Genomic DNA, 56,085 nt, shown 5'->3' on the forward strand with positions numbered 1-56,085 from the left:
ATCATCTTCTCGGATTTGGAGGCCGGCGTGCCGAAATCAATTTCATGAATGAGGGACATGTCTGGCTCCTATTCCGCTGCTTGCGCGACGGGCGCAGGACGAAAATCTTCAGGAAAATGCGTCAAAGCACTCATGACCGGATAGGGCGTGAAACCGCCCAAGGCGCAGAGCGAACCGAACTTCATCGTGTTGCAAAGATCGGTCAGAACCTTGATCTGTTTTTCCGGCTCTATATTGGCGGCAAGTCGGTCAACGACCTCGACACCCCGCGTCGAACCGATACGGCATGGCGTGCACTTGCCGCAGGATTCGACAGCGCAGAATTCCATGGCGAAACGTGCCTGTTTCAGCATGTCGACACTATCGTCAAACACCACAAGTCCGGCATGGCCAATCAACCCGTCTTTGGCGGCAAAAGCCTCGTAATCAAACGGCGTATCGAAGAGTTCGCGGGGGAAATAAGCGCCGAGCGGACCACCGATCTGCACTGCTTTAACAGGGCGTCCGGTTGCAGTACCACCGCCGATATCATCGACGATTTCGCCGAGTGTCAGGCCAAAGGCCGTCTCGAAGAGCCCGCCATACTTGACGTTCCCTGCGATCTGCAACGGAATGGTACCGCGCGAACGGCCCATGCCGAAATTCTTGTAGAAGGGAGCACCCTTGTCGAGGATAACGGGGACAGAGGCGAGTGAGATTACATTGTTGATGACAGTCGGCTTGCCGAACAGGCCCTTATGCGCGGGCAGAGGCGGCTTGGCACGGACAATGCCGCGACGGCCTTCAAGGCTTTCCAGAAGCGCGGTTTCCTCGCCGCAGACATAGGCACCTGCGCCGACACGCACTTCAATATCAAATGTGTGGGCAGAACCCAGCACCGATGCACCGAGCACCCCGGCCTTGCGCGCAACGCCAAGCGCTTCATTCATCACGGCAATCGCATGCGGATATTCAGAGCGGGTATAGATGTAGCCTTTGGTTGCGCCGACGGCGATACCGGCGATGGTCATGCCCTCGATGAGCACGAAGGGATCGCCTTCCATGATCATGCGGTCGGCAAATGTACCGCTATCGCCTTCGTCGGCATTGCAGACGATATATTTACGCGGACCTGCCGCATCAAGAACGGTCTTCCATTTGATACCCGTGGGGAAACCTGCACCACCGCGTCCGCGCAGACCCGATTCCGTAACCTCAGTGACGATCCCAAGCGGCGTCAGCGCGAGGGCTTTTTCCAGCCCCTTCAGGCCATCATGGGCGCGATAATCATCCAGCGAGACAGGATCGGTGATACCGCAGCGCGCAAAGGTCAGGCGTGTCTGTTTTGCCAGGAACGGCAACTCTTCCGTCAGGCCAAGATAGAGGGGATGCGTCTTGCCTTCCGCTATACCGGAATCAAACAATGAAGTCAGATCGGATGGTTTCACCGGCCCATAGGCAACACGGCCTTGAGGTGTCTCCACTTCGACCATCGGTTCCAGCCAGTACATGCCGCGCGAACCATTGCGGACAATGCGCGCATCAAGTTTACGGGACGTAATCTCGTCATGCAGCTTGCGGACAACTTTTTCCGCGCCCAGGGCAAGCGAGCCGGAATCGCGCGGGACATAGAATGTGACCGTCATAGCCGCACTCCCGCGCTGATTTCTTCAAGCTTTTCATCATCAAGACGGCCGATAACCTCGCCGTCAAGCATGGCTGCGGGGGCGCAGGCGCAAAGGCCGAGACAATACACCGGCTCCAGCGTCACCGCGCCATCGGCGGTGGTTCCATGCCAGTCGATGCCGAGCAGCTCGCGAGCCTTTTGGGCCATGGCGTCACCACCCATTGATTGACAGGCTTCGGCCCGGCACAGCTTCAGCACATGCCGGCCAGCCGGATGATCGCGATAATCATGATAGAATGTAACGACACCGTGCACCTCGGCGCGCGATATATTCAGCGCCTGTGCAATCAGTGGCAAGGTTTCCTGCGGCACATAGCCGAACTCCCCCTGCAACTCATGCAGAATCGGAAGGAGCGGACCTTCTTCACCCTTTAATTGATCGATAATGCCTATCGCTCTCCCAGCGATATCGGTACTTGCGGTCTGCATTTTGTGCAGTGCCCTCCCTAAATTCTCCTCGTATATTAGAACAGATCAAAAGCAGGGTGATAAATCAATATACCAGTCTCGTTGATCGATAGAAGAATCCTATCAAGCTCAACTCAACTCAAACCATATTCAGCTCTATCGCCAACGCACGGGCCTCATGCAGCAGCGCTGAGACCAAAGGCGTATGGGGTTCGCGATCCGCCGCGACCAATCCAACCAGATGACGTGCATCCGGCTCAACAATCGGGATGGCACGGATAGGTTCGGAAAAGCCGAGCGTTTCCGCAAGGTTAAGTGGCATGATGCTCGCCCACTTGCCCGTCCGGATATGCGAGAACAGCACAATCATCGAATTGGATTCGAGCGTTGGATGCACCTCAACCCCGGCTTCCTGCAAATGTTTATTGATAATACGGCGATTCTGCATGTCCATGGTGAGCAAACAAAGTGGCAATTGGCCGACCTCCGCCCAGGTCACAAATTCGCGATCCGAATAGGTGCTGCCCGTCGAGGTGATCAGCTGATAGCGCTCCGAGTACAGCGGAACCGAGGTCACACGCCCCAGCGGCTCGTTATCGAGATAGCTGATTCCTGCATCAATCTCGAAATTGCTGAGCAGGGTGAGGACTTCGAGCGACGTGCGTGAAGTGACCGAAAAGGTTACATCAGGGTGCTTTTCACGAAAGGGCGTCGTCAAGCGCGAAACCATGGCCAGCGCCGTCGGAATGGCCGCTATTTTAACGTGCCCCGACAGGCCATAACGCGCGGCACGGATTTCCTCGCGCATTGTTCTGGTATCACCGACGATACGGCGCGCCCATTCCAGCACCCGCTGACCTTCTGATGTCAGGCCCTTATAGCGGGATGCGCGCTGAACCAGCACCACACCGAGCGTGTCTTCCAATTGCCGGATTGCTGCTGATAGCGTGGGCTGGGTCACGCCACACTCTTCCGCCGCCCGGCCAAAATGCTCGTTGCGTGCCAAGGCGATGAAAAATTCCAGCTTGTCGATCATCGAAATTGCTCCTCCGGGGAGACTCTAGCGATGATTACCCGCCTACAGCAAGAGCAAGCCAGTCACTACCTCAAACAAGGTCATCGAGATCGACGCGAAGAACAGCTGCGATTTTTTTCAGGGTTGAAAGGCGGCCTTCTTTTTTGCCGTTCTGGATATCCGATAAATAAGGAGCGCTGATACCGACCTTCTGTGCCAGTTCCTGATTTGAAAAGCCGCGATACTCGCGCCAGACACGCACCTTGTTTTCGCCGCCCAATATGCGGTCAACAATTTCCGACGGCACCAGTTCCTCTTCGCCTGCATCAATCCGCGCCTTGACCTCGTCATAAGCAGCGAGATCCCGCGCCATTTCGGCATCGCTGACGAGCCTGTCGTAAAGGGCACGTGGGATCACCACCATTTCTTCGTTCGCAGGAGTTTTGACGATTGTGACCGGTGCTGTCTTGCCCATAGCTGTCTCATTCATAAATGCCGCCGCGTGGGCCAATGTCCAAAATATCCATGACGTTGCCATGGTCATTGAAAATCACCCGCCAGTCGCCTACACGCAGCCGATAGCCATTCCGCCCTTGCAGTTTGGTAACGTTCATAGCCTGCGATGCCGGATCATCAGCATATTGTTCAATTTTCGAACGAATGCGATTGGCGACATTCACAGGAATACGCAAGAGCACCTTCAATGCAGACTTACCATAAGCAATTTTCTTCATGAAAAATATCAAATAGAGAATTATAATTCAATAAAAATTATCAAATAGAGAATTATAGGTATCATACTGTCAGGAATTTGCGGACCTCAGGCTTGTCGAGACTGGCCGCATTGCCAGAATGCACGATCTCGCCGCGGTCCATGATGTAGACATGATCAGCCAACTCCCGGCAAAAATCGAGATATTGCTCGACAAGAAGGATCGCGAGGCCCGTCTGGTCGCGCAAAAACCGGATGGCGCGGCCAATATCCTTGATGATTGAGGGCTGAATGCCTTCGGTTGGTTCATCCAGAACAAGCAGCCTTGGACGCGTAACCAGCGCACGACCGATGGCCAATTGTTGCTGCTGGCCGCCGGACAGATCGCCGCCTCGCCGTCCCAGCATCGTTTTCAGGACGGGAAAGAGTTCATAGACTTCCGGCGGCACATTGCGGTTGCCGCGCTTGGCGGCGGCAAAACCCGTCGCCAGATTTTCGCGCACAGTGAGCAGCGGAAAGATTTCGCGCCCCTGCGGCACGAAGGCTATGCCAGCGCGTGCCCGGTCATAGGGTGGCTTCTTACCCAATAGCGAGCCATCAAAGCTGATTGAACCCGATGATAGCGGATGCTGGCCGACAATGGCGCGGAGCATGCTGGTTTTACCAACGCCATTGCGACCAAGGACGCAGGTGATTGTCTTCGGTTTCACTTCCAGCGATACGCCCCGCAGAGCCTGTGCCGCGCCATAGTGAAGAGAAGCATTTTCAACCGTGAGCATAATCAGTTCTTTCTCAATGTATCAAAAGCAATGGGTGGTGGATAATTCGTGGTTCGTGGTTCGTGGTTCGACAAGCTCACCATGAGGGAGAGTGAGGATGAAAGGGAGTCAAGTTCTGCAACATTGGTGATCTGCAACGGTGGCAATTATCGTTGCATCCCCACTCTCCCTCATGGTGAGCTTGTCGAACCACGAACCACGCCCCCTGCACCATCCACCACATTCCTGCGCCGTGTTTCCCTTGAGCACCCTCATCGCCCGAGATAGACCTCAATGACGCGCGGATCATTGCTGACGTGATCGAGCGAACCTTCGGCCAGCACCGAGCCCTCATGCAGGCAGGTGACCTTCACATCGAGTTCGCGGACGAAATGCATGTCATGTTCCACCACGATAACCGACCGGGTACGCGCGATATCACGCAGCAGCTTGGCTGTTTCCGCCGTTTCCGCATCGGTCATCCCAGCCACCGGCTCGTCGACCAGCAGCAATTTCGGGTCCTGCGCCAAAAGCATGCCGATCTCCAGCCATTGTTTTTGGCCATGGGACAGGTTGGCCGCCAGCCAATGGCGCTTTTCAAACAGCCTGATTGTGTAGAGTATCTCGTGGATACGGTCGGCCTCGTCCTTGCTCTGGCGATGGAACAACGCCGACAGGGCGGAGCGTGGCCCCGAAAGCGCCAGCACCAGATTGTCTTCCACCGTGTGGCTTTCAAAAACAGTCGGTTTCTGAAACTTGCGGCCAATGCCGAGCATGGCAATGTCAGCTTCGTCGTGCCCGGTCAGATCGACTGTGCCATTGAAATAGACATCGCCGGTATCCGGCTTGGTCTTGCCGGTGATGATGTCCATCATCGTCGTCTTTCCCGCACCATTGGGCCCGATAATAGCGCGCATTTCACCCGATTGCAGTACAAGCGAAAGATTGTTGATGGCCCGGAAACCATCGAAGGAAACCGAAACACCATCGAGATAAAGCAGTGTGTCCTTGGCCTTCATGGGACTACTCCGCAGCCTGAGGTTCGGGTGTTGGCATGAGCGTGCCGTTTTGCTTGACGACTGGAGGCAAGACCTCATCGTCTTCCCGCGCGGCGCGATTGGCTTGTCGCGTTTTCCACGAACCGTAGAGTCCAAGAATGCCCTTGGGCAGGAACAGCGTGACGAGGATGAACAGTGCGCCAAGCGCGAACAGCCAGATTTCCGGGAAAGCCGCCGTAAAATAGGTTTTGCCGAAATTGACCAGCACGGCGCCGATAATGGGGCCGACAATCGTACCGCGACCGCCAACCGCCACCCAGATAACTGCTTCAATGGAATTGGCAGGCTCGAACTCGGACGGGTTGATAATGCCGACCTGCGGCACGTAGAGCGCACCGGCAATGCCCGCCATCATGGCCGAGATGGTCCAGACGAAAAGCTTGTAGCGGTCGACGCGATAACCGAGAAAGCGCATACGGCTTTCCGCATCGCGTACACCAACCAGCACCTTGCCGAGTTTCGAACGGATGATGAAGCTGGACACAAAAACAGCGAGTGCCAGAAACAGCGCCGTGGCGGCAAAGAGCGCGGAACGGGTCGTGCCCGCCTGCACATTGAAGCCGAGAATATCCTTGAAATCCGTCAGGCCGTTATTGCCGCCAAAACCCATATCGTTGCGGAAGAATGCCAGCAGCAGGGCATAGGTCAAAGCCTGGGTAATGATGGAAAGGTACACGCCCGTTACACGCGAGCGGAACGCTAGCCAGCCAAAGCCGAAGGCCAGCGCACCGGGCACCAGCACCACCATCAGGGCTGCAAACCAGAAATGATCAAAACCGTGCCAGAACCACGGCAATTCCTTCCAGTTCAGGAACACCATGAAATCGGGTAGGACGGGATCGGCATAGACCCCGCGTGGGCCGATCTGGCGCATCAAATACATGCCCATGGCATAACCGCCGAGCGCAAAGAATGCGCCATGACCAAGCGAGAGAATGCCGCAAAAACCCCAGACGAGATCAAGCGCGACGGCCAGCATCGCATAGGTCAGATATTTGCCAAGCAGCGAAACCAGATAGGTCGGCACATGCAGGGGCGACGTATCAGGCACCAGCAGGTTGAGAAGAGGCACGACACAGGCAATCGCCAGTAACATGGCGATAACAATCAGGCTGCGCCGGTCCCCATGCGAGAAAAACCATTGGGTGATCATGCCTCGATGGCCCTTCCCTTGAGTGCGAAGAGACCGCGCGGACGCTTCTGTATGAAAAGAATGATGAGCACCAGCACGAGGATTTTACCGAGGACGGCGCCCGCAAAGGGTTCAAGAAACTTGTTGGCAATGCCAAGTGACATGGCACCCACAAGCGTTCCCCAGAGATTGCCGACGCCGCCGAAGACCACGACCATAAAGCTATCGATAATATAGCCCTGGCCCAGATTGGGGCTGACATTGTCGATCTGGCTGAGCGCGACACCGGCAATGCCGGCGATGCCGGAGCCGAGGCCGAAGGTCAGCGCATCCACCCAAGGCGTGCGAATGCCCATGGATGATGCCATGCGCCGGTTTTGCGTGACGGCCCGCATCCGCAGGCCGAGCATGGTTTTCTTCAGCACCAGTTGCAGCACGGCAAAGACCGACAGGGCAAAAACGATGATCCACAGACGCGACCATGTGAGTGTCAGCATGCCGACATCAAAGGAGCCGGACATCCATGAGGGGCTGCTGACCTGCACATTGGAGGCCCCGAACCATGAGCGCGTTGCCTGTTGCAGCACCAGCGAGATGCCCCATGTGGCGAGCAGGGTTTCCAGCGGTCTGCCATAGAGAAAGCGGATAATGCCACGCTCGATGATAACACCAATTGCGCCGGAGACGAGGAAGGCTGCGGGCAGCGCGATCAGCAGGGAATATTCGGCAAGGCCGGGCATAGAGGTGCGAATGAGCTGTTGCACGACGAATGTCGTGTAAGCGCCGATCATCACCATTTCGCCGTGCGCCATGTTGATCACGCCCATAACGCCAAAGGTGATGGCAAGACCGATAGCCGCCAGCAGCAGAACTGAACCAAGCGACAGGCCATAGACGATATTCTGGATACCGTTCCAGAGTTCCAGCTCGGAATTGATGCTTGAGATTGCGGCACTGGCCGCTTCACCGACGGGTCCCTGAACATTTGCGAGCGGCGTCAGCAGGCCGAGCGCCTCACGGCCATTGCCGGATTTGATTTCAGCGATGGCGGCAATCTTCACATCATCGACAGCAGTGGAATTGAGAACCGCCGCCGCCTTGGCGCGCTGCATCAGCACTTTGATACCAGCATCCTTTTCGGCTGTTATGGCCTGATCGAGCAGCGGAATGGTTTCAGGATCGCGGTTTTTGAGGATGGCTTCCGCAGCGGAACGACGCTCCGTTGCATTGGGGCTCATCAATGTCAGACCGCCAATCGCAGCACCGATATCTCGGCGCAGCCGGTTGTTGACCTTGATTTTTTCCGCAGCACTGCGCGGCACGGGCGCAAGCTTGGCGCCGGTCAGCGGATCGGTAGCCGCATAATCCGAACCTTCACGCGCGCCGATAAAGACCGATTTATCGGTTTTGGAGACATATAGATCGCCCGCGCTCAGCGCATTGAGAATAGCAGCGGCGCGTGGCGCACCACTTTTGGCGAGTTCCGAAACGGCTTTGCTCGTGTTGTCGAAATTGTCTCCCGCAAGCGCTTCCACCAGAGGTTTGAGTTTGGCGTCGTCCAAGACTTGCGCGCCCGCAATGGCGGGGAACAGGCAAAGGCCCAGCATCGCGATGATGGACAGGAAGCGGCTCAATGACATTCAACAATCCCGTGTTTGAAATTCTTTCGGGGCGCTCCACCCCCGCAACATGTGCGGGAGTGGAGTTGGCTTCGGATTGTCGCCCCCGACCCGAAGCCGAAGCGCTCGTTTTAGTTGGTCACACCACCGCACTTGCCTGACACAACATTGAAGTTGCCGCAGGACATCGGTTTGCGCCAATCGGAGATGAGATCTTTGGAGCCGGGCAGATAGTCGGACCATTCGTCGCCAACGACGAGGCCGGGCGTTCTGTAGACGATGTCAAACTGGCCATCGCCCTGCACTTCGCCGATGAGAACCGGCTTGGTGATGTGATGGTTTGGCATCATCGTTGCCGAGCCACCCGACAGGTTGGGGACGGAAACGCCGACGATCGAGTCGATCACCGCATCGGACTTGGTTGTACCGGCCGCTTCAACAGCCTTTACCCACATGTTGAAGCCGATAAAGGTTGCTTCCATCGGGTCGTTGGTCACGCGCTTGTCGTTCTTCGTATAGGCATGCCACTGCTTGATGAATTCGGCATTGGCCTCGGAATCAACGGACTCGAAATAGTTCCACGCGGCAAGGTGGCCGACCAGCGGCTTGGTATCGAGGCCAGCCAATTCTTCTTCACCCACCGAGAAGGCGACAACGGGAATGTCTTCTGCCTTGATGCCCTGATTGGCCAGTTCCTTATAGAACGGCACATTGGCATCGCCATTGATGGTGGAGACAACAGCGGTCTTTTTACCGGTGGAGCCGAATTTCTTGATGTCGGAGACAATCGTCTGCCAGTCGGAATGACCGAACGGCGTGTAATTGACCATGATATCCTCATCCTTCACGCCCTTGGCGTTGAGATAGGCTTTCAGGATCTTGTTGGTGGTCTGGGGATAGACATAATCCGTACCGGCGAGAACCCAGCGCTGCACACCTTCCTGATTGGCAAGATAGTCAACGGCTGGAATAGCCTGCTGGTTCGGCGCTGCGCCCGTATAGAAAACATTGCGCGAACTTTCTTCACCCTCATACTGCACAGGATAGAACAGAAGCGAATTCAATTCTTCAAAGACCGGCAGCACGGATTTGCGCGAGGACGATGTCCAGCAGCCGAAAACCGCCGCAACCTTATCCTGCTCAATCAGCTGGCGTGCCTTTTCTGCAAAGAGCGGCCAGTCCGATGCCGGATCAACAACAACGGCTTCAAGTTTCTTGCCGAGCACGCCGCCCTTTTTGTTCTGCTCATCAATGAGGAAGAGCATCGTATCCTTGAGCGTCGTTTCGGAGATCGCCATCGTACCGGATAGCGAATGCAGAATACCGACCTTGATTGTGTCCTCTGCCGCGTTTGCGGGCGCGAGCGCCAGCGTCGCCCCCATAGCGGCTGCCGCCAAGGTTCCAATAAATCTGGCTGTTAGACTGAACATTCAGGTAAACCCCTTTTTATGGTTGTTTGTGCCAAGGGATACAAAGCAATGACCGTGCCAACCGGATAGTTTGCACTGCACAATTCTGAATTTGCAGGGATTCAGCGGGTGATTGTATCGGATGACATCTTGAAACGCGGTGCGTTGACTAAAATGCCCACTCAGAAAATGCTTATTATCTCATCAATAAGTATTATATGCCTAATAATTGATCATGCACTCTCTTTTGCCGCCCCGATCAAACGGCTTTGATGTAGCATTGGTCATTGTTTGATGTATGGTGCTGTCACCAATCACATTCTCAAGGAAAGAAAATGGATATCCGTCAGATTGACGAAGGCTTTGCCGTGACCGGGCAGATTTCACCCGATGATGTGCGTGATATTGCTGCGGCAGGTTATCAGACCCTCATCTGCAACCGCCCCGATGGCGAAGGCCCGGATCAGCCGGATTTTGCCGAGATCGCCAAGGTTGCCGAAAAAGCGGGCATTCCGATTTATTACGTTCCGGTTATATCAGGACAATTGACGCAGGACGATGTGGACGCCATGGCCGCAGCGCTTGATAAAGCTGAAGGTCCTGTGCTTGCCTATTGCCGCTCCGGTGCCCGTTCGACCAATATTTACGGCATTGTTCAGCAGCAAAAAGGCTGATCTCCAAAGAGCGGACTGACTCATGCACAGCCCGCTTCCTGCGAGCCGATCCAACCGCCCTTTTTTCCACCCTGATTCAACAGAGCCAACGTTCCCATGAGCCGTATTGCCGATCTGAACAGTGACGACCTCGCCGCCCTGCGCCAGCAGACATTGAATGACTACGAGGCGTTTCGCGCCCGTGGGCTGAAGATCGACATGACCCGAGGCAAACCGAGCCCGGAGCAGTTGGCGCTGGCCAATGGCATGCTGACCTTGCCCGGCAATGGCGATCATTTCAGTGAAGCTGGTGAAGACGCCCGTAACTATGGCGGGTTGCAGGGCTTGGCTGAAGTGCGCGCACTCTTCTCCTCCACGCTTGGCACTTCGCCCGACCGTATCGTCGTCGGCGACAATTCCAGTCTGGCATTGATGCATGACTGCCTGCTCTGGGCCTTGGTCAAAGGCGTTCCGGGTGGTAGCGAGCCATGGCAAAAGACGGAATCTCCAGCCTTTATCTGCCCGGTGCCCGGCTATGACCGGCATTTCTCCATTTGCGAGGAATATGGCATCCGCATGCTGCCCGTACCGCTCAAGGGCGATGGGCCTGATATGGATATGGTCGAGGCACTTGCCGCCGATCCAAATGTGAAAGGCATGTGGTGCGTGCCGAAATATTCGAACCCGTCGGGCGAGACCTATTCCGATGCGGTGATCGAGCGGCTTGCGGCGATGAAGACAGGTGCACCGGATTTCCGCCTGTTCTGGGACAATGCCTATGCGGTGCATCATCTGACCGAAGCAGAGCATGAAATCCCCGATATTCTTGATTTGTGCGAAAAGGCCGGAAATCCTGATCGCGCCTTTGTTTTTGCTTCCACATCCAAGGTGACGCTTGCCGGGGCTGGCCTCGCATTCTTTGCCTCATCACCAGCCAATGTGCGCTGGTATCTCGCCAGCGCCACCAAGCGGACAATCGGCCCTGATAAGCTGAACCAGCTGCGCCATGTGCGATTCCTCAAGAATGAGGCCGGTATTCGCAAACATATGGCCGCACACCGCAGTCTGATTGCCCCGAAGTTCGATACGGTCATCAAGGCACTGGAAAAGCGCCTTGCCGGAACAGGCGTCGCCGAATGGACAAAGCCGCAGGGCGGCTACTTCATCTGCGTCGATGCGATGGAAGGCACCGCGAAACAGGTGGTTGAGTTGGCCAAACAGGCCGGTGTGGTCCTGACCCCGGCAGGAGCAACTTCACCCTATGGGAAGGACCCACATGACCGCACATTGCGGCTCGCGCCCACATTCCCTTCCTTGGCTGAAGTGGAACTGGCCTCGCAAGGTATTGCGCTGTGCATTCTCTTGGCGGCAGTGGAAAAGCACTATTCAGACAGGAATGGCTGACCCCTAAGGCAACGCGTCATATTTACGGCACGTTGCTCTAACCAGCCATTTTGACATGGATAAACTGCAAAACTTGGTGGGTGGTTCAACGTAACAACCATAAGGGGAAAGTGGTAGCCGCAAGGCTAACTGCCGACGGTGCAGAATTTGAGTCCCACAACCCATCCATCTCTCCGTCATCCTCGGGCTTGACCCGAGGACCCATAATCAAAAAGCGCCGCGCCTGCTAATTTGATTGATCTCCTTAGCCATGTGTCCTCGGGTCAAGCCCGAGGATGACGGAGAGATGGATGGGTTGTGGGGAGAAAAGTCCGCAATTAGGGCAAGGGCGTCGGCTTACCGAGTATATGAGGGGTAAAAACCCGAGGGGCCAGGTGAATTTGGCACGTTGCTCTAAAGCGGGATGACCAGACCATCCCGGCCGACGGTCAACCGGCCATCCCACTTGCCGCTCAATGCCTTTATCCAGTCGGCCTCGCCAAATTGCGGGTCGTCGGCTGGAATGAGGTGATGCAGGACAAGGTGTTTGACCCCGGCGGCATTGGCAATTCGGGCGGCATCCTCGATCAATGTATGGCTGGCGAGAAGGTGTTCTTTCAGCCGTGCGCCGTTGCCTGTTCGGGCGACGAGACTATCCACACCTTCTCCAAGCATCGCCTCATGCACGAGAATATCGGCGCCATGCGCAAAATCAGCGAGTGGTGGGAAATAGGTGGTATCGGCGGAGAACACGATGGACTTGCCAGCAGCTTCGATCTTCAGGGCAAAACAATCGACGACTGGCGGATGATCAACGCGTAGGGCCGTGATCTCAAGATCAGCATCCCGATGCACCACCCCATCCGCATAAATCTTCAACTCGACAAAATCGCGCAGATCAGGCCGCCCCTCATCATCAATGCGCAGATCGATGTCGTAGCGCATGGATTGCAGGAAGCCGGACCAATAATCCTCGATCCTGGCGGGGCCATAAACAGTCACCTTGCGGGAAAGACCCGATGTCCATGCCGTATGCAGCAGCGGACCGAATTCCAGCACATGGTCGGAATGCAGATGGGTGATCAGGATCATGTCGAGATCCTTGAGTGACATATCCGCATTGACCAGAGCACGGGTAACACCAAGACCGCAATCAACAACAATCCGCCGACCTGATATTTCCAGCAGTGAGGAGGTCGGCGACGGGCCGCCCGGACGGATCGCCGGGCCACCCTTGGTTCCAAGCAGGACGAGCCTGTCAGCCATCAGAAGAAAGCTTGGATGCCGGTTTGCGCACGGCCAAGAATGAGCGCATGCACATCATGCGTGCCCTCATAGGTATTGACCGTTTCAAGGTTCTGCGAATGGCGCATGACGTGATAGCCGATCTGGATGCCGTTGCCGCCATGCATGTCACGCGCAACACGGGCAATATCCAATGCCTTGCCGCAATTGTTGCGCTTGACGAGGCTGATCATCTCCGGCGCCATGCGGTTCTCATCCATCAAACGCCCAACGCGCAGGCTTGCCTGCAAGCCGAGCGTGATTTCCGTCTGCATGTCAGCGAATTTCTTCTGGAACAGCTGGGTTGCCGCCAGTGGCTTGCCGAACTGCTTGCGGTCGAGACCGTATTGCACAGTGCGCTGCCAGCAATCTTCAGCCGCACCGAGCACACCCCAGGAAATGCCGTAACGGGCACGATTGAGGCAGCCGAACGGCCCCTTGAGACCGGAAACATTGGGCAGGAGATGTTCTTCACCCACCACCACGCCGTCCATGACCACCTCGCCGGTGATCGAGGCACGCAGCGAAAGCTTGCCGCCGATTTTCGGCGCGGAGAGACCCTTCATGCCCTTTTCGAGGACGAAACCGCGAATCTGGCCATCATGGGCATCGGATTTGGCCCAGATGACAAAGACATCGGCGATGGGCGAGTTGGAAATCCACATTTTCGAGCCTGAAATCCGGTAGCCATCGGCAACCTTTTCGGCACGCGTCTTCATACCGGCTGGATCAGAGCCCGCATCGGGTTCGGTCAGACCGAAACAGCCGATCCACTCGCCGGAAGCCAGTTTCGGCAGATATTTCTTGCGTTGTTCTTCCGAGCCATAGGCATAGATCGGATACATGACCAGCGAGGACTGCACGCTCATCATCGAGCGGTAGCCGCTGTCCACACGTTCAACTTCGCGCGCCACCAGACCGTAGGCTACGTAGGACGCACCGGCGGTGCCATATTCTTCCGGCAGTGTCACACCGAGAAGTCCAGCCTCGCCCATCAGCTTAAACAGCGACGGATCGGTCTTTTCTTCCAGATAGGCTTCCTCGATGCGCGGTGCCAGCTCTCCCTGCGCGAAAGCCCGCGCGCTGTCACGGATCATCCGCTCGTCTTCGGTCAACTGATCTTCCAGCAGAAACGGGTCCGTCCAGACAAAGGAAGCTTTGGAATTGGCCATGTAATTTCCTCCATGATGCTTTTCACAGACCTAGCACCAAATTTGCATCGATGACCAGATAGTTTCGGCTTAAAATATATTCCGGTGCGCTTTGGCAGCGAACAATTTCCGTCACCGGCCGAATCCCCTATATGTATGACATGGCCATCAAACAGCTTACCGAAACCATCATCAACCAGATCGCAGCGGGCGAAGTCATCGAACGCCCCGCCAGCGTGGTGAAAGAGCTTGTCGAAAACGCCATCGATGCGGGTGCGACACGTATTGAAGTGGTGACGGCAGGCGGCGGCAAGAACCTGATCCGCATCACCGATAATGGTTCGGGTATTCCGTCGGATGAGCTGACATTGGCAGTCTCACGCCATTGCACGTCGAAACTGACAGATGATGTACATGATATCCGGGCGCTGGGTTTTCGCGGCGAGGCCCTGCCTTCGATTGGCTCCGTATCGCGGCTTTCAGTCAAATCCCGCACCGCGCAGGCGGATTCCGGGTTTGAGATAAGTGTGCATGGCGGCCATATGGATGGCCCGCGTCCGGCAGCGATGAATGGCGGTACGATTGCCGAAGTGCGCGACCTGTTTTTTGCCACGCCCGCGCGTCTCAAGTTCATGAAGACGGACCGGGCGGAAGCATCCGCCATCAGCGATATCGTCAAGCGGGTGGCCATTGCCTTTCCGCATATCCGCTTTTCGCTTGCAGGCAGTGACCGGACACCGCTTGAACTGGCGGCTACGGGCGTTGGCTCGGCGGGTATGCTGGACCGGATTTCGCAGGTTCTCGGCAAGGAGTTTCCTGAAAATGCCATTGCCATCGATGCGGAACGCGATGGTGTGCGCCTATCAGGGTTTGCCGGAATACCCGCCTTCAACCGCGCCAACAGCCTGCACCAGTTTGCCTATGTCAACGGACGCCCGGTGCGTGACAAGCAAATCTGGGGTGCCATTCGCGGCGCCTATGCGGATGTGATTTCGCGTGACCGGCACCCGGTTGTGGTGCTGTTTCTCAATCTCGATCCAGCGCTTGTCGACGTCAACGTGCATCCGGCCAAGGCGGATGTGCGGTTCCGTGACCCCGGTCTCGTGCGCGGCCTGATCGTCGGTGCGATCCGTCAGGCGCTGGGGCAATCGGGCATTCGTGCTGCAACCAGCGGCGCAGAAGCCATGCTGCAATCCTTCCGGCTCGGCGGGGCTGAACCGCAGTATCAGGCTCCACAGCCGCAACGCTGGCCGGGTTCTCCCTCGGTCAACCAGAATTATACAACACAGCAATCAGCGTTTCGACCATTTGAACCGGAACAGACCGCGCCCTATGCGGGCAATGGCTTTTCTGAAGCGATAGGCAGCTTCCTGCGGGAAGCGGATGTGCTGGCAACCGACACGCGCGCAAGCACGGCAGAAGTGCCGCAAGCCCTGCTGGCTTCGCCCCTCGGCGCAGCGCGGGCGCAAATCCATGCCAATTATATCGTCTCGCAAACCGAGGACAGCCTGATCATTGTCGATCAGCATGCGGCGCATGAACGGCTTGTCTATGAAGCGTTGAAAACGGCACTGCACTCTAGGCCCCTGCCCGCGCAAATGCTGCTCATTCCTGAAATTGTCGATCTGCCCGAGGAAGATGTGGAGCGGCTTGTGGCCCATGCGGAAACCCTCGCACGCTTCGGCCTTGGGGTGGAATCCTTCGGTCCCGGCGCGGTTGCCGTGCGGGAAACACCGTCCATGCTGGGCGAAATCGATGTGCAGCAACTGATCCGCGACCTCAGCGACGAGATTGCCGAACATGATACATCGGATGGCCTCAAAGCCATTCTTGATCATGTTGCCGCCACCATGGCTTGCCATGGTTCCGTGCGTTCTGGCCGCCGGTTGAAGCCCGACGAAATGAACGCGCTGCTGCGCCAGATGGAAGACACGCCGGGTTCGGGCACCTGCAATCATGGACGTCCGACCTATATCGAATTGAAACTCACGGATATCGAGCGACTGTTCGGGCGACGGTGAAGTCTTGACCCGCAGGGCATCTGCCGCCTAAATGAACAGAAATATGAACTGGAAAACACCGGATAATGAACAGGTTTGAAGGCCCCGGCTCACGCGAAGCCAAAATACGCTACCTCGATGGAGACTTTCAGGTCCTGTCGCCGGGCTCCTACGTACTTTGCGCCGTGACGTCGGAAAAGATTCCGCTTGATGAGTTGAAGTACTGGAGCGTTGCCCGGCAGGAAGCCTATGCCGATGCGACCATTTCGCTTGAGCGCGAGCTTGAGATGAACCCATCTCTGCGGCAGCGCAGCAAAGCCTGATTGATGCTCAATCGCCGATCTGCACTTTTCGCACTGGTTGCCACCGCTCTGCTTACAAGTGGCTGCACCACGATGGGTGCCAAGAAGGAACCCGCCTATAGCGGCCCTACCAAAACGATCAAAGGCTATCTGCGCGGCTCGCCTTTTGCACGGTTAACGCCAAGCCAGGTCGTCTACATCACCGCCTATGATGCAACGAATGGCAATTCCAAGCCGATGCCTGTCATTGGCGAAACCAGCTTTACGCTTGGCCGCAGCGGCTATTTTCCCATTGCCTATGAGATCGAAATTCCAGCTTCAAAGTCAGCGCCAAAAGTAGCCCTGTCGGTACAACTCGGCTTGCCGGGCCGTATCCTGTTTTCCAACGACCGGCTGTATAGTCAGACGACCGGGCACAACATGGATATCCCTATGCGCGAAGCGCCGCCAAGAATGCGCAACTTCCGCCACGGCCTATGAGCGGCGAATAAGACGCAGGCGCGCACGCTCCCGCGTTTCACCGATGATGCGGGCCGCTGTTTGCGGATGGGCAAAGACCAATTCCACATCAAGCACCTGCGTTCTTGCGGCGAATGCCCTTGCGGTTTCACTGCCATCAAGCAGACGCACGTGATCCTTCGCCGTCGTAACCAATGTCAGTCCTTCAGCATCGGCTATTTTGATCAAATCGGTTATTTCTTCATCCGTATAGGGATGATGATCGGGAAATGCCCTTGTCTGGACGACATTGCCGCCAGCCTCTTCCAATGTCCGGAAGAATTTCGTCGGATCGCCAATACCAGCAAAAGCGAGCAGCGGTTGCCCCATGACGGAAAGCACCGCCTTGGGTTGAAGCGTGGCCTCGTATACCGGTTTGGCCGCACGGGCAGCATTGCGCACGAGCCCATCGGCACCGCTGGCCGAACCAATCTTGAGCACGGCATCGGTGCGCACCAGTTGATCCGTCAGTGGTGCCCGCAGCGGGCCGCCGGGAATGACGTGACCATTGCCGATACCGCGCCCAGCATCAACGACCATCAGCGCATAGTCAAAATGCAACCGCGCGCTCTGAAACCCGTCATCCATGATGATGAAATCGCATCCCGCAGCCTGCAATGCTTTTGCGCCAGCAAAGCGGTCAGCGCACACGACCACCGGCGCGTGACGGGCCAGCAGCATGGGTTCATCGCCCACATGGCGGGCACTGTCATGGTCAGGATCGACCCGGTGTAATCCCGAAAAAGCACCGCCATAACCGCGCGAGACAATGCCGGGATTGAGCCCAACTGAACGTGCAGCCTGTGCAAAGGCAATGGAAGTCGGTGTTTTGCCCGCCCCGCCGACGGTGAAATTGCCGATGCAAAGCACCGGCACGGGGACAGTTGGCGGCACGGCGCGGCGAATACGCCGCCCGGCAATCATGCCATAAATCTTTGACAGAGGCGTTAAGGCCCGCGCGCGCCAATCCGGCTTTTCCCACCAGAATGGAGGCGCTTCGCTGGTCATTTCCAACCACCTTCACGAGCACTCAATCGCGCCTTCAATACCAATGGTTGAATGAAAGGTTCGAGCGCATTCATGGTGAGATCAAGCGAGCCGCGCATGTCTTCGACAGTTTTTACGCCAGCATCAATCATGATCTGACGATCAGCCGGATTGTTGAAGAGATAGTTCACCGCTCCAGCCAGCATATCCTTGTCGCGAATAAGCTTTGCCGCGCCATTCTTGATCAAGCGCTGATAGGAATCGCGGAAATTCTGCACATTGCGCCCGGACAGGATCGCTGTCTTCAGCATCGCCGGTTCAAGCGGGTTCTGCCCACCCTGTGCCAGCAGCGACCGCCCGACAAACGCAATCTCGGTCAATCTGAGATAGAGACCCATCTCGCCGATCGTATCCCCAAGATAAATGTCGGTATCCGGCGTGATGATATCGCCGCGACTGCGCAATGCCACCTTCATGCCAAGCTTTTCGATTTCCTCAGCGATAGCAGGCGCACGATCCGGATGGCGCGGCACAATGATGGTCAGAAGATCACGGTGCCTGACCTTGAGCATATGATGAACCTGCGCAACAACCTCTTCCTCACCTTGGTGGGTAGAGATGGCGGCCCATGTCTTGCGATTGCCGACCTGCCGTTGCAGGACCTCAAGTTCTGACTGCACAACAGGCGGAACTGCCGTATCCACTTTCAGATTGCCCGATACCGTGACCGGGCGCGCGCCAAGGGCACGGAACCGTTCGCCATCAATATCGGACTGCGCAACCACATGCGCAAGATTTTCGAACAGGGCTTCAGCGACGGATGATCTTTTCTGCCAGGAGGCAAAGGATTTATCTGACAGGCGGCCATTGACCAGAACCTGCGGAACACGCCGCAATCCAAGTTCGAGAATGGTCATGGGCCAGATTTCGGATTCGCAAATCACGGCAAGGTCCGGCTGCCAGTGACTGAGGAAACGATCAACCGCCGGTTTCAGATCAAGCGGCACATATTGATGGATAACGCGGTCACCCAGACGTTCCTGCACCATCTTGGCCGATGTAACCGTGCCTGTGGTCAAAACAACATTGATGCCCATCTCGACAATGGTTTCGACCAATGGAGTGACGGCGGATGTTTCCCCTACACTTGCCGCGTGAACCCACACCAGCGGCCCTGTCGGCCGCGCGACGCTGGCGATACCATAGCGCTCACCCTGCCGTCCGCGCTCTTCCTTGCCCTTGCTGGCACGGAAGGCGACATAAGCGCCAACCACCGGAAATGCCATCGCACCCACCCAGCGGTAGCTGCTCAGGATGAAGCGTGCCCAACGCTCGCTCACGCCTGACCATCCACAAGCGCTTGCACCCGAGCTGTGTTGGCGTTCAGGCTCGCGTTCAACTCGACACGCTTGGTTTCAAGCATTGCATCATCGGCATCCTCGGGGACAAAGATCGGGTCGCCGACAATCAACCCTGACTTACCGAATGGCAAGGGAATCGTTGTCTTATCCCAGCTCTTCTCCAGAATTTTCCTGCGTGACGTCATATAGCAGATTGGAATGATCGGGCGGCCAGACAGTTTGGCAAGAAGTATGACACCGAGACCGGAATCGCGCGGTGTTCCATGGGGGATATCAGCAATCATCGCCGCAGTCTTACCGTCCTTCAATGCCTTTTTCAGGGCAAGCAAAGCTCTTACACCGCCCTTTTCAATACTTTTTGTCGGCTCCCTGCCGCCAGAGCCGCGAATAATCTCGACGCCGAACCGCTCTGCCACGCGGGCATTCAGTTCCGCATCCTTGCTTTTGGAGAACATGGCGACAAAGCGCACACCGCGCGGCATCAGAAACGGTGCCATCAGGTGCTGGCCATGCCAGGCAACGGCGATGAAAGGCTCACCGCCGCGCTTCATGTCTTCCAGATCGGATGAGCCGGGCAGGCGCGGATTGGTGTTATTGACGAGCCGGAAAAACTGCGTGATCAGCCAGACAATCATCGAGCGGACAAAGCGCGATTTCGCCAGAGGCCCGCGCACCGAGCGCCAAAACCGTTTCAGCACCCCGTTCTTCTTGCGGGGTACCTTGGCGGTTGCTGTGCTGTTATCCATCATGCCGCTGTCAATGCGTGACCGGAGACCGGTCAGCTTGCCTTGCCTGTATCAGGGTCAAGCAGCTTGTGCATATGGACGATGAAATAGCGCATATGCGCATTGTCGACGGTCTGCTGAGCCTTGGACTTCCAGGCGCGCTGCGCCGTTTCGAAATTCGGATAAATGCCGACAAGATCCAGCTTTTCCAGATCGCGGAATTCAACACCGCCAAGTTTCGTCAGCTCACCGCCAAAAACCAGGTGAAGCAGTTGTTTCGATTCTGCTGTATTTTCGCTCATGGTCGCCCATCCGTTCAAGTTATCGATAATTTTTAGCCTGTTTAACCGAAGGCGGTTTCCGCGACAACGTCCAACATGTTGTCCATGAGCAATCCGCTGGCCGCGACAAGCGCGCCATGGCGGTAATCGCCCCTCTCGTGGTTACGAAGGCCATAGATGAGTGGCTCGCCATCGGCCGAAAGGACACGACCACCAGCCTCAGCCAAAATCAGGTCCGCAGCGGCCAAATCCCAGTCATGCGAGTTTGGTCGCACAAATGTGCCTGCTATATCCCCGCGTGCCACCATGGCGATGCGATAGGCCAGCGAGGCGATATAGGGAGCGGCCTCCATCGACTGCTGAAAATGTTCCGGCAGTTTCTTCAGAAAAGGTCCGGGACCAGCGACTTTGAACGGCACACCACTGGTGCTGACGTGAATGGAGGTTCCATTTTGCTCGGCACCCTGTCCCGGCAGCGCGGTGATCGTCTGGTTGCGGGCCGGGCATTCCAGTACACCGGCAACCGGCCTGCCATCCTCGATAACAGCGACGCTGACGCACCAGACATCCGAGCCCTCGATAAAAGCGCGCGTGCCATCGATGGGATCAACAACGAAAAAGCGCCGGCGCGACGCCGCTGCACGGTCATCAAGGGTTTCTTCGGAAATCCAGCCATAGTCAGGCCGGGCTGTCAGAAGCATGTCTTTCAGATATTTGTCCGCGGCAAGGTCGGCCTCGCTCACCGGCGAATTGCCGGTTTTCATCCAGACCTGCGGGTCCTGCCGGAAATAGGACAGGGCAATGCGCCCGGCGCCTTCGGCTGCTTCCCTGATCAGGGCAAGATCATCGCGGTTTTGTTCACTTGCCGGCAAGAGTCATGCCTTCGATTACGAGTGTTGGACTGGCAACGCCAAAATTACGGTCAATATCATTTGCTGCCACCAGATTGAGGAACATATCCTTCAGATTGGAGGCAATCGTAACTTCACTGACCGGATAGGCAAGTTCACCGTTTTCGATCCAGTAACCGGATGCGCCACGGCTATACTGTCCCGTGATCATATCGACGCCCTGACCAAAAAGCTCCGTGACATAGAAGCCCGTTCCAACAGCGCGGATCAGCGCGTCGGGTGACTGCTCGCCGGGTTCAATGGCAAAATTGGTGGATGATGGAACCACGCCAGTGCCGGAGCGAACGCCGCGCCCATTGGTGCTGAGCCCCAATTCCTTGCCCGTCGATGTGGACAGGAACCAGTGCTTCAACACGCCGTTTTCGACCATGGTCAGCGCCTGACCCTCGATCCCCTCGCCATCGAATGGGCGCGAGGAAGACCCGCGAATACGCAGCGGATCATCGGTGACATTGATGCTTTCGGCGAGAATCTTTTCATTCATGCGATCTTTGAGAAAGCTCGTCTTGCGCGCAACGGAGGAGCCGTTGATGGCGCTGGACAGATGGGACGCAATACCACGCGCCACGCGAGGATCGTACACAACATTGACGAGGCCTGTTTTGGCCTGCCGTGCGCCAAGGCGTTTCACCGCGCGCGCTGCGGCTGAACGGCCAATGGCAGCCGGGTCCTCAAGCGCATCAAAATGCTGGCGTGAGGAAAAATCATAATCGCGTTCCATTCCCGTGCCGGTGCCAGCAATAGCACTGACCGAACGGGAAAACCGCGATCCCATGTAATGGCCGACGAAGCCACCTGACGTCACAAGAACCATGCCGCCAAGACCGGCGGAGGCGGATGCGCCACCGGAATTGGTAACGCCTTCAACCGCAAGAGCCGCCTCTTCAGCCGCAAGTGCATCCTGTGTCAGACGCGCTGCTTCGACAACGGTGGGATCAAACAGATCAAGATCGCGAATGGTGCGCACCAGATTATCAGGGTCGGCTAGACCTTCAAAGGCATCATCAGGCGAGACCTTCGCCATGGCAACGGCGCGCTCAGCCAGAATTTTTGGATCGGAACCGGCGGTTGCCGATATGCTTGCCACTTTCCTGCCAACAAAAACGCGTAAGGAAAAATCGTCACTTTCCGAAGATTCGGTCGCCTCGACCTTGCCAAGCCTGACGCTGACGCCCGTGGACCGCGAACGCACGACAACCGCATCGGCGGCGTCTGCTCCGGCTTTGCGTGCGGCTTCGACAAGCGCAGCAGCATTGTCAACGAATTCGCGGGAATTGGCCGGCTCGATCATATTCATCCCTAGAGTTGATTGCATGATAGGATGCAAGGACATATCTGACCAATAATCAGATGATGCACTGCCTCCTATATGGTGCAAATTTGGGTCTATCAAGGCAAACACGCGTAACATTCGCAACAGACTGGGTCAGGCTCATGCTTTCACAAAGCGGCAATCTCTATTTTCAGGCTCTGGCTCTGCTGGCTGGAGCAATCATTGCCGCCCCATTGTTCAAGCGGTTGGGCCTTGGAACAGTGCTGGGATATCTGGCGGCGGGCCTTTTGATCGGGCCGCTGGCCAATCTGATCACCGATGGCGAACAGGTCCTGCATTTTTCTGAGTTGGGCGTGGTTTTCCTGCTGTTTGTCATCGGACTTGAACTGAAGCCGACGCGCCTGTGGAACATGCGCCATGCGATTTTCGGGCTTGGCGCGGCGCAGGTTATCGTTTCGGGTGCCGTACTGACCGGGCTCATCCTCGCCTTCCATCTCATGAGCTGGCAAGCAGCATTGGTTATCGGCTTCGGTCTTGCCCTGTCATCAACAGCCTTTGCCATGCAGATATTGGAAGAGCGCGGCGAAACCAATATGCCGCATGGTCAGACATCCTTTGCCATTTTGCTGTTTCAGGATCTCGCCATCGTTCCTTTGCTGGCAATGATTCCCGTACTGGCACCGGGGTCCGCCCAACACGAAGCTGATCCTCTTGGCAAGTTCCTGATCGCTATCATCTGTATCGGCGCTATCGTTGCGGTGGGTCGCTATCTGCTCAATCCGCTGTTTCGCTTTATCGCCAACACCGGCGCGCGCGAGGTGATGATCGCTGCCGCCTTGTTCGTGGTGCTCGGCGCTGCACTGCTGATGCAGTTTGCCGGGCTTTCCATGGCTATGGGCGCTTTCATTGCCGGGGTGCTGCTGGCTGAATCGTCCTATCGGCACGAACTGGAAGCGGATATCGAGCCATTTCGCGGTATCTTTCTCGGCCTGTTCTTCATGGCTGTCGGGCTGTCGATTGACCTCAAGGTCATCCTTGCCGACTGGCAAATGATCCTTCTTGCTGTTCCCGTGTTCATGGCCATCAAGGCTTTGGTGGTCTATGTGCTCGCGCGGCTTTTCCGTTGTAATCACAATGATGCGATCCGCATTGCATTCTTCCTGCCGCAGGGTGGTGAGTTCGGTTTCGTGCTGTTCACGACAGCCGCAGCGGCCGGATTGCTAAGCTCGTCCACAGCTTCCGAGATGATCGCAGTTGTCACGCTGTCCATGGCAGTCATGCCGCTATCCGTCGCGCTCGGTAATCGCTTTCTCGTTGACCCAAATGCGGAAGAACAGATTGACGAGGATTTTGATGGTGCCGCCGGAGCCGATGTCCTGATGATCGGCTTTTCCCGTTACGGCCAGATCGCGGCGCAAATCCTTCTGGCTGGTGGTACGAGTGTCACACTGATCGATGCCTCCGCCGATCGCATCCGCGCCGCCTCGAAATTTGGTTTCCGCATTTACTTCGGTGATGGCACCCGCAAGGAAGTGCTGGAGGCGGCCGGTATCCGGCAAGCGAAGATTGTCGCCGTCTGTACGCACAAGCGAGAGATCACGGACAAGATTGTCGATCTGATCCAGTCGGAATATCCTGATATCAAGCTGTTTGTGCGCTCCTATGATCGCGGCCACACGCTGAAACTCAGAGCCAAGGGCGTGCAGTACGAATTGCGCGAAACCTTTGAGTCGGGCCTGCTTTTTGGCCGCCGCACGCTGGAAGAACTCGGAACCAGCGAAGACGTGGCCTATGAGATCATGGAAGACATCCGCAGCCGCGATGAAGACCGGCTGCACATTCAGGCGTCGGAAGGGCTGATGGCAGGCAATGACCTGCTGCTGACGCGGCCAGTGACGCCGGAACCGCTGATCAAGCCAACGCGTGAATCCAAGCGTATTGATACGGAAGAGATGCTTCCAGACCCCGAACCCGCAGAATAAGTCGACGCTGGCAAGGCACTGATGCTGCCGCGCTCGGATAAGTAGGCATACGGATTCTGATGTCGCACCGCCTCAGATACAAGAGATGAATTCGCATTCAGACAGGCGCATTCATCATGATGACCTTTGTAATCGCTGCTGCCGGTGGATTAGCATCCTTTGTCTATCGCGTATGGCACGCACCGAAAGTTAAGCATTTTGCCGTGGCGCTGCTGTGGTACTGCATGGCACTTTCAGGAGCAGCTTTCTGCTACTTCATTTATCTCAACATAGTACCGATGTTTTTCTGATCCGAAGGCAGATCGCTGCCGTTATTCCTGCTCGGCATGTTCCGTATAGGTGATGGCGGCATCAACAGCACGCTTCAGCTCATCCTTGATGCCGATTGATTCGTTCAACACCTGTTCCACCCGCAGGAAATCCAGAACCCCGAAACGGGCAACGCTCGGCCGCAGGAAGATGGCAGGTGGATCGGTGCGCAGCCGCGTGGCGATGATGGATTGCATCATCAACTGGCTTGCCCCGAACATGGCGTCAATCGATGACGGGAATTTACGCCCATCACCTTCCGGCCCACCAACCACATCAATGCCGATGACGAATTTCGCCTTGTCCTTGAGATGATCGAACGGCACCGGATTGTAGATGCCGCCGTCTATCAGCACCCGGTCATCACGGCGCACCGGTCTAAACAATGCAGGGATGGCAGCGGAGGCGGCAATGGCGTTGAAAAGATCACCCTCGTTGATCGGGATTTCGCGCTGGCCGTAAAAGTCGGTTGCCGTGACACTGAGCGGTATGGGCAATTCCTCGAATGTCTCTGGTATCTGTTCCGGCAGAAAGGTCTTGAGAACCTTTTCGATGTTGAACTGGCTGAAGCGGATGCCTCCACCGAACATTTCGCCGAAAGTCGCCGGGCGCAGACGCCAAAGGCGCGCCGCTATTTCAGCACGCCGTGACAGGGTGGCAATGGCATATTCGCGGATGTCCCGCCCGGTCATGCCGGCAGCCATACCCGCCCCCATGATCGCGCCGATGGAGGAACCCGATATGGCGACCGGCTTGATGCCCAGCTCGTCCAATGCCTCGATGACATTAATATGCGCCAATCCCCTCGCCCCGCCGCCGCCAAAAGCGATGGCGAAGCTCGGCGAACTGCTGACAACACTGGTGCCAGCAGAACCGGATATACTTTCGAGATCACGCGCAATCATGGCATATCCTCAATCAGGACTGGGGCGGGCCAACAATCAAAATAGCCGGTTCGGTTTCGAGCAATTTCTTTGCCGCAGCCTTTACCTGATCCAACGTCACAGCATTGATCAGGTCAGCCCGCTTGTCGATATAGTCCCGGCCAAGATGTTCATCCTGAAGCCCAATAAGCGTGCTGGCAACGGCGGATGATGAATCCAGATTATTGATGGCGTAGGAGCCAACAAGATATTTCTTGGCTTCGGCCAGTTCATCCTCTGTCGGACCATCCTTGGCCATGCGGGCAACTTCATCCTTGATAATTTGCAAGGTTTCGCCTGAACGATCAGAACGGGTTGCCGTCGAAATCGTCAGCGCTGCCATATGATCGCGGCTGACCAGAGCCGAACCGGCGGAATAGGCAAGGCCGCGCTTTTCGCGAACCTCGTTGTAAATACGTGAGGAGAAACTGCCGCCGCCCAGAATATGATTCATGACAAAGGCCGGGAAGAAATCGGCATCCTGACGACGCACGCCTGGGTAAACCATGGAAATTGATGTCTGCGGCAAGGGGTAGTCGACGCGGGTCGTCTTGCCCAACGCAAGATTGGCATCCTTGACCGGCTCGAGCTGCGCCTTCTCGGGCAGATCGCCAAAAACCTTGTCGAGCAAAGGAGCCAGCTGTTCGGGACTGATTGACCCGACAACACCGACGATCAGCCTGTCACGGGCAAAGACGTGGCTGTGATAGCCGACGAGATCATCACGGGTGATGGAGGCCAGACTGGCTTCGGTGCCCTGCGACTGGCGACCATAGGGATGATCACCATAGAGCGCTTCGGCAAATTTGCGTCCGGCGATGGTGTTTGGATCGCGTTCCGACGCCTTGATATTGGCAACAAGCTGCTGGCGAATACGATCAATCGGTGCCTGATCGAAACGCGGTTTGTTCACCGCAAGCGCCAGAAGATCAACCGCCTCATCGCGCTTATCGGCGAGCATACGCATAGCGCCTGAGATACGGTCGTCATCAGCACTGAAACCCATTTCAGCGCCGACATTGTCGAGCTTTTCCTGAAACGCGTCTGAATCGAGATCACCGGCGCCCTCGTCAAAGAGCCCGGTCATCAGATTGGCAAGGCCTTCCTTGCCTTTGGGGTCCTGCGCCGAACCGCCCTCGAAGGAAAACCGCAGGGCGATCAGCGGAACAAAGTCATCCTGCACCAGCCAGGCACGAATGCCCTTGGGTGAGACGACTTCCTTGATCTCCACCGCATAAACAGGGGCGGCAGCAAAGATGACAAAAAGCAATGCAGCAGCGATCCTGCCGAAAACGGGTGTCAACATTCTGGTCATTGGATGACTCCCTCAGTTTGCGGCTGAACAGGTGCAGCTTCACCTGTTGACGGAATTTTCTCGTCGGGCTTGCCGTCTTCCGGCATCAGGTAACTGGTGACAGAACGGGCATCGACAAGATAGCGTTTGGCCACATCCTTGATGTCCTGAACTTTTACCGCTTGAATACGATCCGGCCATTCCTGAATGTCCTTGATCGTCTGGCCTGTTGAAAGCGTCGAGCCGTAAATACGCGCCATTCCGGCCTGACTGTCACGGGCGAAGATAACGCTTTTCAAAAAGCGGTTACGCGCCTGTTCCAATTCTTCTTCTGTCACGCCGTCCTTGATGATACGGGCGATCTGCGCGTCAACACCTGCCTCGACCTGCTGCAGCGAGGCCGAACCACGCGGCGCGCCATAGACAGAGAACGTGCCGTCATCCAGCGATCCACCCTGATAATAGACGCCAGCACTGGCGGCGAGCCCATCCTTCACAACAAGTGCCTGATAGACGCGGCTGCGCGTCGAACCACCGAGAATTTCACTTAAGAGATCAAGCGCCTCGGCTTCGCCCGGCTTGGCATTGTTATAGGACGGCACCAGCCATAATTTCTGGAAACTTGGCTGCGATACGCGCGGATCGGCCAGCGACACGGTGCGCTTGGTGTTTTGCTCCGGTTCCTGCGGCCTTATGCGTTTACCGGGTTCCGAGCGGCGTGGCACCTTGCCATAGGTCTTTTCAGCCAGCGCTTTCACGGTGTCGGCATCAACGTCACCCGAAACGACGAGCGTCGCATTGTTGGGCGTGTAAAATTTCTCATAGAATGCCAAACCATCCTTGAGGTTGAGCTGCTCCATCTCATGCAACCAGCCAATGACAGGAAAACGATAGGGATGGTTCTGGTAAAGCGTTGCATTCACTTCTTCAGACAAAAGCGCCGCCGGATTGGTATCGACGCGTGAACGGCGCTCTTCCAGAACAACGTCGCGCTCTGTCTTCACCACATCATCGTTGAGGATGAGGTTTTCCATGCGGTCCGCCTCATAGGTCATGACCATTTCGAGCGCCTGCGGCGACACCTGCTGGAAGAAGGCGGTATAATCATAGGAAGTGAAGGCGTTTTCCTGACCGCCGATCTCGGCAACCTTGCGGGAAAATTCGCCTGCCGGATAGGTCTTGGTCGCCTTGAACATCAGATGTTCGAAGAAATGCGCAATGCCTGACTTGCCGGGGTCTTCATCGGCTGAACCTACATGGTACCACAGCATATGGGTGACAACGGGTGCGCGATGATCGGGGATCACCACAACCTCAAGTCCATTTTCCAGATGGAAGGACGAGACACCGGCGCTATCGGCTTTCTGAACCTCTGCCGTCAGCTGCGCCATGGTCTGGGCATGTGTGGGAAGAATGAAACCGGCAGTCGACAACGTTCCGGCCAAAACGAATGCCGCAACGGTGCGGCCTATTACTTGCGACATCAATCTTCCTTCGCAATCCTGTTCAACAATACAGCGGTTTAGCCGCTCAACGTGACAAATCGTATGATTGTTCCGCCGTAGTGACGTTCTTCCACCACCGCGAATCGCGGATCAAGGTTGATCACGGCTTCGGCCTCTTCTTCAAGCACGAGAAGTGTGTCGGGATTGAGCCAGCCGCCCTCAAGAGCGGATTTGAAGGCAAGTTCTCCAAGACCTTTGCCATAGGGCGGATCGGCGAAGACGAGATCAAACGGCTCGATTGTCCCCGCCTCACCAAGTTTGGCGGCATCGCGGCGGAAAATCTTGGTGTTGCCAAGCAGACCGAAGGCTTCGACATTGGTGCGGATCAGACCGCGCCCCTCGGTCGACTCCTCAATGAACACACCATAGCGCGCACCGCGCGATATGGCTTCGATCCCCAAAGCGCCTGTTCCGGCGAAGAGATCAAGCACGCGGGTCGCTTCAAACTTTTCCGGATAATTGTGCACCAGAATGTTGAAAAGGCTTTCCCGCGTCCGATCCGTGGTTGGCCGGATGGCATTGGTGTTTGGCGTTGCCAATGCCCGCCCGCGAAATTTGCCGCCGACAATGCGCATCAAATCCACGCCTATGGCTTAGGCTTGCGTGGGGGACGACCTGCACCGCCGCCAGAACCACCACTGCGCGGACCCTTCGGGCCACCTGATGGAGCACCGCGAGGCGCCGCACCTTTTGGACCGCCATAGGGTCGATCACCGGAGCGACCATCTTGCCTGCCCGGACCGCCGCTTGTGCCATAAGGACGCTCTGAACGCGCCGGGCGCTCAGACTGGAATGACGGCTTGCCGCCACCGGCTTCGCGTTCCTTCAACTCGGCGCGCTCACGCTTGCCGACCCGTGGAGGACGGGGTGGACGCGGGCCATCACGCGACCCTTCTGGACGATCCGAACCAAAAGAACGCTTTGGACGCTCGGCTCTGTCATCATCGCCGCGTGGTGGACGTGGGGAATAGCTGCGCGGCTTGTCGCCGCCTGCGTAGGCACCAGCGGGACGTTCACGCTGCGGACGGTCACCCGCTGGACGGGCGGAACCTTCCTCGAAACGGCGCGGCCGTTCGGTGCGGGGCGCATCCGAGTTTCTGCGCTCACCGCGTGGTTCGCCGGTTTTCGCCTTGGCTTTGCCAACCGGACGTGCACCGGGCGCCATCCAGACATTGGCAGAGCGGGCACGCGGCGGTAGCGGCTCCTCAGCCTTTGCACCTTTGCCTCTCGGCGCTGAAGCATCACGCGGCTTGCGGTCATCGGCGCGCGGCTTGCGATCGTCCGCACGCGGCGCACGGGCCGGACGCTCGTCACGGCCACCACGCGCATCGCGGGAAGCGCCGGGGCGTTCGCTGCGGTCCGTTGTCAGACGCGACAGGGATTCTTCGCGCTTTTCATCCTTGGACTTGCGCGGGCCACGGCTTTTGGCAACCGGTGCGCTTGAAATCCACTCCGAGGAGCGGCGCGCCGGACGATCGGCAGCAGGCTGCTGTACAACCGCCTCACCCTTTACCGCATCATTGGAAAAGACATTGATGATCGGCGCTTCAAAATCAGCGCCGGATTCTTCAATCAGGCGCTCGCCGAGCTGGTCGCGCAATGTGCGGCCGTTCATTTCCCGCACTGAACCCTCAGGCAGATCGCTCAACTGGAACGGTCCGTAGGAAATGCGGATCAGGCGATTGACGGAAAGACCAAGCGCGCCAAGTACATTCTTGACTTCGCGGTTCTTGCCTTCCCGCAGACCCATCATGATCCAGACATTGGAGCCCTGCTCGCGTTCCAGCGTCGCTTCGATTGCGCCGTAGAACACGCCTTCAACGGCGATGCCGTCTTTCAGCGTATCGAGCTTTTCCTGCGTCACGCTGCCATGGGCGCGGACACGGTAGCGGCGCAGCCAGCCAGTGGATGGAAGTTCAAGCGCACGCGACAGGCCGCCATCATTGGTCAGCAGCAAAAGGCCTTCCGTGTTGATATCGAGACGTCCGACGGACAGAACGCGCGGCATATCCTTCGGCAGCGATTCAAAAACAGTCTGACGGCCTTCCGGGTCGCGATTGGTCGTCACCAGACCGGCAGGCTTGTGATAAAGCCACAGCCGGGTGCGTTCTTTTTGCGGCAAGGGCTTGCCATCAACTTCAATGCGATCTTCACGCTTGACGTTGATCGCCGGGCTGGCAAGCACCTTGCCATTGACCGAGATACGCCCTGCGGCGATCATCGTTTCGGCTTCGCGGCGCGAGGCTATGCCTGCGCGGGCAAGGCGCTTGGCGATACGCTCGCTGTCATCAACAGGCGCTTCCTCAAAAGATGATTTGCGCGGACCGCGCGTCGCGGGGTCCCGCGCACCATCATCATATTTGCGCGGGGCCGGACGGCCACCACGGCCGCCATCGGCGCCCTTCTTGTCGAAGCTGCGCTTTTCAAAGGGACGTTTACCGCCCTTTCCGTCATCATTTGAACTGGTCATGGAATGTTTGCCTTTCAGCGGGGCTAACTACCAGCTATGACGGCAGCTTGCGAGTAAATTCTGGACAATGAGTGCAGCGTGAACCAAAAAACTGATCCTATGGGACCTATGGACCTTGCATTGGCCGAGGCTAGAGCCGCGGCAAAGCGTGGTGAAGTGCCCGTTGGCGCTGTTCTGGTGAAGGACGGCAAGGTGCTTGCGCAGGCAGGAAACCGCACGCGCGAGCTCAATGATCCTACGGCTCATGCCGAGGTTCTTGTCATCCGGGCTGCTTGCGCAATGCTCGATGATGAACGGCTGACAGGCTGCGATCTTTATGTGACGCTTGAACCCTGCACCATGTGCGCTGCGGCGATTTCCTTCGCCCGCATCCGGCGTTTGTATTATGGCGCGCAGGATATGAAGGGCGGCGGCGTGGAAAATGGCGCACGATTTTTCGCGCAACCAACCTGTCATCATGCGCCGGAGGTCTATTCCGGCTTCCAGGAACAGGAAGCCGAGATCATCCTCAAGGAATTCTTCCGCGCCAGACGGCTTTAGTTGTCAGCGCGTATTCTCGCAGAAAAGTCTTCAGCCTTGTCGGCGTCCATCGCGCGCTGGTTGATCGATGCAGCCTGAATGACCTGTTCAAGCGGCTTGCTTCGGTCTATCGCACCAAGATCATACAAATAACCGGGTAGATATCCCGATAGAATGACACGGTAGTCAATCGGGAGACCGGGTGTGATGGCCCGGATCATATCAAAAATCACCGTTGTGCAATTGGCCGTTATCGTGTTGTAGAACTGTGCTTCTCTGGACAGACGGTTCCCCGTATCCAGATAGGACAGAAACAGCGCCTGACGCATTTCCGGGGTCATGTTGATCCGGTAGCGATAAACGTCTTCCTTGCGGATATTGGTGCGCACGCGGATAATGTCACGCTCATCGGCGGCGATCATCGCCAGCTCAAACTCCTTGAAGAAGCCGCCCACTTCGGAAAACTGCTCGTGACGCTCTTTCCGGATTTCGGCGGAGAACACGACGTGCTCGCCATCGGTAAAACCAAAGCTCACCAGTGTGTGGGCAATGGCTGGGCTCGACCAGTACGATAAGAACACGTCGACCGAATCCAGTTTCTCCAGATCGTAGGAGCGGACTTCCCAGCGCGGGGTGTAATCCATTGCGCTGCGCCATTCAAAATTGCGGATATTGGCCAGAGTGACATGATTGCCGCTGAGTGTGCCTGTCACAGTCTGCGCCACATCATCGGCCCAGATGCGATTGAGCGATGGCGTGATTGTGCTCCACCAGAACAGCAGGGCAGCCATAACCGGTATAAACACAACCAAAGCACGGCGGACGCGTCCGGTCACTTCAAGCCAGAGGACGACAAGGCCGATGATAATCCAGACGGCAACCAGACCGGCAACACCGGGAAGGCCGAATGGCAGTTGATACCAGAGAGCAAGCCCGCCCCAAACAAAGGCAAAGACTGTCAGGAGAATGAGAACAATCAACGCGGGAATACGTAAAAGGCGCAAGATCGATGATCCTCAACTGACAGAGACAAAGCGATATTCCCGGTACATCAAGGCAAAGGCAAGACGCTTTACATCACCGAAAAAAGAAAGGCTCCCTGAAGGAGCCTTTCGAATGTCGCAAAATATTCCGGATCAATTCCAGGGGATGAGGTTCTTGAAGCTGAAGCCCTTGTCCTTGCGGGCAGCGGCCTTGCGATCGCGTTCCTTCTTGGCTTCATCTTCACCCAGCTCATCGGTAGCTGCAGTTCCTGCCGGTGCGCGATACTCCAGCGGCGGCTCGCTCAGATAGCGACGGGTTTTCGGTGAACCGGCGGTGGAGGCAAGACGGCGCGCACGGAATTCAGCAGATTGCGTCTTGGCCGACACGCCTGATGGCGGCGGGTTCCTGTCGTTGAAGAAACCGTGTTCACCCGTATCAACCGATTTGGCGGCAGGCACATCATTTTCGATCTGCGGGACATAATTGGGGTTGTTCTGGTTGGCGGTCGCCTCATCACGCAAGCGCTTGCGGCGCGCTTCCGGCGATTCCGGCCAGTTGGCACTATTGGCTGCCATGGCGCTGTCCTGCGGCGCAGGCAATTGCCCCGGCTTGCCAGCGACAGGGCGAACCAGATCAGGGCGCGGATTGTAGGCAATTGAATCTTTCTTCTTGGGCCCGAACGAAGCGATATTGGAAACGTCGTCCAACAACTGGCTACCAGCTGTCTTGTTCGTCCCATAGGTTGGCGACGAAGCACATCCGGCCAACGTCAACGACGCAAGCATTGCACCAAGAACTGTAATACGTCCGTTCAAATCCATACTCGCCACTTTCGCCCCAAGCTCATATTGCCGACTCAGCCGATTCAATAGGCCTGATCCATGCCCTGCCTGTTAAATCAGGCAACTCAATGGCAAGCCTTTTACATGAGGCCCGTCCCAATAAGCAAGCCGATGCAAGCTTTTGTTAAGCAAAATGCGGATCATCCAGAGAATGATCCGCCTTTATACACCTAAATGGCGAGTTTGCCGAGTTTTGCCAATTCATGCAAAGCGGCCGCATCGCGGGCTGAAACGTCAGGATAGGCCGGATCTGAACCAACATCATGGGTATAACGCCATGAACGGGCGCATTTTGTGCCCGACGCACGCTCGGAAACAACAGCCACGCCTTTTACGTCATCGGCAACAAAGGCCCCGGCAGGAGCGGCCTCACCCTTGATCGTGATGGCACTGGTGATGCAGATCTCGGCCATATCCAGATCTGAAACGGCGGCAAGCAATTCCGGATCGGTGACATAAACCACCGGCGCCGCCTCCAGCGACGAACCGATGCGCTTGTCGGCACGTTCCAGTTCCAGTGCACCTGTGACAGCACGGCGAACTTCCCGCACCTTGCGCCACTTTTCAGCCAAAGCGTCGTTCTTCCACTCGGCAGGCGTTTCACGGAACTGTTCGAGATGCACGGACTTTGCCGCTGGATATTGATCCATCCACGCTTCTTCGGTCGTGAATGGCAACATCGGCGCAAGCCAAGTCACGAGACGGTCGAAGAGGTGACGCACGACCTGCAGTGAAGCGCGGCGCTTCACACTTGAAGGCGCATCGCAATAGAGCGCATCCTTGCGGATATCGAAGTAGAACGCCGATAATTCGACATTCATGAAATCGATCAGCGAGCGGGTGATGCGCTTGAATTCAAACGCATCATAGCTTGAACGAACCAGTTCATCGAGTTCAGCGAGGCGATGCAGCATCAGCTTTTCAAGTTCAGGCATGTCCGCATAGGCAATCTCATCACCGGCATCATGGGCCAGAGTGCCAAGCATCCAGCGGATGGTGTTGCGCAGTTTGCGGTAGGAATCGATGTTCGTCTGGATGATATTCTTGCCGAGACGCTGATCTTCCCAATAATCCGTGGTCATGACCCAGAGACGCAGGATATCGGCGCCTGAGTCCTTGATCACATCCTGCGGCGTCACGGTATTTCCGAGCGACTTCGACATTTTGCGCCCCTCCTCGTCCATGGTAAAACCATGGGTGACAAGGGTGTTGTAAGGTGCACGGCCTCGCGTGCCACAGCTTTCCAGCAGCGACGAATGGAACCAGCCGCGATGCTGATCGGAGCCCTCGAGGTAAACGTCGGCAGGCCATTTCAGATCAGGACGATCTTCCAGCGTGAAAACATGGGTCGAGCCAGAGTCAAACCACACATCGAGAATGTCGCGAACCTGCACCCAAGGCTCGTTCGCCTTTTCGCCAAGGAAACGCTCACGCGCGCCTTCGGCAAACCATGCATCGGCACCTTCCCGCTCGAAAGCCTCAAGAATGCGGGCATTGACGGCATCGTCTTTCAGAACATTACCGTTCTCATCGGCAAAGACGCAGATCGGCACGCCCCATGCGCGCTGACGGGAGAGCACCCAGTCAGGGCGGTCTTCGATCATGGCGCGCAAACGGTTCTGACCACCGGCGGGCACAAAACGTGTCTCATCGATGGCAGCAAGGGCACGGGAGCGCAATGTGGTCAGATCGCCAAGGTCCTTGTCCATATAGACAAACCATTGCGGCGTATTGCGGAAGATCACCGGCTTTTTGGAACGCCATGAATGCGGATAGCTGTGCTTCAACCGGCCACGGGCAAACAGGGCACCGCGCGCGATAAGCTCGTCAATGACGACCTTGTTGGCATCGCCCTTCTTGCCGTTATCATCGATGACACGCGCAGCCCCGCCTTCACGATCAGGACCAAGCCCCGGCGCATCCTTGGTGTAGAACCCGGCATCGTCGACGGTGAACGGGATTGCCGCAGAAATTCCGCGCGCTTCCAGCTCGCGGGCGGCATCGGTCCATGCATCGAAATCCTCGCGGCCATGGCCGGGAGCCGTATGAACGAAGCCCGTACCAGCGTCATCAGTGACGTGATCACCCGCAACCATGGGAACTACAAATTCATAGCCTCCGCCCAATCCTTTGAAGGGATGCGCCAGCGTCATTGCAGCAAATTCGTCAGCGGCAACCGTTCTGATCCGCTTGAAGGTCAGCTTGGCTTTAACAGCAGATTCTTCGGCAAGCGCGTCGGCGAAGATAAGCTTTTCGCCGGGGCGTGGCCCGAAGTCGTTCTCAACGGTTTCAACTTCATAGAGACCGTAAGCGATACGTGGCGAATAGCTGACCGCACGATTGCCGGGGATAGTCCATGGCGTCGTCGTCCAGATAACCACATGTGCGGATTTGAGATCATCCGCACCGGTGGAGACCGGGAACTTCACCCAGATCGTGTCACTCTCATAGTCCTGATATTCAACCTCGGCTTCGGCCAGCGCAGTCCGCTCGACAACCGACCACATAACCGGCTTCGAACCGCGATAAAGCTGGCCCGACATGGCGAATTTCAAAAGTTCGCCAGCAATACGGCTTTCCGCATGGAAGGCCATTGTCGTATAGGGATTGTCGAAATCACCCTCGATACCCAAGCGCTTGAACTCGGCGGACTGGATTTTGATCCAGTTGGTAGCGAACTCACGGCACTCCTTGCGGAATTCGTTGATCGGCACCTCGTCCTTGTCCTTGCCCTTGGCGCGGTACTGTTCCTCGATCTTCCATTCGATCGGCAGACCGTGGCAATCCCAGCCCGGCACATAATTGGAGTTGAACCCACGCATCTGGAACGAGCGGGTGATGACATCCTTGAGGATCTTGTTCAGCGCATGGCCGATATGGATGTTACCATTGGCATAGGGTGGGCCGTCATGCAGGACGTAGAGCGGACGATCCTTCGCATCCTCCCGCAGCTTCCGGTAGAGATCCATGTCGCCCCAGCGCTTGACAAATTCCGGTTCCTTGGCGGGCAGGCCCGCACGCATCGGAAAGTCGGTCTGCGGCAAATAAAGTGTCTTCGAATAGTCGAGTGGCTTGGGCGTGTCGGTCATTTTTCCAGCTTGTGAACAGGCCCGCGCGTGATCGCAGCAGGCTAGGATGTGACGAGAATCAAAAAAGAGCGCAATGGCGCATCCGGAAAACCCGGACCTTCCGCACCCGCAAGCCTAGGCTTCAGGCAAACCGGAAGGCCGGGCCAGTAATTCGTGGTGTCTGAAGTGGTATGGAGCGCGCAAGCGTCCAGGAAACAGTTTTCATGAGCGCGCTTTTAGCAATCACTGCTTCCAGAATAAAGGGGCTGACGCAATAAACTTCGCGTCAGCGCCATATTGGCATCAAAGGCCGAAATCGAAACGGTAGGTTGCCTGAAGGCCAAAGGTGGCCTGATTGGCCGAACCGCGCTCCTTGACGATGCTGGAATCCGATGCCGGGCCCATCAGGCGGCTATATTCCGCATAGGCACTGGTTTCGATCTTTTCAGTGGTTTTCCAGGTGATCTGACCGCCAACGCCAAGCGATTTCAAACCACCGCCGCTAGGCTTGTAGCTGGACAGGCCGGATGCGGCGGCTTCTGTCGGATTTACCCCGTAATACTGCTGAAAGTAATCTTTCGAGGCGAGCGTGGCGCGGGGACCGGCGGAAACGCGGACCGTCGGCGTCAGATCCGTAAAGGCATCGATAGCAAAGTCGGCAACGACACCATCATGCGAACCGATACCCCGGCGTACTTCAACGCGGCCACGAATATTGTCAGTTGGGTAGAATTCGGCAAAGCCACCGAGTTCAACACCCCAGTCGACATCATGCACACCTTTGAGATGAGCATCGCCACTGTCACGTCCGGTGAGCAGCTTGCCGGTGATACCGGTGCGGAAAACACCGGTATCGATGAGGCCGATCGATGCGTTGTCATTCAAAGAGCTGAAACGTGCGGCAGGTCCGGCGCGTCCAAGAGAAATAACCGGCGCAGCCCGCAGAAGATAATCCTTCGCACCTTCATAACGCGGAGCGATGAACCCTTTTGCGCCGAGTGTCAGATACCAGTCACCGGACCACCAATGCTGGCGCGGGGCCGCAGCGGTCTGTGTCTGCTGTCCGTCCGAATAATATTCATCGGCAGAACCTGGGGCGACACCGGCAAGAACAAGGGCGCCCGAAAGAGCAGCGATGAAACGAATATGCATGAAGTCACTCCAACAATTTCGCCTGGGAGGGCGGCAGATTTGAAATTGACGCTACCCAAAGATAGATAAAATTGGATTTATTCTTATGGTAAACAATTTACCGTTTCATTGAAAGTTAAGCGTGTCATCCAGTGGGGACAGCGGCTTGACACCCTGCAACAGGCTACGCGCCTCTTCCTCATCGCGTCTGATCTGCTGCATCATCGGCTCAAGTCCATCAAACTTTTCTTCGCCGCGCAGATAGGAGAAAAATGAAACCTCGCAGATTTCACCATAGAGATCACCCGTGAAATCAAACACATAGGTTTCAAGCAACGGCTCGCCATCCGTATCAACGGTCGGTCTGCGGCCAAAACTCGCCACACCGTCATAAAGCGTCCCGTCAGCACGCCGAAACCGCACGGCATAAATGCCCTCCTTCAAATGCGTCTCGGGAGGCAGAACCATATTGGCAGTGGGAAAGCCGATTGTCCGGCCAAGCTCTTTGCCATGGATTACCTCAGCCCGTATCCGGTGGCGATATCCAAGAAGCCCTGACGCTTCGACAATTTCACCTGCGCCCAGAAGTTCGCGAATGCGGCTGGATGAAATCGCCTGCCCGCCTTCATCGCGGAAGGCATCAACGAGTGTCACCTGAAAGCCGCGCTTTTCCCCCGCATCCATCAGAAAGGCCGGGCCGCCCTGACGACCTTTGCCGAAGTGAAAATCAAAGCCTGCAACAATGCGGCTGGCACCAAGACCGGCAACAAGGATTTGGTCGACAAACACATCGGCGGTAAGCTGCGAGAAATCACGGGTGAAGTGACATTCCACCACCGCATCAAATCCGAGGGCTTCCAGTATGGAGGCTTTTTCAGCGGCAGGTGTTAGCCGGTCCACCGGCTGATCTGGCACGAAAACACTGCGCGGATGCGGTTCAAAGGTCAGAACCAGCGAAGGCTTTCCCGCCGCATGAGCGGCATCGAGCGCCCGGCCCAGAACAGCCTGATGACCACGGTGCACACCATCAAAATTACCGATTGCCACCACCGCACCCCTCAGATGCTCCGGCAGATGAGAAGGGTCTGTCAGGCGTAGAATCGGCATGATGCATTTACCTCAGGCGAGAGCCGGCATGGTGGCAACGGGATTGCTGCCATGCTTTTTGAGAAAGGCGAGCAGCTTTTCCAGATCAAATATGCCGCCCATCACATAATCGCCAGCGTGAATGCCGCCGGAAATATAGAGCACGTCGATCCCAAAGAGATCAGCACCTTTCACATCTGTGAGCATGCCATCGCCAATAGCAAGCACGCGTGTGAGGTCAACCGGCTTGCCGCGCACGGCTTCGGCAGCGGCGATTGCTGCCTCGTAAATGGGGCGATGCGGCTTTCCGGCAATCAGGGTACGCCCACCAAGCTGGCCATAATCGCGCGCCAAAGCGCCCGCACACCAGATCAGTCGGTCGCCGCGCTCCACAACAATATCCGGATTGGCGCAGATGAAAGGCAGATTGCGCGAGCGAAAGCGCGTGAGCATATCCACATAATCCTCGGGGCCTTCGGAATCATCATCGAAAAAGCCGGTGCAGACAACAACATCCGCTTCGCGCTCTTCGGTAAGCTCGACATCAAGCCCCTCGTAAAGCGTCTCATCGCGCTCAGGCCCCAGATGAAACACGCGGCGCGGCGCATTGCGGATCAACTCGCGCGTCACATCACCTGATGTAACAATGCGGTCATAGGCGGATTTCGGTACACCAAGCATTTCGATCTGCTGGGCGACACCAGCAAAGGGGCGTGGTGCATTGGTGATCAGAACGACAGTCTGGCCGTTTTCACGCGCGCGCTGCAAGGCGCTGGAAGCTGCGGCAAAAGAATCAATGCCATTATGCAAAACACCCCAGACGTCACACAGGAGAACATCATAACGGTCCTTGAGCGCATCGAGACGCTGCAAATGTAGCATGTCGGTCATGCCGATCCTTTCAGATTGCCGGAGCGAACTAAGATGGCATCGCTTAGCCGATAGCGGCAATCGTGTCACCTGTGATTGTCGTTGGAATGACAGGGATCAGGCGGCCGCCAAGTCCAAACCGCGACTTGCAAGACGGGTGCCGCATTCGCTGAGCACATCAACCAATGTCCTCAAACGTTGCCCTTCTTCCGTCAGACTGTACTCGACGCGCACCGGAACTTGCGGAAAGACCGTGCGCGTGACGTAGCCAGCCTCTTCAAGAGCACGCAGGTCAAGTGTCAGCATGCGTTGCGAAATCTTTGGCATGTCGCGGCGCAGATCGCTGAAACGTTTCGTTCCTTCAAGCAGATAATAGATAAGAAGGATGCGCCAGCGCCCGCCCAGCGCCAGCATGGCATTTTCCACGGGGCATTTGGAAACCAGATCTTTCATCGTCGGCACCATCATCGAATGTTGGTATAAAATATGTACCAACATTACATTTTTGTGCCTTCTTTACAATAGTTACCGGCATTGCCATCTTCCATTTCACCGCGGTCAGACATTCAAAAATGAGGAAATGAAAATGGAACCTGTATTGTTTTACGGCGTGCCGCATGGCTGTTCTTTCGGATCGATTGTTGCACTGGAATGGCTTGGCCAACCCTATCGCCTCGCCCGCATCGACATGCTGGCAAAATCGAAGAGTGACGTCTATCGGCGCGTGAACACCATGCACCAGACACCGACGCTGCTACTGGAAAATGGCGCGAGCCTTAGCGAAAGCCTTGCCATTCTCCAGAACATTGCCGGACGGGATTTGTACAAGAAACTGGGTTTTGCCCAGGGCACAGAGGCCTATGACAAACTCAACCAGATGTTGGCCTATCTGCACACCAGCTTTCATTCGGCCTTTGCCCCGGCCTGGGCCGCCTACAAATTGCAGGAAGGTGATCCGGCGATCAAAATGCTGCGTGATCTGGCAAAGGAGAAGGCGGCGGGAGGTTACGCCTATCTGCAGTCTCATCTGCAAGGCAAGGATTGGCTGGTCGGTGACAACAGGACAATTGCCGATGCCTATCTGATCGGCGTTGCCCGTTGGGGCGAAGACCTTGGCCTGTTCAATATCAAGGCTGATTACCCTGATCTTTACCGCTATCTACAGACGTTAGAAGCCGACAAGGCTGTGATCTTTGCCCATGCTATCGAGGACGAGAACCCTGCTGTGACAAGCGGTAAGTTCCTTGGCCATGTGACACTGGACGAGGTTGGAACACGGCTTGCCGCCTGATCTCGTCTTCAGAAGAATCCATCGGGCAAACGCCCGGTGGACCAAATAAAATGGTGTTCGGCACGAGCGATTGACAACAAACATATGAATATGTATTGATATGTTTGTTGTCATCAACCAGACGAGCCAGAACCATGTCCCAATCGCATGAGGGTCACGACCACGCGCCCAAGATAACCAACGACAATCAGCGCAAGGTGCTGATCGCCTTTATCATTACTTTTACCTATATGGTCGTTGAGGTGATTGGCGGGCTGATGTCCGGTTCGCTGGCCCTGATTGCCGATGCCGGGCATATGCTGACGGATGCGGGTGCGCTTGCCCTGTCCTATGCGGCGTTTCGTTTTGGCCAGCGTGCTGCGGATCAAAGCCGCACCTTTGGATATCTGCGCTTTGAAGTGATCGCAGGTCTTGTCAATGCGATTGCACTTTTTGCCATTGTTATCTGGATCGCCATCGAAGCTATCGACCGCTTCCGCGCACCCGGCGAGATTCTGGCTGGCCCAATGTTCCTCGTGGCCATAATCGGACTGCTCATCAATATGCTGGTGTTCTGGATTCTCACGCGCGGCGACAAGGAACACGTCAACATCAAAGGCGCCGTGCTGCATGTGATGGGTGATCTTCTGGGTTCCGTCGGTGCCATCAGTGCCGCCATCATCATCTATTTTACCGGCTGGACGCCAATCGATCCAATTCTCTCCATTCTGGTTTCCGTGTTGATCCTGCGCAGCGCCTGGGCCCTGTTGCGCAATTCCCTGCATATCCTGCTGGAAGGCGCACCTGAAAATGCAAAGCCGGAGGAAATCCAGAACTATCTGATGAGCGCTGTCACCGGACTTGCCGCCGTGCGACATGTGCATGTCTGGCTCATCACGTCAGGCAAGGCTCTTGCCACCCTGCATGTCCAGCCAAAGGATGGAACCGATCCGCGCCTTCTTGTGAAAGCGGTCGAAGCAGAACTGGCCAAGCGCTTTGATATTCAGCATGCAACCATTGCCATCGACTGGCCTGACAGCCCAAGCGATGACTGCATCATGGGAGAAAAGCCCGGGGAACATACGGATCACGATCACGGGGATCATAGCGAGACAGGCGATCATGCCAATCATGACCACGATCATGCGGGGCACAAACATTGATGCCCCTCGACCTGCCCTCAGATTCCGACACCGCCACACTTGCCGAAATTTTCAGACTGCTTGGCGATCCCACCCGCTTGCGCATTCTGTTCTTCTGTCTTGAAGCGCCGCGATCCGTGGGCGATATCGCGGAAAGCCTGCAGCTGTCCCAATCGCTCGTCAGCCATCATTTAAGGTTGTTGCGGGGTGCCCGCCTCGTGCGTGGCAACCGGCTTTCCAAGCAAATCTTCTATGAACTGTCAGATAAGCATGTCAGCGGGATGCTCGCGGATATGGCGCACCATGTGCGCGAGGACGACTAAAGACTACTGACAAAAACCGGCAGCATTGTCATATCGGCCATAAAAGTTTTGCATTAGTCTAGCGGAATTGTTCCTCCGCAAGCACGTTTCGCCAATGCAATTCATCACACTGCTCCGCCGACGTTCGATCGGTCTGCTCTGGTCGGGTCTCGCACTGTCCGCCATCGGCGATCAGCTCTATACGATCGCGCTCAGTTGGATCGCCGTCGATATTTTCGGCCCTTCCGCCGGTTACATCACGGCGATCAAGTCAGCTATTATCCTTGCCGTCCTGTTTTTCGGTGGTGCCATGTCTGATGGATGGGATCGTCGCCGTACGATGATCGGCGCAGACCTTTGCCGCTTTGCTGCCCTTGTGCTTGTTGTCGTGGTCTGGATGGTCGGGGGCCAACCGGATGCATGGGTGCTGGCGCTCGCCGTAGCCATTCTTGCAGCCGGTGAAGCCTTATTTCTCCCCGCCCTTCAGACGATCCTGCCGCAGTTGATCATCAATGAGCCGGGGCTGCTGGCGGGAACCAATGCGCTGCTTGACGCGACGAACCGGCTCGCTCGTTTGCTTGGCCCCGGACTGATTGCTCTTGCGGGGGCGATTATCGCGCCCATTCACTTTTTCACGGCCAATGCCCTGAGTTTTCTTCTGTCTGCAGCCGCAATAACAGCTTTGCCGCTCTCAACCTCCCAACCGGCTCCGCCCGTCAGCACTGAACGAAAACACCCCTTCGCCAGCCTCCTATATGGCTACCGCGCCATGCACCGGGAGCCGCTGCTCGGCTTCCTGCTCGACAGCAATGCCTTCATTGGCGGCGCATGGTATGTGGCATTCTTCCTTGCTGTCCCGTTGATCATCTCCAGCCAGTTCGATGCATCGCTGACGACAGGCTTTGGGCTTTATGGCCTTGTCATTGCAGCATTCGGCGTCAGCAACCTCATTGCCAATCTCATTGTCGGCAACCGTCCCATGCCCGAGCAACCGGCACGCATGATTTTCATAGGCGTATGCGCAACCGGCACTGGCATCTTGCTAATGGCTTTGGCATCGCTCACGCCTATCCCGGATCACTGGCGGCTCGGCACGTTTGTTCTCGCATCGGGCTTGTCCGGCTTCGGCGGCCCGTTCAAGGATGTTGCTTTCGCGACGCTGCGCCAGACCCAGCTGCCATCTGCCGATATTGCACCAGCAACACGCGCCTATATCGTCACCACGCATGTCGGTATGCTTTTCGGCATGCTGGTTGCCCCAATGGTCAGCAACAGCATCAGTCCGAGCGATCTCCTGCTGATCTGCGGTGGCATCTATCTTGCCGTTACCTGCACCGGGTGGTTGCGCTTTGTGCGGTGAGGCAGGCAGAGCGTTGCGCCCTGCCCGCTTTCTCTTAGAAACCTGACAGGACGATCTTGCCGCGGGCTCGTCCACTTTCGATCAAGGCGTGGGCCTTCTTCAGATTGGCTGCGGAAATCTTACCGAGATCGTCGGCAAGCGTCGTGCGGATTGTACCGGCATCGACCAGTTCCGAGACCTTGTTGAGCAGATTGTGCTGCTCCTCAACATCGACAGTGTTGTAGCGCGAGCGCGTGAACATCACTTCCCAATGGATGGAAATGCTTTTCCATTTAAAGGGCATGATGTCATAGGTTTTGGGATCATCGATCAGTCCAAATCGGCCCTGCGGCGCTATCAGCGTGGCAATCTCCATGCGATGATCATCGGAGTTTGTTGTCGAAAAAACAAAGGCGGGCGCACCGAGGCCGAGTGCTTCTACCTGCGCGGCAATCGGCTTCGAGTGGTCAATCACATGATGGGCACCCAATTCCTCAACCCATTTCTTCGTCTCCGGGCGTGAAGCTGTGGCGATGACAGTCAGGTTGGTCAGTTTTCGGACAAGTTGGACCGCAATGGAACCGACACCACCGGCACCGCCAATAATAAGGATGGCATTGGTTGCACCCACAACCGGGGTTTTGATCTGCATGCGGTCAAACAGCATTTCCCACGCTGTAATGGATGTTAGTGGCAAAGCAGCGGCGGCACTGAAATCGAGAGATTTCGGCTTCTTTCCGGCAATACGCTCATCGATCAGATGAAACTCGACATTAGTTCCCGAACGATCCACCGCCCCCGCATAGAATACTTCATCACCGACGTTGAAGTGCTGCACATCCGGTCCCACGGCGGTGACAATGCCTGCAGCATCCCAGCCAAGGACCTTGGGCTGGCCCGCTTCCGGCTTCACACCTGCACGGATTTTCGTATCCACCGGATTGACCGATACGGCATTCACTTCGACCAGAAGATCGCGCCCCTTTGCTTCGGGCTTGGGCAGATCAATGTCGACAAGGGATGTATCCGCAGTGATTGGCTGTGGTTCGTAATAGGCAACGGCACGCATCGGCATTCTCCAGATAAGTTGACGCTGTTCAAATGCGCGCTATGTTTGATAAGTGCAAGAATGCACATAAATTGCATATAGTGTCATAAAGGATACCGTGATGCCGCGTGTACGCCATACGAATTTTGATTGCGCTCCGGGTTGCCCCGTCGAGGGAACGCTCAATCTGATCGGCGGCAAATGGAAGGGAATGATCCTTTACCATCTCATGTCCGGCACATTGCGTTTCAACGAAATCCGCCGCCATCTGAATAGTGTCACCCAGCGGATGCTGACCAATCAGCTGCGCGAACTGGAAGCCGATGGCTTCATCACACGCAAGGTCTATGCGCAGGTGCCGCCCAAGGTCGAATATTCATTGACGGAACACGGTCGCAGTCTTGAGCCGATTATCTCCGCGCTCAAGATCTGGGGCGACACGCATCTGCGGTCGGAAGCTGCCAAGGATGCAGCTGCCCGCCAGGCGGCCTGAACACCCCGGCGTCATCATTGGTTCACAATTCTATGGAATGATTTTTATGCTGGTCCGAGGACCTGTAACCGCGTGGTTTTTACCACTTCGCCAAAAAAATTGGCCAACCTCTCCCTTGACTCTTCCAAGACCTCCCACTATCTCCGAGCCCAGTTAGCACTCATCAATGGCGAGTGCTAATAACGCGAATGATCATTCGTTCGCTTCACTGTTTTGACACCAACATCAAGGGTTCTAACCATGGCCAAGACCAAGTTCCGCCCGCTTCACGACCGCGTCGTAGTACGCCGGATCGAATCCGAAGCAAAGACTGCAGGCGGCATCATCATTCCGGATACTGCCAAGGAAAAGCCACAGGAAGGCGAAATCGTCTCCGTAGGCACTGGCGCTCGTGACGAAGCTGGCAAGCTCATCCCGCTCGATGTCAAGGCTGGCGACCACATCCTGTTCGGCAAGTGGTCCGGCACGGAAGTCAAGATCGGCGGCGAAGACCTGCTGATCATGAAAGAATCCGACATTCTGGGCATCCTCGGCTAATCAGCCGACACTGCCTTTAAACCAACGAATTTCGATCAAACCGGGTTCAATCCCAGGAGAGATAAAATGGCTTCCAAAGAAGTAAAATTCGGCCGCGACGCGCGCGAGCGCATGCTGCGCGGTGTCAACATCCTTGCTGACGCTGTCAAGGTAACGCTCGGCCCGAAAGGCCGCAATGTTGTTATCGACAAGTCCTTCGGCGCTCCGCGCATCACCAAGGACGGCGTAACTGTTGCCAAGGAAATCGAACTTGAAGACAAGTTCGAAAACATGGGCGCGCAGATGGTTCGTGAAGTCGCTTCGAAGACGAACGACATTGCCGGTGACGGCACCACGACCGCTACTGTTCTGGCTCAGGCTATCGTTCAGGAAGGTGGCAAAGCTGTTGCTGCCGGCATGAACCCGATGGATCTGAAGCGCGGCATCSATCTTGCTGTTGCAGAAGTTGTCAAGCAGCTCGGCAAGAGCGCCAAGAAGATCAAGACTTCGGAAGAAGTTGCGCAGGTTGGCACGATCTCTGCCAATGGCGAGACTGAAATCGGCGAAATGATTGCCAAGGCAATGCAGAAGGTCGGCAACGAGGGTGTTATCACCGTTGAAGAAGCCAAGACCGCTGAGACCGAGCTTGAAGTCGTTGAAGGCATGCAGTTCGACCGCGGCTACCTTAGCCCATACTTCGTCACCAACCCTGAAAAGATGGTTGCTGACCTCGAAGACGCCTACATCCTTCTCCACGAGAAGAAGCTTTCGAACCTTCAGGCTCTTCTGCCTGTACTCGAAGCAGTTGTTCAGACCTCCAAGCCACTCGTCATCATTTCTGAAGACGTAGAAGGCGAAGCTCTTGCTACGCTCGTCGTCAACAAGCTGCGCGGCGGCCTGAAGATTGCTGCTGTCAAGGCTCCTGGCTTCGGCGATCGCCGCAAGGCCATGCTGGAAGACATCGCGATCCTCACCGGTGGTCAGGTTATTTCCGAAGATCTCGGCATCAAGCTCGAAAGCGTTACGCTCGACATGCTCGGCCGCGCCAAGAAGGTGTCGATCACCAAGGAAAACACCACGATCGTTGACGGTCATGGCAAGAAGGGCGAAATCAACGCCCGCGTCGGCCAGATCAAGCAGCAGATCGATGAAACCACTTCCGACTACGACCGTGAGAAGCTGCAGGAACGTCTTGCCAAGCTCGCTGGCGGTGTTGCCGTTATCCGCGTTGGCGGTGCTACGGAAGTTGAAGTGAAGGAAAAGAAGGACCGCGTTGACGACGCTCTCAACGCAACACGCGCTGCTGTTGAAGAAGGCATCGTTCCTGGCGGTGGCGTTGCCCTGCTCCGCGCTTCGGCAAACCTGACGCTCAAGGGTGCAAACTCCGATCAGGACGCTGGCATCAACATCGTTCGTCGTGCTCTGCAGGCTCCGGCTCGCCAGATCGCAACAAACGCAGGTGACGAAGCTTCCATCGTTATTGGCAAGATCCTTGACAACAAGAAGGAAACCTACGGCTACAATGCAGCCAATGGCGAATATGGCGATCTGATCGCTCTCGGCATTGTCGATCCAGTCAAGGTTGTTCGCACAGCCCTGCAGGATGCTGCATCGGTTGCTGGCCTTCTCGTCACCACCGAAGCCATGATTGCCGAAGCTCCTAAGAAGGACAATGGCGGCGCTCCACAGATGCCAGGCGGCGGAATGGGCGGCATGGGCGGTATGGACTTCTAATCAGTCCAACGCTGATACATACGGAAAAGGCGGGCTTCGGCCCGCCTTTTTTGTTGCGTGAACATGGCGCCAGCCAACGGCTGATCGCAAGGACACAAGAAAATTATCTATTCGGCCGCTTCAGCGAAGCTGGCGGCAATTTCAACCCCATGTCCAGAATCGAACCGGGCACGCGCATTGGCAATACGGTGTTCGTTCTGAATGGCAAAGTCTGCCAGTCCCCGAACCGGCACGAGCAATTCGCGTCCAAGCTCCGTCAGTTCATAATCGACGCGTGGCGGAATGGTTGGATAGACAGTGCGGGTGACAAAGCCATCACGCTCAAGGCCACGCAATGTGCTGGTAAGCATCTTTTGCGAAATACCGTTAATGGTTCGCTTCAACTCATTAAAGCGCATTGAACCATTGCCCAGATAGTTGATAACCAGCACGGTCCATTTGTCTCCGACACGGGCCAGAATGTGATTCACCGCCGTACAGGCAGAGGTTACTTGAAAGTGCTTCGGTTTCAAAAAAGTGCCTCCTTGCGGGTATTTTCAACAGTCACTTATATAGCGCCAGTAACCAATAGTTACCATAGAAAAAACCTGAGGAATTCTGAATATGACGAAACTGAAAATCGGTGTCATCGTTGGCAGTACGCGGATTGGCCGCTTTGCCGAGTTCCCGGCGAAATGGATCGCCGAAGTTGCCGGCGCACGCGGGGATGTCGAAGTCGAGATTCTTGACCTCATCGACTATCCGATGGCGTTCTTCGGCGAAGAACGCGCCACCACCGAGCAGTCGGAAACGGCCGAGCGCTGGAAGAAGAAGCTGCGTGAATTCGATGCTTATGTCTTCACAGTGGCTGAATACAACCACGGCCCGACAGCCGTTCTGAAGAACGCCATCGATCTTGGCGATTTCATTCACAAGCCGGTCGGCTTTGTCGGTTATGGCGGCGTTGGTGGCGCGCGCGCTATCGAACATCTTCGGGTGATTTTCGTGGAAATGAGTGCCGCTTCGGTCAAGACAGGCATTCATATCTCCTTCCCTGAATATCTGACTGTCGTCAAAGGCGAAAAGAAGCTCAGCGACTACGGCCATCTGAACGAAGCAGCCACCAACCAGCTGGACCAGCTGGTCTGGTGGGGCAAGGCGCTGAAATCAGCCCGCACCGCGTAAATTTCAGGGGTGGCCGTTCATATGGCCGCCCCTTTGCTTTTCCAGCAACAACGATTCAGGAGAAACACCATGACCAAGAAGCTTACCCTGATCAGCCATCTCCTTTGCCCCTATGTGCAGCGCGCGGCAATCGCGCTTGCGGAAAAGGGCGTGCCTTTTGAGAAAATCTATATCGATCTCAACAACAAGCCTGAGTGGTTTCTCAAGATTTCACCGCTCGGCAAGGTGCCGTTGCTGAAAGTGGAACAGGATGATAGCAGCGAGGCCATCCTGTTCGAAAGCTCGGTTATTGCCGAATATATCGAAGAGACCGAGGGTGAGCCGCACCTGCACCCCGATAATGCGGTTGACCGTGCCCGCCATCGCGGCTGGATGGAATTCGGCTCGACCATCCTTTCGGATATCTGGTCGCTGGAAACCACGAAAGACGCCGGTCTGTTCGACGAGAAACTGAAAATACTGACAAGCAAATTCGGTCGTATCGAAGAGGTTCTCGGTGATGGTCCCTTCTTCGCGGGAACGAAGTTCAGCCTTGTCGATGCGGTTTTTGCGCCGGTTTTCCGCTACTTCGATACATTTGACACACTCGCCGAGCATGGCGTGTTCGCTGATTATCCAAAAATTCGCGCCTGGCGTCAGGCCTTGTCGGAACGTCCCAGCGTCATCGCTGCGGTCACACCGGAATATCCGCAGCTCCTGCGCCAGTTCATGGAACGTTACGACGCGCACATGCTGAAACTTGCGGCCTGAACCAGAATTATTTGTCTGACCAGACTGCCAGTTCATAACCATCGGGGTCGGTGAAATGAAAGCGCCGACCGCCGGGGAAATCGAAGATCGGCTTCACGATTGTTCCGCCAGCGCTTTCGACGCGCGTCAGTGTGTCGGTGAGATCATCAGAAAAGAGGATGACCAGCGGGCCGCCTAGCTTGACCTCATCACCCACAGCAAAGCCGCCGTTGAGATTACCATCGGAAAATTCGCAATAATCAGGGCCGTAATCCTTGAAGGTCCAGCCAAATGCCTCGCCGTAGAAGGCGCGCATGCGCCCAATGTCACTCACGTTGAATTCGATATAATTGATCCGTTTGTCCCTGCCCGACTGAGTCATCTTATATTCCTGACGTTTCCAAAACGGCCTTCAAGGCCTTTAAATCCCGCAAAACCCATGCGGCGTCCTCAGCGAACTTACCGTCGCTCATATCGGGCATGCGAAAAAGGGTAAAACTAACCTCGCAGCCGTCATTGTTTGGAATCACCCGCATCGGCGCATAGACTTCTTCGCCTGTTTCAGTGACGACCCAATGGTCGAGAACGCCATAATCGTTCGGCGGGGAGAAACGTATCCGCAGTTTTCCGGTAGGGCCGTCCGCAAGCCACTCATCACCGAATTTCTGCAAGCCGGTTGCCAGACCCGATGCCCATTTCGGCAGGTTGAGCGGATTGGAGGTAAAATCATAGGCGGCATGCCAATCGCGTTCGATGGATACCTGCAAGGTTCGTGAGTCTCGCGTTGTCACGGCTTATCCTCCCAAATCAATAATACAGCACCTGCCACCAAGGCGATCGAGGCCTGAATAGAATCCCTATAATCGATTTTATCCCATTGCCGGACGATTTCCAGAACAACATTCCCGTCGCAAACCTTGCCTCGCGCGGAGGTTCGCAGTAGTGCTTCCGGCAACTCCCAACAGGAAGAGAGCACGATGAGCAATACCCGCACCGAAACAGATACTTTTGGTCCCATCGAAGTCGCCGCGGACAAATATTGGGGCGCGCAAACCGAGCGCTCACTGCACAATTTCAAGATCGGCGGCGAGAGAATGCCGATCCCGCTGGTGCGCGCACTTGGTATCGTCAAGCGTGCCGCTGCCGAAACCAACATGGCGCTCGGCAAGCTGGATGAAGTGACTGGCCGCGCTATCACCGTTGCAGCCGAAGAAGTGATTGAAGGCAAGCTGGACGATCATTTCCCGCTGGTCGTCTGGCAAACCGGTTCCGGCACCCAGTCGAACATGAATGCCAATGAAGTGATCTCCAACCGCGCTATTGAAATGCTCGGCGGCGTAAAGGGTTCGAAAAAGCCTGTTCATCCGAATGATCACGTCAATATGAGCCAGTCGTCGAACGACACGTTCCCGACGGCCATCCACATTGCAACCGCTGTTGAGGCAACCAAGCGGCTTTATCCGGCCCTTGACCATTTGACCGCTGCGCTGGCGAAGAAGGAAAAGGCATTCGCCGACATCATCAAGATCGGCCGCACACACACGCAGGACGCAACGCCCGTTACGCTCGGTCAGGAATTCTCCGGCTACCGCGCCGCGCTGGAATATGCCCGCAAGCGCATCGAACAGAGCCTTGCTGACGTGTTCCTGCTGGCACAGGGTGGCACTGCCGTCGGCACCGGCCTTAACGCGCCTGTTGGCTTCGACACAGGCTTTGCCGAAGCCGTCTCCGATATTACGGGCCTCAGCTTCAAGACCGCACCGAACAAGTTCGAAGCGCTCGCCAGCCATGGGGCACTTGCCAATTTCCACGGCAGCCTGAATGCACTGGCCACCGACCTCTTCAAGATCGGCAACGATATCCGCTTCCTCGGTTCTGGCCCCCGTTCCGGTCTCGGCGAACTGAAGCTGCCCGAGAATGAGCCGGGTTCATCGATCATGCCGGGCAAGGTCAACCCAACGCAGGCAGAAGCGCTGACCATGGTTGCAGCGCAGGTATTCGGCAACCAGACGACAGTCACCGTTGCGGCCAGCCAGGGCCATTTCGAACTCAACGTGTTCAAGCCTGTGATCGCCCTGAACGTTCTGCAGTCGATCCGTCTGCTGGCGGACTCGATGGTCTCCTTTGCCGACAATTGCGTTGAAGGCATTGAAGCTGATGAAGTGCGTATCAAGGACCTGCTCGAGCGTTCGCTGATGCTGGTGACGGCTCTTGCGCCTGCCATTGGCTATGACAATGCAGCGAAAATTGCCAAGACCGCGCACAAGAACGGCACCACCTTGCGCGAGGAGGCTCTGGCCAGCGGTCACGTCTCAGCTGAAGATTATGACCGTCTCGTTCGTCCTGAACGCATGATTGCACCGGAGTGAGAAGAGAAAATCATTTCATTGTGAACAATGCGTCGAGAAAATAGTGGCTTTGTTTGACAATCAAATTTAGTTATTTGGTTGTCACGACAAATTCTTTGGAGAATAACCCCATGTCAGACAACGCACTTGCCAACACAACAACATCCAGCAATGCCATCGTCACGCTGATCAGCCGCATTTTGCTGACCCTTCTGTTTATCCCAGCGGGATTTGGCAAGCTAAGCGACATCGCCGGTACGGCCGGATATTTTGCAGCCAAGGGCTTACCGTTGCCAACTGTAACAGCAGTTATCGTCGGTCTCGTTGAACTCGTGGGCGGCCTTGCCGTTCTCTTTGGCTTCAAGACCCGTTATGCGGCTGTTCTTCTCGGCCTTTTCACGCTCGGTGCGGCCTATGTTGGTCACTGGGCACCGTTCGAAGGCACTCAGTTCTTCAAGAACCTTGCAATCGCAGGCGGTTTCTTTGTTCTCGCCCAACACGGCGCGGGTTCGCTCTCTGTTGACGCGAAGCTCCGCTAATATCTGAGGTATTTCACGAAAAAGGCCGCTTTTCAGCGGCCTTTTTTGTTGTCTCACTCCCAAGTCAGTTTGAAGCCTTGGCTTCGCTGACCAGAACAGGCTTTTCCCGGTAATCCTGCGGGAAGAATTTGCTTAAGCCCTCAATCTTCGGAATATCATAATAGGCGATATAGGGCTGCGTTGGATGGATCGTGGCGTAATCCTGATGATAACCCTCGGCCGGGTAGAATTTATCCAGCGCTGACACCTTGGTCACGATCGGCTCCGAATAGGTCTTGGCCTTGTCGAGTTGATCGATATAGGCCTTGACGATCTTGGCCTGATCCTCGGTGGTGGTGAAGACTGCGGAGCGATACTGCGTTCCCGAATCCGGGCCCTGCCGGTTCAGTTCAGTCGGATCATGCGCCACGGAGAAGTAGACCTGCAATATCTTGCCAAGGCTGACTACCTTGGGATCGAAGGTCACCTCGACGGATTCCGCATGGCCAGTCTTGCCGGAGCTGACAGTCTCGTAGTCGGCCGTCTCCTTCTTGCCGCCGGAATAACCCGATACGGCATTTGTGACACCTTTCAGGTGCTGGTAGACGCCCTGTACGCCCCAGAAGCAGCCACCGGCGAGAACGATAGTCTCCGTTTGGGCGCTAGCGGTCTGGTCAACGGCGGGTGGCGGAACCATGGTGATGCTTTCGGCAAAGGCTGGCGCCGAAGCAAAGACGAGACAGGAAGCAAGGAGAATTTGACGTAATTTCATAGTGCAATTCCTTTCGCGGAAACTCAGGCAGCTGCCGGCTTGAAGCTCATGGCAACGCCGTTCATGCAATAACGAAGGCCGGTTGGTTTCGGACCATCATCAAAGACGTGTCCGAGGTGGCCGCCACAGCGGTGGCAGTTGACGGCAGTGCGCGACATGCCGAACGAACTGTCCGTTACTTCGGTGACGGCGCCCTTGATCGGTGACCAGAAGCTTGGCCAGCCGGTTCCGCTGTCAAATTTCGTGTCGGAGTCAAACAGCGACAAATCACAACCGGCACAGGCAAATGTACCCTTGCGCTTTTCATGGTTGAGCGGGCTGGTAAACGGGCGTTCCGTGCCCTCCTGTCGCAATACATCGTATTGGTCTGTAGTCAGCAGCTTCTTCCACTCGGCATCCGTGTGCTCGACTTCGAAAGTGCCCGCTGCATAGGCCTTGGGTGTCGTCGTGGAAAAGCGCGCGGCGATGAGCGCTCCAAGCCCGAGAACAGCTCCGCCAAAAAGTGATCGGCGTGTCATCATGACATAGTCTCCCTGAACAGGATGACCGAAGCATATCAGTCATCTGCAGGGAAATACGGATGAGAGCGGGTAAAAGTTACAGAGCAGCCGTAAAATCACGGATAGTTGATGTAACTCAACTGGAAGCGAGTGCAGCCTGTATGCGCTGTGCAAGCGCAGCAACCGCCGCAGGATCAGCGCTCTGGCGTGAGGAAACGAGGCATGCCTCGGATTTGAGGATGATACCGTCTTCCAGCACTTTCAGATGATTGGCCTGCAAGGTTGAACCGGTCGAGGTGATATCAACAATGATATCGGCAGAACCGGAGGCTGGGGCACCCTCAGTTGCACCGAGGCTTTCGACAATGCGATAGACCTGAATGCCATGCATCTGTGAGAAGAACTGCTGGGTTAAACGCCAATATTTCGTGGCGATGCGCAGCCGCCTGCCATGGCGCTGGCGATATTCCGCCGCCACATCGTCAAGATCAGCCATGGTCGACACGTCGTACCAGACCTCGGGGACAGCCACGACCACATCCGCATGGCCAAAGCCCAGCCGCGCCTCGATCTGCACGCGTTCATCGGCTGCGGAGAGAGTTTCGCGGATCAGGTCTTCACCGGTTACGCCAAGATCAACGCTGCCATAGCCCAATTCGCGGGCAATCTCGGAGGCTGACAGAAACAGGATATCGATCTTGCTGTCGCCTTCGACCTGCGCACGATAATTGCGTTGGTCCTTTGGCATGACGACTTTCAGCCCGGCCTTTTCAAGGACTTCAAGCGCCTGTTCCTTCAGGCGGCCTTTGGAGGGAAGCGCAAGGGTAATGGTCATGGCGCAATCTTCTCCAGCCGGTCGAGCCAGATCGAAAAACCAACGCCCGGAATGGAATCGACGGCACCAAGCATGGTCAGCAAGCGGTCATAACGGCCGCCACCGACAATGGCGCCAAGATCGAGAGCATTCAAAGCCCGCGTTTCATAGACAAGACCGGTATAGTAATCGAGTGGACGGCCAAAGGCGGCATCATAGACGATGTTTTCCTGTTCAATGCCCGCCTCGCGCACCGCAACAACCCGCGCCTCGAACTGATMGAGCGCCGGGCCAAGGTCAAATTCATTGGTCTTCGAGAAATTGCGCAGATGTGATGAAGCGGATTGCAATGGCACACAAATGGCCAGAAATGTTTCCAGCGCGGCAAAAGCCTGTGCGGGCAGCTTTACCGAAGCCAGATTGGCTTTCTCGATCAGGCGACGGGCAATCTCGGCGGGGCTACGGCCAGCACCCGGTGAGATACCGGCTGCCTGCATATCCTGTTCCAGCTCCGTGGCCAAACCTGCCTCATCGCTTGCTGAGACCAGCGCGGCGAGCCTCTCGGGCAGCGAACCGTTTTTCTGATTGGACGAGAGATCAGCAAGCAGGCTCTTCAGCTGACCCGGATTGCCAAAGGCGCGTGCCAGCTTCTTCTGCCAGCCGCGCGGCAGGCCGAGTGCCGCCAGCACAGCTTCAAAAATCGCCTGATCACCAAGCAGCGTTTCGAGTTCTGCCTTGGGAGCCACAAGCCGAATGGAAGCGATGGCATCGGCTAGCGAGCGGGCATCGGCGCGGGCGCGGTTGGCATCGCCCAGATCCTCAATCCCGGCCTGAAAGAACTCGTTGCCGCCTTCGCGCCGCTGGCGGAACACTTCGCCAAGATAGGCATAGCGCTTCGGCGCCGCAGCGTTCAGCTCGATATGGTTGCGGCAGACAGGAATGGTGAACTCAGGCCGCAGGCATAGGCTCTGGCCGTTCTCGTTCTCGGTCAGGAAAATCCGGCGGCGCAAATCCTCGCCTGCCATGTCGAGAAACTGATCAGCAGGCTGAATGACCGGAATATCCACAAGCTCCGCCTCCCGCGATGAAATCAGCGCGGCAAGGTCACTGGCAAAGGCAGGAGCACGGGAACCGGTCATATCAGGATCAGCCAGCCTTCGCCGCGTTGACGCGGTCCTCGGCCTGCGCTTCAAGAATCTTGCGCACTTCCGCAATGAGATCGGTTTCCTTGGCGGTGATCTGGGCCTGACGGCCTTCGCGCCACACGGTATTGTCCTCTATCTCCTGGGAAAGCCGCGCGCCTTCGATCAGATCTTTGATCTGCACTTCGCCATTGTCGCGTTCCTGCGAGCCCTGAATGATGACGCAAGGCGCACCGCGCCGATCGGCATATTTCATCTGCGGCTTCATACCGGAACCACCGAGATACATTTCCGCGCGAATACCCGCCTGCCGCAGGTCCGAAACCATCTTCTGGTAACGGCCAAGGCTTTCCGTGTCGCGGTCCATAACCAGAACAACAACAGGCCCGACATTGTCCGAATTATCCAGTTTGCCAAGGTTTTTCAGCGCCGTCATCAGGCGCGAGACGCCGATGGAAAAGCCGGTTGCAGGCGTCGGTTCGCCGCGGAAGCGCGATACCAGACCATCATAACGGCCACCGCCGCCAACGGAGCCGAAGACGACCTTTTCACCCTTCTCGTTGGTCACATCGAAGGTGAGTTCCGCTTCAAAGACGGGACCGGTGTAATATTCAAGACCGCGCACGACTGACGGGTCGATACGAACGCGCGCGCCGTAACCGGCTGCCGAAGACAGCGCCTCGAT

Annotated in this window: 59 protein-coding genes (2 of these 59 only partly in view); 19 read left to right on the top strand and 40 right to left on the bottom strand. The window is 56.3% G+C overall.

All coding sequences use genetic code 11. The features are described 5' to 3' along the window. From fdhF to urtA, 11 genes are all read right to left on the bottom strand, one after another. Positions 1-59 carry the start of a formate dehydrogenase subunit alpha gene (gene fdhF / locus AB4Y96_RS00825; RefSeq protein WP_441915023.1) on the bottom strand. 2,821 nt of this gene lie to the left of the window's left edge, so only the first 59 of its 2,880 coding nucleotides appear in the window; the start codon lies at positions 57-59; its stop codon lies beyond the left edge, outside the window. 9 nt (positions 60-68) lie between these two features. Continuing rightward, a complete protein-coding gene (locus AB4Y96_RS00830) occupies positions 69-1,625 on the bottom strand; it encodes a formate dehydrogenase beta subunit (RefSeq protein WP_441915025.1) in 1,557 nt (518 codons plus the stop codon). Next, positions 1,622-2,095 carry a formate dehydrogenase subunit gamma gene (locus AB4Y96_RS00835; protein ID WP_091883694.1) on the bottom strand — a complete coding sequence of 158 codons (474 nt, stop codon included), beginning with the start codon at positions 2,093-2,095 and terminating at the stop codon, positions 1,622-1,624. The genes AB4Y96_RS00830 and AB4Y96_RS00835 overlap by 4 nt, the downstream gene beginning before the upstream one ends. Before the next feature lie 118 nt (positions 2,096-2,213). Next, positions 2,214-3,110, bottom strand: a complete 897-nt coding sequence (locus tag AB4Y96_RS00840) for a LysR family transcriptional regulator (RefSeq protein WP_091883691.1) — start codon at positions 3,108-3,110, stop codon at positions 2,214-2,216. A 70-nt stretch (positions 3,111-3,180) separates the two neighbouring features. Beyond that, complete coding sequence (locus AB4Y96_RS00845) at positions 3,181-3,579, bottom strand: helix-turn-helix domain-containing protein (RefSeq protein ID WP_441915027.1); 399 nt, start codon at positions 3,577-3,579, stop codon at positions 3,181-3,183. After that, positions 3,572-3,823 carry a type II toxin-antitoxin system RelE family toxin gene (locus AB4Y96_RS00850; protein WP_441915029.1) on the bottom strand — a complete coding sequence of 84 codons (252 nt, stop codon included), beginning with the start codon at positions 3,821-3,823 and terminating at the stop codon, positions 3,572-3,574. Before AB4Y96_RS00850 ends, AB4Y96_RS00845 begins: the two co-directional genes overlap by 8 nt. Before the next feature lie 61 nt (positions 3,824-3,884). After that, positions 3,885-4,580, bottom strand: a complete 696-nt coding sequence (gene urtE, locus AB4Y96_RS00855) for an urea ABC transporter ATP-binding subunit UrtE (RefSeq protein ID WP_091883686.1) — start codon at positions 4,578-4,580, stop codon at positions 3,885-3,887. A 251-nt stretch (positions 4,581-4,831) separates the two neighbouring features. Then, a complete protein-coding gene (gene urtD / locus AB4Y96_RS00860; protein ID WP_091883681.1) occupies positions 4,832-5,578 on the bottom strand; it encodes an urea ABC transporter ATP-binding protein UrtD in 747 nt (248 codons plus the stop codon). Between the two features lie 4 nt (positions 5,579-5,582). Continuing rightward, a complete protein-coding gene (gene urtC / locus AB4Y96_RS00865) occupies positions 5,583-6,770 on the bottom strand; it encodes an urea ABC transporter permease subunit UrtC (protein WP_441915031.1) in 1,188 nt (395 codons plus the stop codon). Continuing rightward, positions 6,767-8,389: an urea ABC transporter permease subunit UrtB gene (gene urtB, locus AB4Y96_RS00870; RefSeq protein ID WP_441915032.1), complete on the bottom strand. Its 1,623-nt coding sequence runs from the start codon at positions 8,387-8,389 to the stop codon at positions 6,767-6,769. Before urtB ends, urtC begins: the two co-directional genes overlap by 4 nt. Positions 8,390-8,499: 110 nt before the next feature. Beyond that, positions 8,500-9,798 carry an urea ABC transporter substrate-binding protein gene (gene urtA, locus AB4Y96_RS00875; protein WP_441915034.1) on the bottom strand — a complete coding sequence of 433 codons (1,299 nt, stop codon included), beginning with the start codon at positions 9,796-9,798 and terminating at the stop codon, positions 8,500-8,502. A 314-nt stretch (positions 9,799-10,112) separates the two neighbouring features. Here urtA and AB4Y96_RS00880 point away from each other — a divergent pair, with 314 nt between their 5' ends. Both AB4Y96_RS00880 and AB4Y96_RS00885 read left to right on the top strand, forming a co-directional pair. Further along, complete coding sequence (locus AB4Y96_RS00880; RefSeq protein ID WP_091883671.1) at positions 10,113-10,451, top strand: TIGR01244 family sulfur transferase; 339 nt, start codon at positions 10,113-10,115, stop codon at positions 10,449-10,451. 96 nt (positions 10,452-10,547) lie between these two features. Next, positions 10,548-11,834: an aminotransferase gene (locus tag AB4Y96_RS00885; RefSeq protein WP_441915036.1), complete on the top strand. Its 1,287-nt coding sequence runs from the start codon at positions 10,548-10,550 to the stop codon at positions 11,832-11,834. Positions 11,835-12,227: 393 nt separating this feature from the next. Here AB4Y96_RS00885 and AB4Y96_RS00890 read toward each other — a convergent pair whose 3' ends face one another. Then, positions 12,228-13,079 (bottom strand): MBL fold metallo-hydrolase, encoded by an 852-nt coding sequence (locus AB4Y96_RS00890; RefSeq protein WP_441915037.1) that lies wholly within the window; start codon positions 13,077-13,079, stop codon positions 12,228-12,230. Beyond that, positions 13,079-14,269 carry an acyl-CoA dehydrogenase gene (locus AB4Y96_RS00895; protein ID WP_441915038.1) on the bottom strand — a complete coding sequence of 397 codons (1,191 nt, stop codon included), beginning with the start codon at positions 14,267-14,269 and terminating at the stop codon, positions 13,079-13,081. Before AB4Y96_RS00895 ends, AB4Y96_RS00890 begins: the two co-directional genes overlap by 1 nt. 140 nt (positions 14,270-14,409) lie before the next feature. Here AB4Y96_RS00895 and mutL point away from each other — a divergent pair, with 140 nt between their 5' ends. The 3 genes from mutL to AB4Y96_RS00910 all read left to right on the top strand — a co-directional run bounded on the left by mutL (position 14,410) and on the right by AB4Y96_RS00910 (position 17,030). After that, positions 14,410-16,269: a DNA mismatch repair endonuclease MutL gene (gene mutL, locus AB4Y96_RS00900; RefSeq protein ID WP_441915040.1), complete on the top strand. Its 1,860-nt coding sequence runs from the start codon at positions 14,410-14,412 to the stop codon at positions 16,267-16,269. A gap of 65 nt (positions 16,270-16,334) precedes the next feature. After that, the gene (locus AB4Y96_RS00905; RefSeq protein ID WP_175540671.1) at positions 16,335-16,571 is read left to right on the top strand and encodes a DUF2093 domain-containing protein; all 237 of its coding nucleotides are present in this window, start codon (positions 16,335-16,337) and stop codon (positions 16,569-16,571) included. A 3-nt stretch (positions 16,572-16,574) separates the two neighbouring features. Beyond that, positions 16,575-17,030: a hypothetical protein gene (locus AB4Y96_RS00910; RefSeq protein ID WP_441915041.1), complete on the top strand. Its 456-nt coding sequence runs from the start codon at positions 16,575-16,577 to the stop codon at positions 17,028-17,030. Here the strand turns inward: AB4Y96_RS00910 and lpxK are convergent. Genes lpxK through AB4Y96_RS00940 form a run of 6 tightly spaced genes read right to left on the bottom strand, consistent with a single transcriptional unit; the run spans position 17,025 to position 22,604 of the window. After that, positions 17,025-18,056, bottom strand: coding sequence for a tetraacyldisaccharide 4'-kinase (gene lpxK, locus AB4Y96_RS00915; protein WP_441915043.1), 1,032 nt, complete (start codon positions 18,054-18,056; stop codon positions 17,025-17,027). The genes AB4Y96_RS00910 and lpxK overlap by 6 nt on opposite strands. Continuing rightward, entirely contained in the window at positions 18,053-19,375 is a 1,323-nt protein-coding gene (waaA, locus tag AB4Y96_RS00920; RefSeq protein WP_441915045.1) for a lipid IV(A) 3-deoxy-D-manno-octulosonic acid transferase, read from the bottom strand. The genes lpxK and waaA overlap by 4 nt, the downstream gene beginning before the upstream one ends. Then, the gene (locus AB4Y96_RS00925) at positions 19,372-20,145 is read right to left on the bottom strand and encodes a lysophospholipid acyltransferase family protein (RefSeq protein ID WP_441915046.1); all 774 of its coding nucleotides are present in this window, start codon (positions 20,143-20,145) and stop codon (positions 19,372-19,374) included. Before AB4Y96_RS00925 ends, waaA begins: the two co-directional genes overlap by 4 nt. Positions 20,146-20,174: 29 nt before the next feature. Further along, complete coding sequence (locus AB4Y96_RS00930; protein ID WP_441915048.1) at positions 20,175-20,423, bottom strand: DUF4170 domain-containing protein; 249 nt, start codon at positions 20,421-20,423, stop codon at positions 20,175-20,177. Between the two features lie 41 nt (positions 20,424-20,464). Then, positions 20,465-21,274: a 3'(2'),5'-bisphosphate nucleotidase CysQ gene (locus AB4Y96_RS00935; protein ID WP_091883645.1), complete on the bottom strand. Its 810-nt coding sequence runs from the start codon at positions 21,272-21,274 to the stop codon at positions 20,465-20,467. Next, positions 21,261-22,604, bottom strand: coding sequence for a TldD/PmbA family protein (locus AB4Y96_RS00940; protein WP_441915050.1), 1,344 nt, complete (start codon positions 22,602-22,604; stop codon positions 21,261-21,263). The genes AB4Y96_RS00935 and AB4Y96_RS00940 overlap by 14 nt, the downstream gene beginning before the upstream one ends. Positions 22,605-22,747: 143 nt before the next feature. On the opposite strand from AB4Y96_RS00940, the gene AB4Y96_RS00945 reads away from it, so the two are divergent. Both AB4Y96_RS00945 and AB4Y96_RS00950 read left to right on the top strand, forming a co-directional pair. Beyond that, positions 22,748-24,568: a monovalent cation:proton antiporter-2 (CPA2) family protein gene (locus AB4Y96_RS00945; protein ID WP_441915052.1), complete on the top strand. Its 1,821-nt coding sequence runs from the start codon at positions 22,748-22,750 to the stop codon at positions 24,566-24,568. Between the two features lie 116 nt (positions 24,569-24,684). Continuing rightward, positions 24,685-24,858 carry a hypothetical protein gene (locus AB4Y96_RS00950; RefSeq protein WP_175540670.1) on the top strand — a complete coding sequence of 58 codons (174 nt, stop codon included), beginning with the start codon at positions 24,685-24,687 and terminating at the stop codon, positions 24,856-24,858. 21 nt (positions 24,859-24,879) lie between these two features. On the opposite strand, the gene AB4Y96_RS00955 is transcribed toward AB4Y96_RS00950, so the two are convergent. From AB4Y96_RS00955 to AB4Y96_RS00975, 5 genes are all read right to left on the bottom strand, one after another. Beyond that, positions 24,880-25,782 (bottom strand): patatin-like phospholipase family protein, encoded by a 903-nt coding sequence (locus tag AB4Y96_RS00955; protein ID WP_091883640.1) that lies wholly within the window; start codon positions 25,780-25,782, stop codon positions 24,880-24,882. A gap of 13 nt (positions 25,783-25,795) precedes the next feature. Next, complete coding sequence (locus tag AB4Y96_RS00960; RefSeq protein WP_441915054.1) at positions 25,796-27,115, bottom strand: M16 family metallopeptidase; 1,320 nt, start codon at positions 27,113-27,115, stop codon at positions 25,796-25,798. After that, the gene (locus AB4Y96_RS00965; RefSeq protein ID WP_441915269.1) at positions 27,112-28,485 is read right to left on the bottom strand and encodes a M16 family metallopeptidase; all 1,374 of its coding nucleotides are present in this window, start codon (positions 28,483-28,485) and stop codon (positions 27,112-27,114) included. The genes AB4Y96_RS00960 and AB4Y96_RS00965 overlap by 4 nt, the downstream gene beginning before the upstream one ends. Before the next feature lie 131 nt (positions 28,486-28,616). Continuing rightward, on the bottom strand, positions 28,617-29,174 hold the full coding sequence (gene rsmD / locus AB4Y96_RS00970) for a 16S rRNA (guanine(966)-N(2))-methyltransferase RsmD (RefSeq protein ID WP_441915056.1): 558 nt from the start codon (positions 29,172-29,174) through the stop codon (positions 28,617-28,619). Between the two features lie 11 nt (positions 29,175-29,185). Further along, positions 29,186-31,069 (bottom strand): pseudouridine synthase, encoded by a 1,884-nt coding sequence (locus AB4Y96_RS00975; RefSeq protein ID WP_441915057.1) that lies wholly within the window; start codon positions 31,067-31,069, stop codon positions 29,186-29,188. Positions 31,070-31,177: 108 nt separating this feature from the next. On the opposite strand from AB4Y96_RS00975, the gene AB4Y96_RS00980 reads away from it, so the two are divergent. Then, positions 31,178-31,609 carry a nucleoside deaminase gene (locus AB4Y96_RS00980; protein ID WP_441915271.1) on the top strand — a complete coding sequence of 144 codons (432 nt, stop codon included), beginning with the start codon at positions 31,178-31,180 and terminating at the stop codon, positions 31,607-31,609. Here AB4Y96_RS00980 and AB4Y96_RS00985 read toward each other — a convergent pair. The 7 genes from AB4Y96_RS00985 to AB4Y96_RS01015 all read right to left on the bottom strand — a co-directional run bounded on the left by AB4Y96_RS00985 (position 31,606) and on the right by AB4Y96_RS01015 (position 40,022). After that, complete coding sequence (locus AB4Y96_RS00985) at positions 31,606-32,592, bottom strand: Lnb N-terminal periplasmic domain-containing protein (protein ID WP_441915059.1); 987 nt, start codon at positions 32,590-32,592, stop codon at positions 31,606-31,608. The genes AB4Y96_RS00980 and AB4Y96_RS00985 overlap by 4 nt on opposite strands. Before the next feature lie 132 nt (positions 32,593-32,724). Then, positions 32,725-33,393: a hypothetical protein gene (locus AB4Y96_RS00990; protein WP_441915060.1), complete on the bottom strand. Its 669-nt coding sequence runs from the start codon at positions 33,391-33,393 to the stop codon at positions 32,725-32,727. 191 nt (positions 33,394-33,584) lie between these two features. After that, a complete protein-coding gene (gene ileS, locus AB4Y96_RS00995) occupies positions 33,585-36,503 on the bottom strand; it encodes an isoleucine--tRNA ligase (protein WP_441915061.1) in 2,919 nt (972 codons plus the stop codon). Between the two features lie 282 nt (positions 36,504-36,785). Then, entirely contained in the window at positions 36,786-37,634 is an 849-nt protein-coding gene (locus AB4Y96_RS01000; protein ID WP_091883557.1) for a MipA/OmpV family protein, read from the bottom strand. Between the two features lie 105 nt (positions 37,635-37,739). After that, on the bottom strand, positions 37,740-38,720 hold the full coding sequence (locus AB4Y96_RS01005) for a bifunctional riboflavin kinase/FAD synthetase (protein ID WP_441915062.1): 981 nt from the start codon (positions 38,718-38,720) through the stop codon (positions 37,740-37,742). 12 nt (positions 38,721-38,732) lie between these two features. Next, the gene (locus AB4Y96_RS01010; protein WP_441915272.1) at positions 38,733-39,581 is read right to left on the bottom strand and encodes a TIGR01459 family HAD-type hydrolase; all 849 of its coding nucleotides are present in this window, start codon (positions 39,579-39,581) and stop codon (positions 38,733-38,735) included. Between the two features lie 105 nt (positions 39,582-39,686). Continuing rightward, positions 39,687-40,022 (bottom strand): winged helix-turn-helix transcriptional regulator, encoded by a 336-nt coding sequence (locus AB4Y96_RS01015; protein ID WP_091883733.1) that lies wholly within the window; start codon positions 40,020-40,022, stop codon positions 39,687-39,689. Positions 40,023-40,155: 133 nt separating this feature from the next. Between AB4Y96_RS01015 and AB4Y96_RS01020 the strand changes: the two genes are divergently transcribed. The 4 genes from AB4Y96_RS01020 (at position 40,156) to AB4Y96_RS01035 (ending at position 43,643) form a co-directional block, all read left to right on the top strand. Beyond that, the gene (locus AB4Y96_RS01020; RefSeq protein ID WP_441915063.1) at positions 40,156-40,860 is read left to right on the top strand and encodes a glutathione S-transferase family protein; all 705 of its coding nucleotides are present in this window, start codon (positions 40,156-40,158) and stop codon (positions 40,858-40,860) included. A 134-nt stretch (positions 40,861-40,994) separates the two neighbouring features. Further along, entirely contained in the window at positions 40,995-42,002 is a 1,008-nt protein-coding gene (locus AB4Y96_RS01025) for a cation diffusion facilitator family transporter (protein ID WP_441915065.1), read from the top strand. Continuing rightward, entirely contained in the window at positions 42,002-42,304 is a 303-nt protein-coding gene (locus AB4Y96_RS01030) for an ArsR/SmtB family transcription factor (RefSeq protein WP_441915274.1), read from the top strand. Before AB4Y96_RS01025 ends, AB4Y96_RS01030 begins: the two co-directional genes overlap by 1 nt. Positions 42,305-42,398: 94 nt before the next feature. Next, positions 42,399-43,643 (top strand): MFS transporter, encoded by a 1,245-nt coding sequence (locus AB4Y96_RS01035; protein ID WP_441915067.1) that lies wholly within the window; start codon positions 42,399-42,401, stop codon positions 43,641-43,643. A gap of 34 nt (positions 43,644-43,677) precedes the next feature. On the opposite strand, the gene AB4Y96_RS01040 is transcribed toward AB4Y96_RS01035, so the two are convergent. Further along, positions 43,678-44,691 (bottom strand): zinc-binding alcohol dehydrogenase family protein, encoded by a 1,014-nt coding sequence (locus AB4Y96_RS01040; RefSeq protein ID WP_441915069.1) that lies wholly within the window; start codon positions 44,689-44,691, stop codon positions 43,678-43,680. A 100-nt stretch (positions 44,692-44,791) separates the two neighbouring features. On the opposite strand from AB4Y96_RS01040, the gene AB4Y96_RS01045 reads away from it, so the two are divergent. The 3 genes from AB4Y96_RS01045 (at position 44,792) to groL (ending at position 47,413) form a co-directional block, all read left to right on the top strand. Next, positions 44,792-45,163, top strand: coding sequence for a winged helix-turn-helix transcriptional regulator (locus AB4Y96_RS01045; protein ID WP_441915071.1), 372 nt, complete (start codon positions 44,792-44,794; stop codon positions 45,161-45,163). A 240-nt stretch (positions 45,164-45,403) separates the two neighbouring features. Then, entirely contained in the window at positions 45,404-45,700 is a 297-nt protein-coding gene (groES, locus tag AB4Y96_RS01050; RefSeq protein ID WP_091883536.1) for a co-chaperone GroES, read from the top strand. 66 nt (positions 45,701-45,766) lie between these two features. Continuing rightward, positions 45,767-47,413 (top strand): chaperonin GroEL, encoded by a 1,647-nt coding sequence (groL, locus tag AB4Y96_RS01055; RefSeq protein WP_441915073.1) that lies wholly within the window; start codon positions 45,767-45,769, stop codon positions 47,411-47,413. A gap of 107 nt (positions 47,414-47,520) precedes the next feature. Here groL and AB4Y96_RS01060 read toward each other — a convergent pair whose 3' ends face one another. Next, positions 47,521-47,925 (bottom strand): winged helix-turn-helix transcriptional regulator, encoded by a 405-nt coding sequence (locus AB4Y96_RS01060; protein WP_091883531.1) that lies wholly within the window; start codon positions 47,923-47,925, stop codon positions 47,521-47,523. A gap of 91 nt (positions 47,926-48,016) precedes the next feature. On the opposite strand from AB4Y96_RS01060, the gene AB4Y96_RS01065 reads away from it, so the two are divergent. Continuing rightward, entirely contained in the window at positions 48,017-48,577 is a 561-nt protein-coding gene (locus AB4Y96_RS01065; RefSeq protein ID WP_091883528.1) for an NADPH-dependent FMN reductase, read from the top strand. A gap of 69 nt (positions 48,578-48,646) precedes the next feature. Beyond that, on the top strand, positions 48,647-49,327 hold the full coding sequence (locus AB4Y96_RS01070) for a glutathione S-transferase family protein (RefSeq protein ID WP_441915076.1): 681 nt from the start codon (positions 48,647-48,649) through the stop codon (positions 49,325-49,327). A gap of 7 nt (positions 49,328-49,334) precedes the next feature. Here the strand turns inward: AB4Y96_RS01070 and AB4Y96_RS01075 are convergent, their stop codons facing one another. Then, on the bottom strand, positions 49,335-49,688 hold the full coding sequence (locus tag AB4Y96_RS01075; RefSeq protein WP_441915078.1) for a VOC family protein: 354 nt from the start codon (positions 49,686-49,688) through the stop codon (positions 49,335-49,337). Position 49,689: 1 nt separating this feature from the next. Further along, entirely contained in the window at positions 49,690-50,097 is a 408-nt protein-coding gene (locus tag AB4Y96_RS01080; protein ID WP_091883523.1) for a polyketide cyclase, read from the bottom strand. Between the two features lie 186 nt (positions 50,098-50,283). Here AB4Y96_RS01080 and fumC point away from each other — a divergent pair, with 186 nt between their 5' ends. Both fumC and AB4Y96_RS01090 read left to right on the top strand, forming a co-directional pair. Continuing rightward, entirely contained in the window at positions 50,284-51,675 is a 1,392-nt protein-coding gene (gene fumC / locus AB4Y96_RS01085) for a class II fumarate hydratase (protein ID WP_441915079.1), read from the top strand. Between the two features lie 110 nt (positions 51,676-51,785). Further along, positions 51,786-52,193 carry a DoxX family protein gene (locus AB4Y96_RS01090; protein WP_091883515.1) on the top strand — a complete coding sequence of 136 codons (408 nt, stop codon included), beginning with the start codon at positions 51,786-51,788 and terminating at the stop codon, positions 52,191-52,193. A gap of 64 nt (positions 52,194-52,257) precedes the next feature. Here the strand turns inward: AB4Y96_RS01090 and msrA are convergent, their stop codons facing one another. The 5 genes from msrA to hisS all read right to left on the bottom strand — a co-directional run. Next, the gene (gene msrA, locus AB4Y96_RS01095; protein WP_441915080.1) at positions 52,258-52,944 is read right to left on the bottom strand and encodes a peptide-methionine (S)-S-oxide reductase MsrA; all 687 of its coding nucleotides are present in this window, start codon (positions 52,942-52,944) and stop codon (positions 52,258-52,260) included. Between the two features lie 23 nt (positions 52,945-52,967). Beyond that, positions 52,968-53,465 carry a peptide-methionine (R)-S-oxide reductase MsrB gene (gene msrB, locus AB4Y96_RS01100; RefSeq protein ID WP_441915081.1) on the bottom strand — a complete coding sequence of 166 codons (498 nt, stop codon included), beginning with the start codon at positions 53,463-53,465 and terminating at the stop codon, positions 52,968-52,970. Between the two features lie 115 nt (positions 53,466-53,580). Continuing rightward, the gene (hisG, locus tag AB4Y96_RS01105) at positions 53,581-54,279 is read right to left on the bottom strand and encodes an ATP phosphoribosyltransferase (protein ID WP_091883508.1); all 699 of its coding nucleotides are present in this window, start codon (positions 54,277-54,279) and stop codon (positions 53,581-53,583) included. Continuing rightward, positions 54,276-55,397 carry an ATP phosphoribosyltransferase regulatory subunit gene (locus AB4Y96_RS01110; protein ID WP_441915083.1) on the bottom strand — a complete coding sequence of 374 codons (1,122 nt, stop codon included), beginning with the start codon at positions 55,395-55,397 and terminating at the stop codon, positions 54,276-54,278. Before AB4Y96_RS01110 ends, hisG begins: the two co-directional genes overlap by 4 nt. Before the next feature lie 7 nt (positions 55,398-55,404). Further along, a protein-coding gene (gene hisS / locus AB4Y96_RS01115; protein WP_441915085.1) for a histidine--tRNA ligase crosses the window boundary here: on the bottom strand, positions 55,405-56,085 show its final stretch. Its footprint extends 834 nt past the window's final position; only the last 681 of its 1,515 coding nucleotides appear in the window; its start codon lies beyond the right edge, outside the window — the gene reads right to left on this strand; the stop codon is at positions 55,405-55,407.

The sequence above is a fragment of the Phyllobacterium sp. TAF24 genome (assembly GCF_052113785.1).
In the GTDB taxonomy this organism is placed as follows: Bacteria; Pseudomonadota; Alphaproteobacteria; order Rhizobiales; family Rhizobiaceae; genus Phyllobacterium.

Bases quoted from the DNA above. Each gene is read 5' to 3' on its own strand.
- AB4Y96_RS00890 (WP_441915037.1), bottom strand. From the start codon at position 13,079: ATGGCTGACAGGCTCGTCCTGCTTGGAACCAAGGGTGGCCCGGCGATC.
- hisG (WP_091883508.1), bottom strand. From the start codon at position 54,279: ATGACCATTACCCTTGCGCTTCCCTCCAAAGGCCGCCTGAAGGAACAG.
- AB4Y96_RS01045 (WP_441915071.1), top strand. From the start codon at position 44,792: ATGCCGCGTGTACGCCATACGAATTTTGATTGCGCTCCGGGTTGCCCC.
- msrB (WP_441915081.1), bottom strand. From the start codon at position 53,465: ATGATGACACGCCGATCACTTTTTGGCGGAGCTGTTCTCGGGCTTGGA.
- AB4Y96_RS00950 (WP_175540670.1), top strand. From the start codon at position 24,685: ATGATGACCTTTGTAATCGCTGCTGCCGGTGGATTAGCATCCTTTGTC.
- AB4Y96_RS00905 (WP_175540671.1), top strand. From the start codon at position 16,335: ATGAACAGGTTTGAAGGCCCCGGCTCACGCGAAGCCAAAATACGCTAC.
- AB4Y96_RS01010 (WP_441915272.1), bottom strand. From the start codon at position 39,581: ATGCTACATTTGCAGCGTCTCGATGCGCTCAAGGACCGTTATGATGTT.
- lpxK (WP_441915043.1), bottom strand. From the start codon at position 18,056: ATGACCAGCGAAGCGCCTCCATTCTGGTGGGAAAAGCCGGATTGGCGC.
- AB4Y96_RS00880 (WP_091883671.1), top strand. From the start codon at position 10,113: ATGGATATCCGTCAGATTGACGAAGGCTTTGCCGTGACCGGGCAGATT.
- AB4Y96_RS01015 (WP_091883733.1), bottom strand. From the start codon at position 40,022: ATGAAAGATCTGGTTTCCAAATGCCCCGTGGAAAATGCCATGCTGGCG.
- rsmD (WP_441915056.1), bottom strand. From the start codon at position 29,174: ATGCGCATTGTCGGCGGCAAATTTCGCGGGCGGGCATTGGCAACGCCA.
- AB4Y96_RS00830 (WP_441915025.1), bottom strand. From the start codon at position 1,625: ATGACGGTCACATTCTATGTCCCGCGCGATTCCGGCTCGCTTGCCCTG.
- AB4Y96_RS01040 (WP_441915069.1), bottom strand. From the start codon at position 44,691: ATGCGTGCCGTTGCCTATTACGAACCACAGCCAATCACTGCGGATACA.
- AB4Y96_RS00895 (WP_441915038.1), bottom strand. From the start codon at position 14,269: ATGGCCAATTCCAAAGCTTCCTTTGTCTGGACGGACCCGTTTCTGCTG.
- fumC (WP_441915079.1), top strand. From the start codon at position 50,284: ATGAGCAATACCCGCACCGAAACAGATACTTTTGGTCCCATCGAAGTC.
- ileS (WP_441915061.1), bottom strand. From the start codon at position 36,503: ATGACCGACACGCCCAAGCCACTCGACTATTCGAAGACACTTTATTTG.
- AB4Y96_RS00975 (WP_441915057.1), bottom strand. From the start codon at position 31,069: ATGACCAGTTCAAATGATGACGGAAAGGGCGGTAAACGTCCCTTTGAA.
- AB4Y96_RS01005 (WP_441915062.1), bottom strand. From the start codon at position 38,720: ATGCCGATTCTACGCCTGACAGACCCTTCTCATCTGCCGGAGCATCTG.
- AB4Y96_RS01090 (WP_091883515.1), top strand. From the start codon at position 51,786: ATGTCAGACAACGCACTTGCCAACACAACAACATCCAGCAATGCCATC.
- urtA (WP_441915034.1), bottom strand. From the start codon at position 9,798: ATGTTCAGTCTAACAGCCAGATTTATTGGAACCTTGGCGGCAGCCGCT.
- groES (WP_091883536.1), top strand. From the start codon at position 45,404: ATGGCCAAGACCAAGTTCCGCCCGCTTCACGACCGCGTCGTAGTACGC.
- AB4Y96_RS00990 (WP_441915060.1), bottom strand. From the start codon at position 33,393: ATGGATTTGAACGGACGTATTACAGTTCTTGGTGCAATGCTTGCGTCG.
- AB4Y96_RS01000 (WP_091883557.1), bottom strand. From the start codon at position 37,634: ATGCATATTCGTTTCATCGCTGCTCTTTCGGGCGCCCTTGTTCTTGCC.
- AB4Y96_RS00835 (WP_091883694.1), bottom strand. From the start codon at position 2,095: ATGCAGACCGCAAGTACCGATATCGCTGGGAGAGCGATAGGCATTATC.
- urtD (WP_091883681.1), bottom strand. From the start codon at position 5,578: ATGAAGGCCAAGGACACACTGCTTTATCTCGATGGTGTTTCGGTTTCC.
- AB4Y96_RS00980 (WP_441915271.1), top strand. From the start codon at position 31,178: ATGGACCTTGCATTGGCCGAGGCTAGAGCCGCGGCAAAGCGTGGTGAA.
- AB4Y96_RS01030 (WP_441915274.1), top strand. From the start codon at position 42,002: ATGCCCCTCGACCTGCCCTCAGATTCCGACACCGCCACACTTGCCGAA.
- urtB (WP_441915032.1), bottom strand. From the start codon at position 8,389: ATGTCATTGAGCCGCTTCCTGTCCATCATCGCGATGCTGGGCCTTTGC.
- AB4Y96_RS00930 (WP_441915048.1), bottom strand. From the start codon at position 20,423: ATGAGCGAAAATACAGCAGAATCGAAACAACTGCTTCACCTGGTTTTT.
- AB4Y96_RS00840 (WP_091883691.1), bottom strand. From the start codon at position 3,110: ATGATCGACAAGCTGGAATTTTTCATCGCCTTGGCACGCAACGAGCAT.
- AB4Y96_RS00925 (WP_441915046.1), bottom strand. From the start codon at position 20,145: ATGATGGATAACAGCACAGCAACCGCCAAGGTACCCCGCAAGAAGAAC.
- AB4Y96_RS00960 (WP_441915054.1), bottom strand. From the start codon at position 27,115: ATGACCAGAATGTTGACACCCGTTTTCGGCAGGATCGCTGCTGCATTG.
- AB4Y96_RS00965 (WP_441915269.1), bottom strand. From the start codon at position 28,485: ATGGCGCAGCTGACGGCAGAGGTTCAGAAAGCCGATAGCGCCGGTGTC.
- AB4Y96_RS01020 (WP_441915063.1), top strand. From the start codon at position 40,156: ATGGAACCTGTATTGTTTTACGGCGTGCCGCATGGCTGTTCTTTCGGA.
- AB4Y96_RS00910 (WP_441915041.1), top strand. From the start codon at position 16,575: ATGCTCAATCGCCGATCTGCACTTTTCGCACTGGTTGCCACCGCTCTG.
- AB4Y96_RS01025 (WP_441915065.1), top strand. From the start codon at position 40,995: ATGTCCCAATCGCATGAGGGTCACGACCACGCGCCCAAGATAACCAAC.
- mutL (WP_441915040.1), top strand. From the start codon at position 14,410: ATGGCCATCAAACAGCTTACCGAAACCATCATCAACCAGATCGCAGCG.
- AB4Y96_RS00955 (WP_091883640.1), bottom strand. From the start codon at position 25,782: ATGATTGCGCGTGATCTCGAAAGTATATCCGGTTCTGCTGGCACCAGT.
- AB4Y96_RS00850 (WP_441915029.1), bottom strand. From the start codon at position 3,823: ATGAAGAAAATTGCTTATGGTAAGTCTGCATTGAAGGTGCTCTTGCGT.
- AB4Y96_RS01065 (WP_091883528.1), top strand. From the start codon at position 48,017: ATGACGAAACTGAAAATCGGTGTCATCGTTGGCAGTACGCGGATTGGC.
- AB4Y96_RS00885 (WP_441915036.1), top strand. From the start codon at position 10,548: ATGAGCCGTATTGCCGATCTGAACAGTGACGACCTCGCCGCCCTGCGC.
- AB4Y96_RS00945 (WP_441915052.1), top strand. From the start codon at position 22,748: ATGCTTTCACAAAGCGGCAATCTCTATTTTCAGGCTCTGGCTCTGCTG.
- urtC (WP_441915031.1), bottom strand. From the start codon at position 6,770: ATGATCACCCAATGGTTTTTCTCGCATGGGGACCGGCGCAGCCTGATT.
- AB4Y96_RS00940 (WP_441915050.1), bottom strand. From the start codon at position 22,604: ATGATCGAGCCGGCCAATTCCCGCGAATTCGTTGACAATGCTGCTGCG.
- AB4Y96_RS01035 (WP_441915067.1), top strand. From the start codon at position 42,399: ATGCAATTCATCACACTGCTCCGCCGACGTTCGATCGGTCTGCTCTGG.
- msrA (WP_441915080.1), bottom strand. From the start codon at position 52,944: ATGAAATTACGTCAAATTCTCCTTGCTTCCTGTCTCGTCTTTGCTTCG.
- AB4Y96_RS01075 (WP_441915078.1), bottom strand. From the start codon at position 49,688: ATGACTCAGTCGGGCAGGGACAAACGGATCAATTATATCGAATTCAAC.
- urtE (WP_091883686.1), bottom strand. From the start codon at position 4,580: ATGCTCACGGTTGAAAATGCTTCTCTTCACTATGGCGCGGCACAGGCT.
- AB4Y96_RS01070 (WP_441915076.1), top strand. From the start codon at position 48,647: ATGACCAAGAAGCTTACCCTGATCAGCCATCTCCTTTGCCCCTATGTG.
- AB4Y96_RS00845 (WP_441915027.1), bottom strand. From the start codon at position 3,579: ATGAATGAGACAGCTATGGGCAAGACAGCACCGGTCACAATCGTCAAA.